The organism is Blautia sp. MCC283, assembly GCF_018785565.1.
In the GTDB taxonomy this organism is placed as follows: Bacteria; Bacillota; Clostridia; order Lachnospirales; family Lachnospiraceae; genus Blautia_A.
Window position 1 is genome coordinate 1 of the sequence record NZ_WQQB01000033.1, and the last position, 46,033, is coordinate 46,033.

General features: G+C 40.5%; 64 protein-coding genes. 62 read left to right on the forward strand and 2 right to left on the reverse strand.

The features are described from left to right. Window positions 1–85: 85 nt before the first annotated feature. Window positions 86–355, reverse strand: coding sequence for a DUF6809 family protein (locus GPK81_RS11560; protein WP_215707061.1), 270 nt, complete (start codon window positions 353–355; stop codon window positions 86–88). Between the two features lie 193 nt (window positions 356–548). Here GPK81_RS11560 and GPK81_RS11565 point away from each other — a divergent pair, with 193 nt between their 5' ends. The 58 genes from GPK81_RS11565 to GPK81_RS11835 all read left to right on the forward strand — a co-directional run bounded on the left by GPK81_RS11565 (window position 549) and on the right by GPK81_RS11835 (window position 38,709). After that, complete coding sequence (locus GPK81_RS11565; protein WP_215707062.1) at window positions 549–776, forward strand: helix-turn-helix domain-containing protein; 228 nt, start codon at window positions 549–551, stop codon at window positions 774–776. A 165-nt stretch (window positions 777–941) separates the two neighbouring features. Continuing rightward, on the forward strand, window positions 942–1,214 hold the full coding sequence (locus GPK81_RS11570; protein WP_215707063.1) for a DUF1292 domain-containing protein: 273 nt from the start codon (window positions 942–944) through the stop codon (window positions 1,212–1,214). A 180-nt stretch (window positions 1,215–1,394) separates the two neighbouring features. Then, window positions 1,395–1,517 carry a hypothetical protein gene (locus GPK81_RS18165; RefSeq protein ID WP_256441844.1) on the forward strand — a complete coding sequence of 41 codons (123 nt, stop codon included), beginning with the start codon at window positions 1,395–1,397 and terminating at the stop codon, window positions 1,515–1,517. 103 nt (window positions 1,518–1,620) lie between these two features. Next, window positions 1,621–2,940, forward strand: a complete 1,320-nt coding sequence (locus tag GPK81_RS11575; protein WP_215707064.1) for a radical SAM/SPASM domain-containing protein — start codon at window positions 1,621–1,623, stop codon at window positions 2,938–2,940. Beyond that, a complete protein-coding gene (locus tag GPK81_RS11580) occupies window positions 2,930–3,742 on the forward strand; it encodes a class I SAM-dependent methyltransferase (RefSeq protein ID WP_215707065.1) in 813 nt (270 codons plus the stop codon). The genes GPK81_RS11575 and GPK81_RS11580 overlap by 11 nt, the downstream gene beginning before the upstream one ends. Before the next feature lie 56 nt (window positions 3,743–3,798). Then, on the forward strand, window positions 3,799–4,599 hold the full coding sequence (locus GPK81_RS11585; protein WP_215707066.1) for a class I SAM-dependent methyltransferase: 801 nt from the start codon (window positions 3,799–3,801) through the stop codon (window positions 4,597–4,599). Window positions 4,600–4,601: 2 nt separating this feature from the next. Continuing rightward, window positions 4,602–5,921 carry a radical SAM protein gene (locus tag GPK81_RS11590; RefSeq protein ID WP_215707067.1) on the forward strand — a complete coding sequence of 440 codons (1,320 nt, stop codon included), beginning with the start codon at window positions 4,602–4,604 and terminating at the stop codon, window positions 5,919–5,921. 313 nt (window positions 5,922–6,234) lie between these two features. Continuing rightward, a complete protein-coding gene (locus GPK81_RS11595; RefSeq protein ID WP_215707068.1) occupies window positions 6,235–6,690 on the forward strand; it encodes a JAB domain-containing protein in 456 nt (151 codons plus the stop codon). Window positions 6,691–6,701: 11 nt separating this feature from the next. Next, on the forward strand, window positions 6,702–7,007 hold the full coding sequence (locus tag GPK81_RS11600; RefSeq protein ID WP_215707069.1) for a hypothetical protein: 306 nt from the start codon (window positions 6,702–6,704) through the stop codon (window positions 7,005–7,007). Further along, window positions 7,004–7,444: a hypothetical protein gene (locus GPK81_RS11605; protein WP_215707070.1), complete on the forward strand. Its 441-nt coding sequence runs from the start codon at window positions 7,004–7,006 to the stop codon at window positions 7,442–7,444. The genes GPK81_RS11600 and GPK81_RS11605 overlap by 4 nt, the downstream gene beginning before the upstream one ends. Continuing rightward, window positions 7,441–7,653: a hypothetical protein gene (locus tag GPK81_RS11610; RefSeq protein ID WP_215707071.1), complete on the forward strand. Its 213-nt coding sequence runs from the start codon at window positions 7,441–7,443 to the stop codon at window positions 7,651–7,653. The genes GPK81_RS11605 and GPK81_RS11610 overlap by 4 nt, the downstream gene beginning before the upstream one ends. Window positions 7,654–7,801: 148 nt before the next feature. Beyond that, window positions 7,802–8,881, forward strand: coding sequence for a sigma-70 family RNA polymerase sigma factor (locus GPK81_RS11615; protein WP_215707072.1), 1,080 nt, complete (start codon window positions 7,802–7,804; stop codon window positions 8,879–8,881). Window positions 8,882–8,893: 12 nt separating this feature from the next. Beyond that, on the forward strand, window positions 8,894–9,079 hold the full coding sequence (locus GPK81_RS11620; RefSeq protein WP_215707073.1) for a hypothetical protein: 186 nt from the start codon (window positions 8,894–8,896) through the stop codon (window positions 9,077–9,079). 11 nt (window positions 9,080–9,090) lie between these two features. Further along, the gene (locus GPK81_RS18170) at window positions 9,091–9,222 is read left to right on the forward strand and encodes a hypothetical protein (protein ID WP_256441846.1); all 132 of its coding nucleotides are present in this window, start codon (window positions 9,091–9,093) and stop codon (window positions 9,220–9,222) included. A gap of 14 nt (window positions 9,223–9,236) precedes the next feature. Continuing rightward, entirely contained in the window at window positions 9,237–9,569 is a 333-nt protein-coding gene (locus GPK81_RS11625; protein ID WP_215707074.1) for a hypothetical protein, read from the forward strand. A 14-nt stretch (window positions 9,570–9,583) separates the two neighbouring features. Then, on the forward strand, window positions 9,584–10,396 hold the full coding sequence (locus GPK81_RS11630) for a hypothetical protein (RefSeq protein WP_215707075.1): 813 nt from the start codon (window positions 9,584–9,586) through the stop codon (window positions 10,394–10,396). Next, entirely contained in the window at window positions 10,393–10,632 is a 240-nt protein-coding gene (locus GPK81_RS11635; RefSeq protein WP_215707076.1) for a hypothetical protein, read from the forward strand. Before GPK81_RS11630 ends, GPK81_RS11635 begins: the two co-directional genes overlap by 4 nt. Before the next feature lie 168 nt (window positions 10,633–10,800). Further along, window positions 10,801–12,459 carry an LPD1 domain-containing protein gene (locus GPK81_RS11640; protein ID WP_215707077.1) on the forward strand — a complete coding sequence of 553 codons (1,659 nt, stop codon included), beginning with the start codon at window positions 10,801–10,803 and terminating at the stop codon, window positions 12,457–12,459. A gap of 26 nt (window positions 12,460–12,485) precedes the next feature. Next, on the forward strand, window positions 12,486–12,815 hold the full coding sequence (locus tag GPK81_RS11645) for a hypothetical protein (protein WP_215707078.1): 330 nt from the start codon (window positions 12,486–12,488) through the stop codon (window positions 12,813–12,815). Between the two features lie 148 nt (window positions 12,816–12,963). After that, window positions 12,964–13,311, forward strand: a complete 348-nt coding sequence (locus GPK81_RS11650; protein ID WP_215707079.1) for a hypothetical protein — start codon at window positions 12,964–12,966, stop codon at window positions 13,309–13,311. Window positions 13,312–13,332: 21 nt separating this feature from the next. After that, window positions 13,333–13,728: a DUF3846 domain-containing protein gene (locus GPK81_RS11655; protein ID WP_215707080.1), complete on the forward strand. Its 396-nt coding sequence runs from the start codon at window positions 13,333–13,335 to the stop codon at window positions 13,726–13,728. 2 nt (window positions 13,729–13,730) lie between these two features. Beyond that, window positions 13,731–13,865, forward strand: a complete 135-nt coding sequence (locus tag GPK81_RS18175) for a hypothetical protein (protein WP_256441847.1) — start codon at window positions 13,731–13,733, stop codon at window positions 13,863–13,865. 9 nt (window positions 13,866–13,874) lie between these two features. Continuing rightward, window positions 13,875–14,195: a GNAT family N-acetyltransferase gene (locus GPK81_RS11660; RefSeq protein ID WP_215707121.1), complete on the forward strand. Its 321-nt coding sequence runs from the start codon at window positions 13,875–13,877 to the stop codon at window positions 14,193–14,195. 12 nt (window positions 14,196–14,207) lie between these two features. Beyond that, window positions 14,208–14,834, forward strand: a complete 627-nt coding sequence (locus GPK81_RS11665; RefSeq protein WP_215707081.1) for a hypothetical protein — start codon at window positions 14,208–14,210, stop codon at window positions 14,832–14,834. Window position 14,835: 1 nt separating this feature from the next. Next, window positions 14,836–15,264 carry a hypothetical protein gene (locus tag GPK81_RS11670; protein ID WP_215707082.1) on the forward strand — a complete coding sequence of 143 codons (429 nt, stop codon included), beginning with the start codon at window positions 14,836–14,838 and terminating at the stop codon, window positions 15,262–15,264. Window positions 15,265–15,279: 15 nt separating this feature from the next. Beyond that, window positions 15,280–15,456: a hypothetical protein gene (locus GPK81_RS11675; protein WP_215707083.1), complete on the forward strand. Its 177-nt coding sequence runs from the start codon at window positions 15,280–15,282 to the stop codon at window positions 15,454–15,456. Window positions 15,457–15,482: 26 nt separating this feature from the next. Beyond that, complete coding sequence (locus GPK81_RS11680) at window positions 15,483–15,809, forward strand: hypothetical protein (RefSeq protein WP_215707084.1); 327 nt, start codon at window positions 15,483–15,485, stop codon at window positions 15,807–15,809. Window positions 15,810–15,836: 27 nt separating this feature from the next. Beyond that, entirely contained in the window at window positions 15,837–15,986 is a 150-nt protein-coding gene (locus GPK81_RS11685; protein ID WP_215707085.1) for a hypothetical protein, read from the forward strand. An 11-nt stretch (window positions 15,987–15,997) separates the two neighbouring features. Further along, window positions 15,998–16,645, forward strand: coding sequence for a beta barrel domain-containing protein (locus tag GPK81_RS11690; protein ID WP_215707086.1), 648 nt, complete (start codon window positions 15,998–16,000; stop codon window positions 16,643–16,645). Window positions 16,646–16,647: 2 nt separating this feature from the next. Continuing rightward, window positions 16,648–16,932 carry a hypothetical protein gene (locus GPK81_RS11695; RefSeq protein ID WP_215707087.1) on the forward strand — a complete coding sequence of 95 codons (285 nt, stop codon included), beginning with the start codon at window positions 16,648–16,650 and terminating at the stop codon, window positions 16,930–16,932. A gap of 143 nt (window positions 16,933–17,075) precedes the next feature. Then, complete coding sequence (locus GPK81_RS11700) at window positions 17,076–17,228, forward strand: hypothetical protein (RefSeq protein ID WP_215707088.1); 153 nt, start codon at window positions 17,076–17,078, stop codon at window positions 17,226–17,228. Between the two features lie 13 nt (window positions 17,229–17,241). Beyond that, window positions 17,242–19,239, forward strand: coding sequence for an NAD-dependent DNA ligase LigA (ligA, locus tag GPK81_RS11705; protein WP_215707089.1), 1,998 nt, complete (start codon window positions 17,242–17,244; stop codon window positions 19,237–19,239). 141 nt (window positions 19,240–19,380) lie between these two features. Further along, the gene (locus GPK81_RS11710; RefSeq protein ID WP_215707090.1) at window positions 19,381–19,599 is read left to right on the forward strand and encodes a hypothetical protein; all 219 of its coding nucleotides are present in this window, start codon (window positions 19,381–19,383) and stop codon (window positions 19,597–19,599) included. Between the two features lie 12 nt (window positions 19,600–19,611). Beyond that, window positions 19,612–20,031, forward strand: coding sequence for a hypothetical protein (locus GPK81_RS11715; protein WP_215707091.1), 420 nt, complete (start codon window positions 19,612–19,614; stop codon window positions 20,029–20,031). A 30-nt stretch (window positions 20,032–20,061) separates the two neighbouring features. Further along, on the forward strand, window positions 20,062–20,790 hold the full coding sequence (locus tag GPK81_RS11720) for a hypothetical protein (protein ID WP_215707092.1): 729 nt from the start codon (window positions 20,062–20,064) through the stop codon (window positions 20,788–20,790). Window positions 20,791–20,794: 4 nt separating this feature from the next. Continuing rightward, on the forward strand, window positions 20,795–21,403 hold the full coding sequence (locus GPK81_RS11725; RefSeq protein WP_215707093.1) for a hypothetical protein: 609 nt from the start codon (window positions 20,795–20,797) through the stop codon (window positions 21,401–21,403). Next, window positions 21,400–21,786 carry a hypothetical protein gene (locus tag GPK81_RS11730; RefSeq protein WP_215707094.1) on the forward strand — a complete coding sequence of 129 codons (387 nt, stop codon included), beginning with the start codon at window positions 21,400–21,402 and terminating at the stop codon, window positions 21,784–21,786. Before GPK81_RS11725 ends, GPK81_RS11730 begins: the two co-directional genes overlap by 4 nt. 25 nt (window positions 21,787–21,811) lie before the next feature. Beyond that, window positions 21,812–22,003: a hypothetical protein gene (locus tag GPK81_RS11735; protein WP_215707095.1), complete on the forward strand. Its 192-nt coding sequence runs from the start codon at window positions 21,812–21,814 to the stop codon at window positions 22,001–22,003. Window positions 22,004–22,014: 11 nt separating this feature from the next. Continuing rightward, window positions 22,015–22,173: a hypothetical protein gene (locus GPK81_RS11740; protein ID WP_215707096.1), complete on the forward strand. Its 159-nt coding sequence runs from the start codon at window positions 22,015–22,017 to the stop codon at window positions 22,171–22,173. A 20-nt stretch (window positions 22,174–22,193) separates the two neighbouring features. Further along, window positions 22,194–23,087: a hypothetical protein gene (locus GPK81_RS11745; RefSeq protein WP_215707097.1), complete on the forward strand. Its 894-nt coding sequence runs from the start codon at window positions 22,194–22,196 to the stop codon at window positions 23,085–23,087. Continuing rightward, entirely contained in the window at window positions 23,084–23,428 is a 345-nt protein-coding gene (locus GPK81_RS11750) for a hypothetical protein (RefSeq protein WP_215707098.1), read from the forward strand. Before GPK81_RS11745 ends, GPK81_RS11750 begins: the two co-directional genes overlap by 4 nt. A 108-nt stretch (window positions 23,429–23,536) precedes the next feature. Continuing rightward, window positions 23,537–24,961 (forward strand): DNA cytosine methyltransferase, encoded by a 1,425-nt coding sequence (locus tag GPK81_RS11755; RefSeq protein WP_215707099.1) that lies wholly within the window; start codon window positions 23,537–23,539, stop codon window positions 24,959–24,961. 141 nt (window positions 24,962–25,102) lie between these two features. Continuing rightward, entirely contained in the window at window positions 25,103–26,308 is a 1,206-nt protein-coding gene (locus GPK81_RS11760; RefSeq protein ID WP_215707100.1) for a hypothetical protein, read from the forward strand. A gap of 227 nt (window positions 26,309–26,535) precedes the next feature. After that, the gene (locus GPK81_RS11765; RefSeq protein WP_215707101.1) at window positions 26,536–26,763 is read left to right on the forward strand and encodes a hypothetical protein; all 228 of its coding nucleotides are present in this window, start codon (window positions 26,536–26,538) and stop codon (window positions 26,761–26,763) included. Further along, window positions 26,757–27,155, forward strand: coding sequence for a hypothetical protein (locus GPK81_RS11770; RefSeq protein ID WP_215707102.1), 399 nt, complete (start codon window positions 26,757–26,759; stop codon window positions 27,153–27,155). Before GPK81_RS11765 ends, GPK81_RS11770 begins: the two co-directional genes overlap by 7 nt. A gap of 224 nt (window positions 27,156–27,379) precedes the next feature. Next, window positions 27,380–27,682 (forward strand): hypothetical protein, encoded by a 303-nt coding sequence (locus GPK81_RS11775; protein WP_215707103.1) that lies wholly within the window; start codon window positions 27,380–27,382, stop codon window positions 27,680–27,682. After that, the gene (locus GPK81_RS11780) at window positions 27,660–28,190 is read left to right on the forward strand and encodes a hypothetical protein (protein WP_215707104.1); all 531 of its coding nucleotides are present in this window, start codon (window positions 27,660–27,662) and stop codon (window positions 28,188–28,190) included. Before GPK81_RS11775 ends, GPK81_RS11780 begins: the two co-directional genes overlap by 23 nt. Next, the gene (locus tag GPK81_RS11785) at window positions 28,171–28,338 is read left to right on the forward strand and encodes a hypothetical protein (protein ID WP_215707105.1); all 168 of its coding nucleotides are present in this window, start codon (window positions 28,171–28,173) and stop codon (window positions 28,336–28,338) included. The genes GPK81_RS11780 and GPK81_RS11785 overlap by 20 nt, the downstream gene beginning before the upstream one ends. Window positions 28,339–28,437: 99 nt before the next feature. Further along, complete coding sequence (locus GPK81_RS11790) at window positions 28,438–28,902, forward strand: DUF3592 domain-containing protein (RefSeq protein ID WP_215707106.1); 465 nt, start codon at window positions 28,438–28,440, stop codon at window positions 28,900–28,902. Between the two features lie 102 nt (window positions 28,903–29,004). After that, a complete protein-coding gene (locus tag GPK81_RS11795) occupies window positions 29,005–29,397 on the forward strand; it encodes a DUF6465 family protein (protein WP_215707107.1) in 393 nt (130 codons plus the stop codon). A gap of 1 nt (window position 29,398) precedes the next feature. Beyond that, window positions 29,399–29,635 carry a hypothetical protein gene (locus GPK81_RS11800; RefSeq protein WP_215707108.1) on the forward strand — a complete coding sequence of 79 codons (237 nt, stop codon included), beginning with the start codon at window positions 29,399–29,401 and terminating at the stop codon, window positions 29,633–29,635. An 87-nt stretch (window positions 29,636–29,722) separates the two neighbouring features. After that, complete coding sequence (locus GPK81_RS11805) at window positions 29,723–30,415, forward strand: hypothetical protein (RefSeq protein WP_215707109.1); 693 nt, start codon at window positions 29,723–29,725, stop codon at window positions 30,413–30,415. 103 nt (window positions 30,416–30,518) lie between these two features. After that, window positions 30,519–30,701 (forward strand): hypothetical protein, encoded by a 183-nt coding sequence (locus GPK81_RS11810; protein ID WP_215707110.1) that lies wholly within the window; start codon window positions 30,519–30,521, stop codon window positions 30,699–30,701. A 476-nt stretch (window positions 30,702–31,177) separates the two neighbouring features. Next, window positions 31,178–32,698, forward strand: a complete 1,521-nt coding sequence (locus tag GPK81_RS11815) for an RRXRR domain-containing protein (protein WP_215707111.1) — start codon at window positions 31,178–31,180, stop codon at window positions 32,696–32,698. 278 nt (window positions 32,699–32,976) lie between these two features. Then, window positions 32,977–35,229, forward strand: a complete 2,253-nt coding sequence (locus tag GPK81_RS11820) for a hypothetical protein (protein WP_215707112.1) — start codon at window positions 32,977–32,979, stop codon at window positions 35,227–35,229. A 132-nt stretch (window positions 35,230–35,361) separates the two neighbouring features. Then, window positions 35,362–37,497, forward strand: a complete 2,136-nt coding sequence (gene secD, locus GPK81_RS11825) for a protein translocase subunit SecD (protein WP_215707113.1) — start codon at window positions 35,362–35,364, stop codon at window positions 37,495–37,497. Window positions 37,498–37,600: 103 nt separating this feature from the next. Beyond that, a complete protein-coding gene (locus GPK81_RS11830; protein WP_215707114.1) occupies window positions 37,601–38,191 on the forward strand; it encodes an HAD domain-containing protein in 591 nt (196 codons plus the stop codon). Then, window positions 38,182–38,709 (forward strand): hypothetical protein, encoded by a 528-nt coding sequence (locus GPK81_RS11835; RefSeq protein WP_215707115.1) that lies wholly within the window; start codon window positions 38,182–38,184, stop codon window positions 38,707–38,709. The genes GPK81_RS11830 and GPK81_RS11835 overlap by 10 nt, the downstream gene beginning before the upstream one ends. 179 nt (window positions 38,710–38,888) lie before the next feature. Here GPK81_RS11835 and GPK81_RS11840 read toward each other — a convergent pair whose 3' ends face one another. Further along, window positions 38,889–42,410, reverse strand: a complete 3,522-nt coding sequence (locus GPK81_RS11840; RefSeq protein ID WP_215707116.1) for a DNA polymerase III subunit alpha — start codon at window positions 42,408–42,410, stop codon at window positions 38,889–38,891. 480 nt (window positions 42,411–42,890) lie between these two features. On the opposite strand from GPK81_RS11840, the gene GPK81_RS11845 reads away from it, so the two are divergent. The 4 genes from GPK81_RS11845 (at window position 42,891) to GPK81_RS11860 (ending at window position 45,781) form a co-directional block, all read left to right on the forward strand. Beyond that, on the forward strand, window positions 42,891–43,919 hold the full coding sequence (locus GPK81_RS11845) for a sigma-70 family RNA polymerase sigma factor (protein ID WP_215707117.1): 1,029 nt from the start codon (window positions 42,891–42,893) through the stop codon (window positions 43,917–43,919). A gap of 1 nt (window position 43,920) precedes the next feature. Then, window positions 43,921–44,571 (forward strand): GIY-YIG nuclease family protein, encoded by a 651-nt coding sequence (locus tag GPK81_RS11850; RefSeq protein ID WP_215707118.1) that lies wholly within the window; start codon window positions 43,921–43,923, stop codon window positions 44,569–44,571. A 275-nt stretch (window positions 44,572–44,846) separates the two neighbouring features. Further along, window positions 44,847–45,287, forward strand: coding sequence for a hypothetical protein (locus GPK81_RS11855; RefSeq protein ID WP_215707119.1), 441 nt, complete (start codon window positions 44,847–44,849; stop codon window positions 45,285–45,287). A gap of 14 nt (window positions 45,288–45,301) precedes the next feature. Further along, complete coding sequence (locus GPK81_RS11860) at window positions 45,302–45,781, forward strand: hypothetical protein (RefSeq protein WP_215707120.1); 480 nt, start codon at window positions 45,302–45,304, stop codon at window positions 45,779–45,781. Window positions 45,782–46,033: the final 252 nt, after the last annotated feature.

Sequence of the window (46,033 nt, forward strand, 5' to 3'; positions counted from 1 at the left end):
GAGAAGCCTGATTTTCAGGCTTGCCACCCTTGCATATCATAGAAGAATCTTATTTACAGACTTTTTCTCACAGTCTCAGATTGGATTAACCGATCTTTTTCTTTATGTCCACATTTTTAATTTCCAGCATCAGTTCTGCGCCCATGCAAAATCCTTCTTTAAAGTTTTTTTCCAGTTCATCCAGATTTGAGAACATGATTTCATCTACCAGAGAATCTAATTCTTCTCCAAGTTCAGGAGACAGTTTTTCCTTAAAATTCAAATATCTGCTGCCTTTAAACTCATCGATTTTCACAGAAGAATCTGTTTCTCTCAATTCTGAACACGCATTATACAATTTTTCAATAATGTCCATAGCCTGTACCTCTTTTTGATTTTTAATATTACATAGATAATATGTAACATTTTTATATGACTGACTGATTTTTATAAGAAAACTATTTTACCTTCTAATATAACGATTGTTTCTTATTAGTCACAAGAATAGCATGAATCCACGGTATACTCAAGAAAAAGTTTCTAATCAGTCACAAAAGGAGATATCTATCATGCAGTGGATTTTGCAGGATGTGCCTCTTGGAAGAAATATCCAGAATATAAGAATGCAGAAAAATCTTACACAACAGGAAGTAGTCGAAAAACTTCAGCTTATGGGTAGCAGTATGTCCAGAAGCACACTTGCTAATATTGAATCAGGAAGAAGAAATATTAAGGCAAGCGACTTAAAATTGTTAAAAACTATTCTCCAAGTAGAATATGACTGTTTTTTCGAGTAATTTTCTTAATACAACTCTTTTCAAGATTTCTCTATTTTCCCAACCTCTTTATCAATCAGGTGTCAATAGAATACGAAACACATTCCCTCTCTATATTGCATATTTTGTCCATATTCAGTATGATAAACTTATCAGTACAATAAGTGAGATTGGAGGGCAAGTAAAATGGAAAATTCTTCTAATGCGGACAGATACATTACGTTCACGGACGACAGTGGAAAGGAGGTACAGTTCGAGTTTCTGGATCTTATCAATTACGAGGATGAAGGATATGTGGTTCTTCTTCCATCGGACAGTGATGGAACAGTTGTCATCCTGAAAGTCACAGGCGAAGAAGGGTATGTATCAGAAGAAGACGAGGAAACACTGAGGGCAGTATTCGGACTGTTTAAGAAAGCGCATCCGGAACTGAAGTTTGAAGAAAAAGCGGATTGGTAAGGTTTTCTAAGGGGATTATTGATGACAATACAATGTCAATTCATTACGAAACAAGTATTGCCATTGTATTGACATCAGTAGTCTCCGTTGCTACAATAATACCATATTCATCCGATATGTTTAACAAGCCAGACGGCCTGTTTTAACATATAAAATAATAGCAGGAGGAGGTTAAGAACTATGAAGATTATCCGTAACGTTTCTGCTGAAAAAGCTACAAAAGATCTGAAGAAGGTTGCTTCTGAAAAGTTTGTAGCAAACGAAACGGCAAGCAGATGTTTATGCCGTTGCAGTGATGGCTGATTTCACATATTTATGTGAAACGCATTAACCATCCGTTCCGCGTTGGCATCCAGTTTTGGTTGTCAACGCGGTTTTCACTATAATATGGATGAGGTGAAATTTTATGAAAAAATCACAGTTTATTGTTGAACAGGAAGGCAGTACCTCAGAATCTGTTTTATTATATTCCACTTTTTCAACATCAATAGTGGAATTAGAACTTCCATTATATTCAGAAATATTTACTGAGGGGATTTACGATAAACATCCAGAAGAAGTTTCCGCTTTATACGATATGGGATTTCTCATTGATGACGATTACAATGAGCTTTCTTTTCTTGAATCATTACGTATGCAAACGCTTCAGACAAACAATTCAGCTCCAACCTATTATATTATATGTCCTACTACTGGATGTAACGCACGCTGTTATTATTGCTTTGAAAAAGGTGCTGTCCAAAAACGTATGGATACCAAGACTGCTGAAGCTGTTGCGAAATATATTGTACAGCATCATGATCCGGAACACTTGGTTATTCAATGGTTTGGTGGAGAACCTTTATTAGAACCGAATACAATTTCTTATATAGCAGATTATCTGCATGAAAATGGAGTTAATTTTGACTCAAAAATAATCACAAATGGATATCTTCTGAAAGAAGACGTGATCAAACAGGCCGTAACGAAATGGAATGTCAAAATTATCCAAATAACCATTGATGATCTTGATGAAGAGTACAATAAAATTAAAGATTATATCTACACTTCTGGAAATCCGTTTGAAGTTGTAATGACAAACATTGAAAAGTGTTTAAAAGCAGAATTGAATATTCGTATTCGTATTAATTTTAATCCACTTGAATATGACAAGGCTGTTAATACCGTAGATTACTTAAAAAAACGTTTTGGTAAAGACCCTAATTTCTTTGTTTACCTGGCACCCATAGATTCTACGGATATCCCGTCTATTACAGAGGACTTTAAACAGCAGAAAAAACATCCTCTCATTGAACTACTGGATGCAGAAAAAGATTTTTGCAGTTTTGGGAATTATGATTCACAACTTTCCAGTGATTCGGAATACGATGCCATCTTAAAGAAATACTATTTAACACCAATTCCGACCAGTTGTTATGGCGGATGCAAATCATCTTTAACCATAGATTCCATGGGAAATATTTTTGACTGCCACAGACTGCTCGGAAACGAACAATATGCCAGTGGAAATGTATTTCTTGGAAGAACAGACAATGAAATATCTGAATATTATGCTAATCCATACATCAATGATGCGGATTGTAACAAGTGCAATTTGCTGCCAATCTGTCAAGGCGGTTGTAAGTATAGATCATTCAAATACGGCAAAAATCATGCCTGTACTTCAGTAAAAGGTGCTGTAAAGGAATTGATCAAAAGAGCATCTGAAGAAATCAATGAATTATAATCTGGATTTATTAAAAAAACCGTTTCCTTTTCAGTCAGGAACATTAACTCTATGGAGTAATGATTATATTGCCCAAAACGTTATTAAACGCCATTTAGATGGAAGCGTGGATTCTGGCAGTCGAAAAACGGACACTATACATCAGACAGTAGAGTGGATACAGCATTTAAAACCTATGTCAGCACGAATCCTTGACGTTGGATGCGGTCCTGGTTTGTATGCGGAGTTGTTATGTAAAAGAGGCATGTATTACGAAGGATTTGATATTTCCCCATATCAGATTGCATATGCCAAACAACATAATTCTTTTCCAGAAAGAGCTAATTTCTATGTGGACGATTTCAGAACGTGGAATTCTGAAAAAAAGTTTGATTTAGTACTGCTTTTGTATGGAATTTATTCATTTTACTGTCGAAACGACAGGATCGCTTTTCTAAAAAGGGTAAAAAGTAATCTGTCTGAAAACGGAGGAATCATAATCGAAGTATTTACTCCGCTGCATTATAAGGAACGTACAGATACCGTGGATTGGGAATATATTGAACAGAATGGTTTTTGGTGTAAAACGCCATACCTGGAATTGAATTCTTTCTGTAAATATAACAGCTCTTTAATTCTCGTACAGACAGCTGTTTTGAACGACCACTTGGACATATGGAATTCATGGATACAGACATTTGAATCATCCGATCTGGTAGAAGAATTGACAGAAGCCGGATTCGAAAAAATACAATTATACGGTTCCTGCTACGCGGCCCCTTTAACAGCTCAAAGCGAAATACTTTGTGTATATGCACGATAATAAGAACTGGACTCCCTGATATTAAACAGATAATTTTCTGGAAAGAGGTAAATTACGTGACAAATGATATCATAAAATCCTATATGGAAATAGATGAGGAACACAGGCTTCAAAGTTCTTTGGCCAGGAGAGTGGAATTTCTTACGACTATAGAAGCATTAACTCCGTTCCTTACTTCAGATTCTAATATTCTTGATGTGGGGTGTGGAACCGGTATTTATTCCATTCCTCTGGCAGAAATGGGGGCAGAACTTACAGCAATGGATTTGGTTCCATCACACATACAGCGATTAAATGAATTGGCTGCACAAAAAAACTTGCCTATTTTTACATATGTAGGCAATGCAACCAGCTTAGCCAAACATAAAAATAATACCTTTGATATGGTGTTATGTCTCGGGCCCTTATATCATTTGATTGATAAAAATGATCAGAAAAAATGTATTTCTGAATGTATACGAGTGACAAAGCCAAATGGAGTCATTGCTTTTGCTTATATAAGTCCCTATTCGGTATTTCCGTGTGTGATTCGGGGAGACCTATCAAGAATTTCATTAGACTTGGTAACTAATATTATCGATAAAAAAAACATTTCTTCTACGGATGATTGCTGTTTTTGGACAGACAACAGTTTCCTTACACCAGAAGATATAGAAAAAATTCTGCTGGATTTCCATCTTGAAATTAAAGATCATGTTGCCACAGATGGGCAGAGTATTGCTTTTCAATCCGTTATAAATGAAATGGATGAGGAACAATTTCAGATATGGCTGGCTTATCATAGAAAGACTTGCCGTATTCCTTCTATAATAGGAGCTTCCAATCATGGACTGGTTATCGCAAGAAAGAAGGAGTGAAAATGAAACTTTTACGTGAGAGCAATAAAAAATTACCCTGGATATCAGGAAAACGTTATAAAATGTCATTTTATAATATTTCTGATAAAAATGATAAATTTACTGCTATCTACAACTCAGCTTCTGGAGCAGTAGTAGTTATAGAAACATCCATCCTTGAAAAAGCTATGTTTTCCGAGAATGTTACAAAGGAATTAGTCGAAAACGGTATTTTAGTTCCCAGTGAAACGAATGAGTTTCAAGAGTATTTTTCAAAACTTCGTTTTTCCCAAAAAGAAAAACCTAATTTTTTCACCATAATCCCTACTACCGGATGTAATGCCCATTGCTTTTATTGCTATGAGGAAGAATACTGCAAACAAACCATCGATCCGTTTACTCATAAAAAAATAGTTGATTATCTGGCAGCTAAAATTAGTGACCTGGATGAGTTTGTCCTGGACTGGTATGGTGGTGAACCTCTTCTTTGCGTTCAGGAAATAGACCATATCATTCAAGATCTGCTATCAAATACTGATATGGAAGTGAAAAAATGGAAATCTTCAATTACGACAAACGCAACCTTATTTACACCAGAGCTTGTTAAACATGCTGTGACATACTGGCATTTGGATTCAGCCCATATTACTATTGACGGGATTGAAGAAGACCATAATGCACGTAAAAATGTAAAACTGCATGGAGAAAGTGCTTTTGCTAAAACGGTGAACGCAATACATAATCTTCTTGACGAAGGTGTTTATGTTAACTTGAGGATTCACCTGGATAATAATAATAAAGAAAGTTTTCCGTTAATTATGCAGAGCTTAAATGATTTTTTTCATTATGAAAGATTCCATTTATTTCCAACTTTTTTATTTCCGCCTGAATCAAAAATGCCTGAAACATACATAACTGATGCACAAAAAGAACACTTATTTTATAACGTATTCAAAGAAGTATTAAATTCCTCGTATTCTTTGACTTTATCAGAAGCATTCCCTTTGCCTAAATTGCAAAATTGCTTCGCTACCAAATGTAATACTATCGTAATTGCACCAGACTCATCCTTACATTCATGTGTGCAGGAATTTTCAGGTTGTGGCAATGATAAAAAATTTGAAGATTACTCTGCTTATTGTAAAAAATGCAAGAATTGTAAATTTTTTCCTATTTGCCTGGGAGGGTGTATTCATAATAGAAGCTTAACTGAAACAGTGCGAACACCTTGCGTAAGAAACCGCTTTGTCGTTCGCCCATTATTAAAAATATTATTGGAAGAAAACTATGGGAAAATTAACCTTGAAGCAAATATTTTGCTGGAAACACCCAAAAACGAGTAAGATAACTCCAGAATATGATGAATTAGACGATGAAAATACTACTAAAAGCGTACTATTTAAGGAAAAAATGAACGTTTTTGAGGAAAGACGCACGAAACATTTTTAGTATATTTTCACAGCAGAATCAACAGTATGAGTATTTTTCACAAAGACAATATTATATTAAAACAGCTGACTGTCGCTTTTAAGGCGACAGTTTTTTTCTGCCTTTCATCTGTGAAATACATATTAAATATGAATCTAAATTAACCGAAGAATGGAGTGAGATAAAAAATATGGATTAGATTCACTAAGAATTCATGGAGGAACTGAAATGTATAAAATCGAAACATACCTTGATCCAGACCGGCTTCCGGTTATAGAAAAAAATCTGATCTGTGAAGAAAAAATACAGGCAAACAGCCCGGAAAAAATCTACGAAATGCTGAACCGGTATTTCCGTCTGGGATACCGCACAGAAGAATATATTTACATGGTTGCACTAGATACGAAATCCAACATCCTTGGAGTTTTCGAACTCAGCCATGGAAGCGTTAACAGCAGTATCTGCAATAACAGGGAAATTTTCATGAAAGCCCTGATATGTGGAGCTTCCGGAATTATTCTTGCCCACAACCATCCATCTGGAGATGTGACTCCTTCTGAACAGGATATCAGTACTGCCAGGAATGTTGCAAAAGCCGGAAAGATGATTGGCGCAGATCTGATAGATAATCTTATCTGCAGCGATACTACATATTTTTCTTTCAAAGAAAAGAACATGCTATAGGAGGAATTTTTATGGATTATAAGGAAAAAGAATGTGAAGTCTGTGGGGCATTTTTTACCCCGCTGCGAGCCATACCAAATACTGCCCTGACTGCCGGAAACATGCCGTACAGAAACTCCGGAAGATCGAGTATCAGACTCAGCGAAATATCCGTACCTATGGATATGGACGTAGACCAGAACCCATTACATGCAAATACGGCTACTGTGAAAAAGATTTCGTTACCTATGGTAAGGAAAAAGATTTCTGCAGTGCATCCTGCGCATCCAAATATCGGATCGCACATACCGTCTGTGCATACTGTGGAAAGCCCATGATAGAAACGGAAGATATCCGGGATGTAATGGGAAAGAACTGGTACTGCACGGATGAATGCCAGGAAAGCGCTGCCTGGCGATATGCAAGGGCAGAAGGGAAGGTAAAGACCTGTCCGAACTGCGGGAAGGAGTTCATAAAAGATAATACCTATTGCTCCTGGAACTGTTACTTGGAGTATACAAGAAAACAGAAAGAGAAATCCTTGAATTTAAAAGCTTCTGGGCTGAAAGAGTGTTCTGTCTGTGGCAAAAAGTTTTCCGGTAATGGTATGTACTGTTCCCCTGAATGCCAGAAAAAACAGGAGATGCAGGAGCCGCATGCCATGCGCACTTGTGAAGTATGTGGAAAAGAATTCGACTGCCCGGCCAGCCGGATGGTCCATCCGATCTGTTCGGATGCCTGCCAGCAGCTTTTCGAAGGAAAAAGGCAGAAATGAAAAAGAACAGAAAATCAGCATCATCAGAGAAGCTGAAAGAAAAGAGGCAGCAGAAGCAGAAAAAATATATAGAAGAAAACGGGCTGTGTAGCATCTGCAAGACTTCTTACAAAGACTGCGAACGCCTGCAGTCTAATTTTACGGCATCCCCGGAAGGATCTGTATTCCAGGGAAGCCTGGTTGTAAAATGCCCGAAATTCAGAAAATAGTCCATATTTTAAGGGAGCCGTCTGGCTCTCTTTTTTTATGCGTTCTTTTGTGGAATACATATTAACAATGAATCCAAATTTATGGGGAAAGGAGAAGGAAAAATAAAATATGGATTTAATTTTTTTTTAATCTTTGGAGGAAATTATTATGAACGAAGCTTCAATTAACAATGCTATCAAGGAGTTGGAAAGAATGACAGATCTGTTGCGGAAGATTTCCAGAAAGGAAATCACGCAAAAACAGGCTGCGGACCAGCTTGGAATCACACCTCAAAACTTCAGTGGGGAAATAAAGAATAGTTTTTCTAATTACATAAAGAAAAACAAGATTCTTACAGAAGACCTGCTGTATACCTGCATAGACGAAATTGAGACACCATGTGAGAAGATTGCCAAGGATATCTTCGGAATTCTGGAAGATAAGAAGCTGGTTATTGTTGATACGGAAAATCAGGATCTGTTCCTGCAGCGTATGGAAGAAATTCTTTCAGAGCGGGAGATGGGAGTCATGCGCCTCCGGTACGGGATTGATACCGGAAAGCAGATGTCCCTGCAGGAAGTAGGGAAACAATTCGGTGTCCATCAGGAACGAATCCGGCAGATCGTTGCAAAAAGCCTGCGCAAACTGCGTAATCCTGCAAACTGCAGGCTCCTGCTGCCAAATTACCAGCGGTATGCAAAAGCCTTACAATCCTGTCAGGAAGTACGGTCGGTGTCAGAAAACCTGGATGGGCTTTATAACCGGGCAAACCTGGAATATAACTGGATACTCCATAGAAAAGAAATAGCAGAATTCGAACCGGAAGTCCGAAAGAAACTGGAACATCTGGTTCAGATTTCTGATATGGCAATTCCGGAAGACTGGAAGAAAATCCTGATATCGAAAGGTATCATAACCGTTTTCGATTATATGGATGCTGACCATGCAGTTCTTGACGAATCCAAGGAATTCTGCCCGGATTTCTCCTGTGCGATTATTGATGCCATACTTGGTATCCCGGCACAGGATCCGGAAAAGGCAAATGCCATGTGGGACATCCCAATTTCGGAACTGAATCTGTCCACACGGACTTTCAATGCTTTAAACCGTGCGCGCATTGATACGCTTGGCGACCTGGCAAAAAAGTCCAGAAAGGAAGTCATGAAAATCCGGAACTTTGGACGGAGCTGTTATGAGGAACTGGAACAGGTTTTAGCAAAATATAATATTTCGCTGGTAGAATGCTAGGAGGGAAAAGTCATGTTGTGGTCCACATTGTATCACAAGATTGGAAAACAGCCAAGTAAAGTCACCCAGCATACCCATGTGTATGCTATTTTGGAAAATCCCAAAACACACCGTACAGAAAAAGTATTTCTGCAACTGAAGCATGATGCTTCCGGAAGGCCGTATCTGGTGCAGGATTTTTCGAGAAGCAGGGATTAGGAGAAACTTTCATGAATAAGAACGATATTAAAATTCGTATGACAGAGATCCAGGCTGTTCTGGAAAATGATTTATACGAAGGAGAAAACGAGGAAAAAGAGCTTCTGGAAGAACTGGAAACTCTGAAAAAAGAATCGAAATAAGGGAGGAAATTATTATGTATTCAGATAATTTAATATTGACCAACAAGAGCCGTGCGCCTCTTAACCTGACAAACTTGTTCGAGGATACCTTTGGACTGTCTGAAGCAGTTACAGACTGCAAAGATGCAGACGCATTTTGTAAAACAGCCATCAAATATATGCGCTGGGACTGCATCTGGACCATTGCCCGTGATGACGCTACCCAGACACGGCTTCAGTACGAGGACCGGATCGGCAATGTCTATTACTTGATTGCCAATAAGACGGGAAATGTCTGCCTGAAGAATTTTTCAGACAACGAACTCGTTATGGAACTGATCAGCCGGGGATACAAGATCAGTAGATAGAGGAGGAAAGTAGCATGAAAGTAGCAGTAACCTGGGAAATGTGCGGATACATTGATATTGAAGCTGACAATATGGAAGAAGCTATGAAGAAATTCCACAGTGAATCGGGTCATATCAAACTTCCTGAAGATGGTATCTATGTCGATGGCAGCTTTCGGTTAACATCTGATGATGTAGAAGAAATGGAAGTCATGGCTGATTTTTCTGCAAAACCAGTTCATGATATCTTCTCAATGGAAACGAAAACGATGGCTAATTTCCTAAATAATAGGGAGAGGAACAGCAAGGTTAACCAAATTTTCAAGCAAATTCAAGATGTTGTAAGGACTTCTCTGGAAGAAGAAGTTTGGATTCCTATAAACCGTAACCGCCAAATTCGTGTGGAAATCATTCCTCTAACAGACGGACGCACGGAAGTAGCCTCGACACTTTATACTGCTGAAGGAAAAGAAATCATTACTGCAGTCTGCGAACATTATCTTCCTGAAACAATCAAAGAAAATATTCAGTCACTGCTTGCATATGCAGAACAGGAAAGCCCGGCAATATGGGCTGAAATTTATGCACGAAACATTCTGTATTATTTGCCAGAAATGAAGACAAATCCGTATGAGTGCAATGCTCTTGAATGGACTAAAAGAAAATTGTTTCTGCTGGTCACTTATGATAAAGCAGAAGAGGCCGGGGAGGAAGATGTTCTTACTTTTGAGCTGCGGACGGATGCAGATGTCCTTCTTATAGATCATCTTCCGGTAAGAGAACTTGCAGAAGAGAAGATAGCAACTATGCTTGCATCTATGCGAGATAATTGGAGGAATACCAAATGAACCAGTACCACATCTATCAGTCAAATTTGAGTCATTATAAAGTCTCAGTCAAGCTTTCAAAAAATCTGAGACGGACACTTCTGCTTATGGCAGAAACCCGTGCAGAAGCGCTTGTGAAAGCAGAAATGTTTCTGAAGAATTCAGAAGAATGTGATTTTCTGATATACGAAGCAGAAGAAATTATTCCTGATCAGCTTGGAATCCTTTTCTGGACAGACCAGATGTCAAAAAAATAATAACCATATTTTTTAAAGAGAGCCGAAAGGTTCTCTTTTTTTGTGCAGTTTCTTCCGGAATACATATTAGAAATGAATCCAAATTTATGAAGAAAGGAGCAGGAAATTAAAATATGGATTAGAAAAATTTTGTATTTTAAAACAAATCTAGTATAGGAGGAACTTATTATGTCACAGATTCAGGATTTTGGATGCAAAATTGGAGGAGCCAGAAAAGATATTTGGAAAAGGGAAGGTTTACGTGTTGCAGATTTATATAGCATGACATCTGCTGAAAAGAAAAAATACATCAAACGCGATTATATCTGGCCAAAGGCGGATATGAAAGACCAGATGGAAAAAGGAATGCCTCGTTTCGTATGCTTCTGGAAAAATGAAATGAGAAAAGCAGTTCGACCGACCTATACAGGTGAACTGTCTGCGGAAGATTACGTAAAAGCTGTACGTTCTATTAAGGAAATGGTCGAAAAAATAGAAACAGAACAAGATATCATCAATTTCTGTCAGATTGCTGTTAACGGGATTTTCTTAAAAAAGGCATCTTACAATTACAAATACGTAGAACCATACCAGTACATCATCAATGGAAACAATCTTCTTCGGACGATCAATATTTCCAAGATGAAACGCAAGATGGAAAAAGAAAATTTCGCCCTGGATGCAGTTCAGATCATGGAAAAAGAATTTCCGCTTATCCAGATCAATGAAAAATTCCAGGTATATACGGATACGCTAGGACATACCTGCCTGGTCAGAAACCTACCATATGGGAAATACTATTATTACCCAAACAATAACAAAATATCCCTGGAACATATAGAAGGGAAATACATGGTAACAAGCCGCAGCCGAATCCTATGCCTTTCCGAAAACAGAAAGGAATGCGAAAGGATCCAGGAAGAAGCATTTGGGTCTAAATTGAAAGCAAAATCAGATAAACGTTCGGAAACCAAAAAGAAATGGATCCCGCCTCAGTTCGATGTCCTGCAGATGAACAGTTCTGCCAGGCGTTATGGGCACATTTCCGGAAGATACCTAATGGATACCTTTGGAATCCGGGCAGGTGAATTTGGGAACTGGACCAATGATAATGAAAGACAGGTTTCCCTGGATTATACCTTTGATGCCTTTTATGACATTGCAGAAGCACTTGACATTGATCCGAAAAGCATTTCCCTTCCAGAGCTGTCCCTGCATGGACTTGGTATTGCATTCGGTGCCCGTGGACGAGGGGATGCCGTAGCACATTATGAACCGCTGCGTGAGGTAATCAATATTACCAAAATACGCGGTGCCGGTTCCCTTGGCCATGAATGGGGACATGCACTGGATCATCTGATTGGACAGACCTATGGCTGCAGTGAATTCGGTACAGAAGCCCATGGACACGGTGATGTTCCGAAAAGCCTCATCAACGTAATGGATGCCATTTATTATGGTCCGGATGGGAAGCAGACTGCTTATTATAGGGATTCCATTCTGTTCGACAGCTACTATGCAAAAGCTGGGCATGGTTACTGGACTTCTCCATGTGAACTTTTCGCAAGAGCCTTTGCATGCTACTTAAAAGATAAACTGGCAGAAAAAGGATACCGGAATGATTATTTAAACGGCCATTCTGATACCTGCGTTTCAAAAGACGATACAGGCCGGACCATTTATGCTTTTCCATGCAGTGAAGAGAGAATCCGTATAAATAAAGCTATTTCAGGATTGGTACAAGATTTGAAAGACAATGGGCTGCTACAGTCAGCACAAGAAAAGAAACAACAGGATACTGGAATACAGTACAGCTATACCACCGATGGGCAGATGTGCTTTGCTTGATTCAAATATATAGAGGGAGAAAACATATGCAGACACAGAAAGATAATATTATACAAATCAACGATTGGTGCAAAAAATTCCTGGCAGATAACGGTCTCACATTCATGGAACCAAATATCAGCTTGAGAGCTGGTGCCGGATACCATGGATACCGTTTTTATCTGGACCAAGATGGCATTCATGCGTTTTACACCGGAGCTACCAGGGAATATTTCGATACAGACCGGCTGACCCAGGAGAACTGCCTGATCGGACGGGAACTGATTTTCCACTGGACAGAAGTCAAATCTGCCATTATCGGACATGTTCGTGAAAGCAGACGGCAGCAGGAGATGATGAATAATTTTTCTGTATAATCCATATTTAAGAGAGAAGAGGGCTTCGGCTCTCTTTTTTCTTTGCCTTTTTCGCGGAAATACATATTAGAAATGAATCTAAATTTTATGAAGAAAGGAGACAAAAAATAAAATATGGATTAGATTTAAAATTCATTGGAGGAATATCATGAAAAGTAAGACGAAAGAAATTACCAATCTCATCAAAATCTGTCTGGATATTGCAAATATCGCAGACAGAAAAGGCGAGGAAGGAAATGCATACCTGGAAGATCTTGGGCTCGGATATCGTGCGTTAAGCATATCGCTGCGGCAAGGGGCTAAAGCGGTTATTGATTTACAAGATGATTATTCTAAGGCACTGGAAGACCGGGGGTATGCAGAAACTGGTGAAAAAGAAGCCCGGGATTTTCTGCTGGAAGTATTCGGAGATCAGGAAATTGATACTATCAACGAAAATGACAAGCAGAGAATCAAGGATTTTGTCAAAGACATTATGAAGAGTTGGGAAAAATAGGCGTATTTTGGAGGAAAATTTATGAAAGCATTACTTATCAAACCTGGAAAAAAACCTGAAACTGTAGACATTGAACCTGGATTGGAATCACTTCAGAAAATGGTAGATGGTAATATTCAGGTTGTTTACCCATTTGAAGAACTGGTCGGCCTGGTTATGAATGAGGAAGGGAAAATGAATGGACTTCCTCTTAACCGTGCGCTGAGGGATGAAAAAGGGGAAATTTACGATATTATTGCCGGAGATTTCCTGGTAGTCGGGCTCACCGAAGACGACTTTGGATCTCTTTCAGATGAATTGATTGAGAAATATTATAAGTTCTTCGAATACCCGGAACACTTCGCTTTTCTAAACGGACAGTTCTATTCCAGACCTTATACAGACAGAGAATTGCAGGCAGCGAGCCAGGAGGATTGATTATGAAAGAAGGTACAGACACATTATTTACAAGGGCACTGACTGAAGAAGATGCAAAGGCTGTTTTCATGCTTGATGAAAAATCTGGTTTCTGTATATCTCAATGGCTTGAGGATAATACAGATTTTGCAGATTAGGCATGGGGTATTTTTAAAGAAAATCAGCTTGTCGGTTATTGTACAACAGGATATGCCGATGACTGTCCTTCTTCAATCGAAAACCACCCGTTGCATACCTGGGAGTCCATACTCTTGAGTGATGTCTTTATTCTTCCTGAATTAAGACATAATGGCTACGGCTCACAGATGATCACAGATGCGATTCGTAAGCGATGGGAAAGTGACCGTGTGCAGAACACGGTATTTCTTACCGTTATGTATGATGATTTGGTTTCTTTTTATCAGAAGATTGGTTTTCAGAAAATTTACCCCTATGAAGGGGATATGGTTTTACAGGAAACATTATAGGAGGAACTTATTATGAACAAAAATGATTTACAAACGGAGATCAAAGCTTTACAGGAATACCGAAGAGAAGCAGAATCTCTGATAGAAAAGATCAATTCTGTAACTAAGAAAATGGAAAACGATGTTGTAAACGACATCGAAAAAATCAAAAAACAGATTGCAGAAGACATGAATGAAATGTTTTCTTACGTTTCCCCAGATATTTACGAGACACAGAGTATTTCTGTAAGGGATTTTGTGGAACGTGACGAGAAAGGAACTTATCCATTAGCTTACTTTTCTATCAAATTCGGGCAGAAAATATACAGTATGGATTCCAATACAGGACTTACCCCGTATGAAATCGCGATCATGGAAGATTGTTATTCTTATTCTGCTATTTACGCAGATGGCCACTGGGCTGACGAATACCCAAATGTTGCAAGGCAGAAAAATTATGGCCGAGACAAAAATATTCAGACAGTCATTGAGATCTTATGCCGCAACTGGGATTCCATTTTGAAAGGAGCTTACCAGAAGATCAAGGAAGCATATCGGAAAGATACCGAAAAAAAGCTTCAGGAAACTCTTCAGATGAATACAGAAGTGCAGGTACGTCGTTCCAGGCTGAACAATTCTGCTAACAAGGAGGAAAAGTAATATGTTATTATTCGGAGTTTGTATCAATGATATCGAAAGAGAAGGAATCAATTGGAAAAAAGTTTCAAATCTGCTTCAGGAATACGACGCAGTTTTTTATAAAGCTTTCTGTGAGGATATTGGGAAAAATCCTTCCGATCAGGATGCCATGGACTGGTTTTCCAACTACGAAACAGAGGGAAGAAGATCTGGTATTGGAGCGTTCCTTCATGACCTAATTGAGGACAAAGAAAACATCGCCCTGGATATTGATGACCCGGATGGAGTTTATCTCGGAATTTCTGCGGCTGTTCCTTGGGAAATGGATGACAGTATCAAAAACCTCACAAAAGAGAGTTTTACTGGTATCATGCAGAAATACATACACTTGATTACAGATGCCGAAATCGAAGTGCGCTGGTGGCGTATTGATGACGATTTGGATTGGTAAGAGGAGGAACCTGTTATGAGAAAAATTACTGTTATGCAGGAATGTTCCTGCTGCGGAAAGACTTTTCCTGCTGTTTATTCTGAGAATGGAGACATTGAATATTCCGATGCCTGTGACTGCGAAAGCGATTTTTATCCGGTATCAGGACAGCCGTCTATTGGAGAGTGGATGGAAATTTGGAAATCACTTTGAGAAATTGGACTATGGAGGAAATTAAAATGAAAGTAAAAACATTAATCAATAAGCTGGAAAAAATGAATCCGGAAGCAGAAGTGCTTATGCACGGAAAAGGCGGTTTTCCTGTCTTATTCGTTATGGCAGCAGAAGGGATTGATCCTGTATGGCTGGAATGCGAATCTGATACAGACATGGCAGATGAGATCCAGTCCCGTTTTGACGATGCCATCGAAAATGGCACAGATGAACTGGATGTTTACATGGAAATGCTGGAAGCCGGTATCAACGTACCTATGGTACGAAAATATATGGGGAACAGTGTCGCTGATGCTATGCAGAAATTCTGTGAAGAACATGGATTGATCTAAGGAGGAAATGCAAGTGAAAAAAGAGTTATGGTTGTCAAATATGGTTATGCAGTAGTAGAAGCTGAAACTGATGCAGAAGCTGTTGAGAAGGCAGAAAATATGTCGGATGGCGAGTTTGACTGGTCAAATTTCGGCGATGCTCAAGTCGTTGACGACGATGTAGATAATCTGAATTAGGAGGAATTTATATGTTTACAGAATTTCATAAAGAAGATTGGCTCAAAGGACAGACCGTTTACCTTCTTCGTATAGGAGAAGGTTCTGATAAACTGGAACCGGAAAAACGGATAATTGAAGGTATTGTTGAAACAATTGGCAGGGTGTATATTACCGTTTCTGTAAATTCCCAGAAAGTCCGTTTTGAATTCGATGAAGAAACAGAGCAGATCTTCCAGGAATACAATTACGGAAGATCATTTGAGATCTATCTGACCAAAGAAGCTGCTCTGGATATCCTGAAAAAACGTAAAATTGAGAATCATTTAAGGGAAGATGCAAAAATCTTGCTGACAAAAGATCTGACCGATTTGGATGGTAAAAAGCTGGAATTATTGAAAAATATTCTGGACTTTGTTCTTTTACGATCAAATACAAATATTTCGGACATCTTATCTGAATATCTGTCTTTTGAGGAAAAAGATGTGTTTTACAGAAAAATCTGGGCTGAGCATGTCAAGGAAGATATCTTGACCTTTGCTGAAAATGAAGATCTTGAAATTACAGAGGAAGAAATTAATAATTCAGCATCCGTTTATGTAAATGGGCGGTATGACTGCAATCTTTCTTACTGGGAGAATCTTCATAACTTGATTGAGGAAAACAAGGAGGAAAATTAATCATGACGATCAAAGAAATCATCAAAAATGACAAACTGCAGACAGAAGTGGATGAAATTAAAAAATTTTCCGCTGTAGATATCGATTATGTCACAAAAGATGGCGTCCACTGTGAAACACAGCTGGATGTCAGCCATCACATTCTGACAAAAGCGGGAATGGATGAACTGGACATGTTGTTTGGCTCCTTGGCAAAAGAGCTGAATACAACTCGAAACGGTGTAACATCCTGTACCGTAGTTGCATCTGCGGAAACATACGAAAAACTGCAGGAAATGGGATTCTGATTCATATTATCAGAGAGCCTTCGGGCTCTCTTTTTCTTTGTCATTTTTCCAGAAATACATATTAAAAGTGAATCTAAAATTTAGGAAGAAGGGAGAAGGAAAAATTTAATATGGATTCAGAAAAATCTCAGGAGGAAACTATTATGAATGAAGGAATTAAGGAGCTGATTAATGTTATTGATGAGTATCTCCCAAATTCTTACAAGGTGTTGGAAGGAGACGAGGAAACCTTGTATGTCAAAGAGCGTACAACAGGAAAGCATTTCGAAATCAAAGTAACAGAAGCAGAAGGCTAAAGAAGGAGATAATATGGCAAAGGAAAAAAATAATAAATTAAAAGAACTTACCCAGGAACTGCAGGAGGCATCAAAGGCATACTACACCGAAAACAGAGAACTTATGAGCAATAAGGAATATGACCAGAAGTATGATGAATTAGCTGCCTTGGAAAAAGAACTGGGTGTTTCACTTCCAGAAAGTCCAACACATACGGTAGGTTATAGGGTTGTTTCTCATCTGGAAAAAGTAGCCCATGAAGTACCGGCATTGTCCCTGGATAAGACAAAGGACAGACAGGCGTTAGTTTCCTGGTTAAATGGGCAGACAGCAGCTTTATCCTGGAAAATGGACGGGCTGACAGTTGTTGCCACTTATGAAAAAGGACTCTTGAAACAAGCTGTTACGAGAGGTAATGGTCTGGCAGGGGAAGACATTACACATAATGCCCCTTTTATCAAAGGACTTCCTTCTGTTATTCCAGAAGAGGGAAAAGTGGTTGTTCGGGGCGAGGCTGTTATCAGCTATAAAGATTTTGAAGAGATCAACAAGTCGCTTCCGGAAGCAGACGCTTACCAAAACCCCCGAAATCTTGCAAGTGGAAGCATCCGACAGTTTGATTCCAGAAAATGTGCCCAGAGAAGGGTTCATTTCACGGCTTTTACTTTCGTAAATGCATTGGATTACTGCAGCACCTATGTCGATTCCATCAGAATGCTGAAAAGCTGGGGCTTTGAGGCTGTCGAATACCAGATGGTGAATCCAGACACTGTTGTTGATGCAGTAGGGGAATTTGAAAAACTTATCGTAAATAATCCATATCCATCAGATGGCCTGGTTCTTACGCTAAATGACCTTGCATATGGTGAATCCCTTGGAATAACTGGAAAATTCCCACGCAATTCGATTGCTTTCAAATGGCAGGATGACACTGTGGAGACAACCCTGCGTGACGTAGAATGGTCTGCTTCCAGAACCGGACTCATTAATCCAGTTGCAGTTTTTGATACTGTCAGTTTGGAAGGAACGGATGTTTCCAGGGCAAGCCTACATAATATCAGTTATATACAAAATCTCAGGCTTGGAATCGGAGACCTTGTTACCGTCTACAAGGCAAACAAAATCATCCCGCAGATTGATGAGAACTTGACTGCAGGGGAGAATCCTCTTGTTCCGGTTCCTGCAACTTGTCCTGTGTGCGGCAGCCAGACAAAACGCCGGATTGGTGCGGATGGACATACAGAAGCCCTCTATTGTACCAATCCGTCCTGCGCGGCAAAACACATAGGAATGTTTGAGCGTCTCGTATGCAGGGACGGGCTTAACGTGGTTGGGCTATCTTCCTCAAAACTTGAACAGCTTATTGACCATGGTTTCATCAAAAAAAGAACAGATCTGTTCAATCTTGACCAGTACAAGAAAGAAATCTCTTCTCTTGATGGATGGGGTTTGAAGTCTGCTCAGAATCTTTTCGATTCTGTTTACAGTTCCAGAACAACTACTTTCAGACAGTTCTTTTACAGCCTGGGGATTCCGGGATGTGGACATGATGTGGCGAAGATTTTGGAAAAAGAGTTCCAGAAGAAGCCTGGCTATTGTAAGACGACACTTCTTGCCGAATTATTATCTTCAAAAGAAGCCGTACCTGTATTATCGGCTATGAATGGAATTGGAGAAGTAAGGGCAAAAGCAATAAAAGACTGGTATATTCAGAATGATACAGAATATAAACTTCTTATTTCCAGACTTTCTATCAGTAATGATATGGTTGTGGTTGTTCAAACTTCCGAAAAAACAGTTTCTTTGGAAGGATTAACTTTTGTTATTACCGGATCTGTTCATATCTTTAAAAGCAGAAATGCACTGAAAGAAAAAATTGAATCCATGGGCGGAAAAGCCAGTGGGTCCGTTTCTTCTAAAACATCTTACCTTATTTCAAATGAGCCGTCTACTTCCAGCAAATCTGTAAAAGCTTCAAAACTGGGAGTTCCTGTGATAACAGAAAAAGAATTTGTATCTAAATTCTGCTGATCTATATTTTGAGAGCCTTCGGGCTCTCTTTTTTTGTCATTTTTCCAGAAATACATATTAGAGATGAATCTAAAATTTGTGAAGGAAGGAGCAAAATTTAATATGGATTAGATTCAAAAATAAATCTATGGAGGAACTTATATGTTTAGAAAAAAAGTATACGCTTATGAGAACAGTGAGGGCGACAAAGGGATTATTATTGCCACTTCTTACAAAAAAGCGGAACGGATCTATCGGAAAGGATATCCAAAACGGAAAATCGTTAATCTTGATATAGCTGATTACGAGAATAACGGGGCATATCTTTTCGAGGTCAAAAATGTAAGAAATAATACATTGTACAATGCCTTTCCATGGTAGGAGGAAACCATAATGAGAAATGAGTATGCATGTGCAGGACAAATGGATATCTTTCAGTTGTTTGATACCGGTTTTGGAATGACAACGGAAGAAAAGATTATAAAGTATCTATTTGATACAAAAGAGGTATGTGAAGTCTATGGCTGGTTTCCTGATGTGAAAAAGGTATATCTGTCCGGAGGCGATTTTCTGAATGCTGTCAAGGATGTTTTTTCCTATTGTATCGGAAGCGACTGGTCCAATGTTATCTTCAGGAACCATACAGATTTGGATTTTTCCGAACTGGATCACCGTCGTGTTGGGGTGCATTATCAGGCTAATGGTATTGTGATTAACTATAATGGCAACTACCAGCAGAAAAAATTATGGAAATATATCCGTATGAATTTCACAGAAATTGCAGCAGAAATCGAAAAGAGGATTCTGCAGTAGGAGAATACAATGATCAAAGGAGAAAATATTATGAGAAGAATTTGTCCAAAATGCGGAAACAACACTTTTATAACTACAGCCCATGTTATGCAGGACTGGGAAGTTGATACAGAGGGAAATTATCTTGATACAGTTAATGGCTGTGTACAGGTAGACCAAGAACCGGATCGGGATAACAGTTGGTCCTGCAGCCGTTGTGGAACAGAAGCGATAAACGAAGAAGCCCTTACTTATGACCAGAATAAGTTTACAATTCACTGGGTGGATAATGATCCTGTCAGCCATGTAGAATATTGTGGACAGAATATCGGGAATGAAGGATATATCTCTGTATGCAGAGAAGAAAATACAATTCATATTGAGCTTTTCAATTCAAAGAAAGCACAGATTTCGAAGACCTCTTTATACAAAGAGATGTCCGGTACTGCAATGAATGAAATTCCTTTTGTTTTGGAAGCTTTGTTCGGAACATATGGAATTAAAGTGACTGCAACCTGTAATTATCTATACTGGTACGAGCTTGTAGCTCCTGACTGGAAAGAAAAAAGTCATTATATCCAGTACCATCCGGATGATAATAACATCTGGTCTTATATGCAGTCTCAGGGTCACTCTTGTAGTTGTGGAAGTAAATGTTTTCACTATGAAGAAAATAATGGACGCATAGAGGCTCACTGCAATGCCTGTAGGAAATTAATCGGCGAACCATTCACAGAAGACCGCTGCAAGATTATCCGTAGCGAAGGAATCTGGAGGTAATTATATGCTGTACCATGCAAGTTTATTTCCGGTGAAAGAATTCGTTCCCAGGATACCTCTTGTCCGGTGTGAAAACGAAGATGAGACTTTTCCTAGAATTTCTTTCAGTGAGGAAGACAAATTCCACGCAATATCTGCAATACCATCTGTTGGAGAGAATATAAGTATGATGTTAGAGCTTGGACTGTATCCAACATTGTATCTGTATACTTATCCAGAAGAAGCTTGCCAGGTTGTACATTCTATCTATGAAGAGGCAGACGGAATACGTCTGCTTCCTTCCGGGGATGTACAGCGTTATGTACCGGATGCCTATCTGACAAAAGAATGCTGGATGCTTGACAGCCCAGATCCGTCAAAGATTGAAATGCATTTATACGAAATCGAAGATATTTTGTATGATAAGATTGATAAACAGGAACAGCTTATTCATGTTTCCACGGTCCTGTTATCAGAATATCCGGAAGATAATTTTACAAAATTATTTTCTGCCTATGGTATCAGAAAATCACTTGATGATCCTAAATTTTCTGAATTTTACTATCCGGGAAACGAAAATGCTTTTTTGAGGAACTGCTTAAATATTATTACTGAGAAGGAGCTGAAAAAATGAGATATTACAGTACACAAAGACCTGTTACCCTTGGAAGCTATCCATGCAAGGATTCTGTTATCGAGATTCACAATTTCGATAACCGCACATTCTGCGAAGAAATCGGAGCAGAATCCTGGGGATATATTGAATATAATTGTGAGCTTTCAGAAAAAGAAGCTGCTGAATACGAACTGGTACCGGAAGGATTAAAAACATTCTGGGCAGTGACCACATCATTTTATGATGATGGAAGAGTGACAGCGTATGTCGCAGACAAAAAACAGGCAGCTGCCAAACCGGAAAATACTTCCAAAATCCTTCCTGGAAGAGATGTCTATACGGATTGGTTTGCAAGTTATAAAGAGGCGCGGGAATTTGTAAATGAAGCAATAAATTGCTAAAGAAAAAATAGGAGGAACTTATATTATGCCATTTGGAGCATTATTAGAACTTTACGATAACTGGAACGGAGAAACAAAAGTTAATGATGATAATTTGGAAATGATTACCAAAGGAAAAACGCTTGATATTTTCGAACAAAGAAAAGATCTTTTGGATAGAACTGTTGTAGCTTTTGGCTTTTATGACAACCTTTTTATCGTCCGACTTGCAGACTGAAAGGAAAACTTATGAAAAATATAGAAATTTGTATCAGAGACAAGACTAACCGTATTGTAGCATGGTCTGGTGGATATTCCGATCAGGAACTTGCTTCTTTGCTGGCACGCCATAAAGCAGATGGTTGGCATGTAAGCTATGCAGTATATACGCAAAAAGGATTGTGTTAATTCACTCAGGAGGAAAAATTATGTTTAAATTAAGAAGCTATATAAAAACTGGAACAGAAAAAGGAAATCTGGAGGAAGAACTGTTTTTCGGATCAGCAGAAGCAGCGCTGGAAGAATACCGGAAACTGTTCTGTGAAGAGTTGCATTCGCTGAATCCGACTTTATGGTCCGACTTTGGTGGACAATGGAAACGGTATAATGAGACAGATTTTGAAGCTCTCTTTACTGGAGGAAAGCGTGAAATTGATATCACGAAAGAATCCGTAAACTGCTGCAACGAAATTGTCGTGGACACAGAAAAAGGAGTTATTGAAACTTATTACGAACTATGGGCTGATGTGGACCGATACTTTGGAACTAATACCCGTGATAATGATTCCACATGGGTGAATTTTTACACCTACTGGCATCCAGATGGACACATCACAGCTTCTTATTATCTGGAGGCAGATGATACATCTGAAGAGTATGATTGGCCGCTGACAGAAGAAGAACAGCAATTCTTCCGTAAGAAAATGGAAGAGTACTGCCAGTTTATGGAACATAGTTCCCTGAAAGAGTTGTATGAAGAAGAACTGAAAGAGATTCAGATTTCTTCTGAACATCATATAACTGTAAACCGAAAGGATTATCTGTCCGGACCAATTTCACAGGAAGATATTCAGAAATTTTCAGATGAGAATCATTATATTGAGGGTGTAGTCAAGGTACATATCTCTGATATGATTGACAATAATCTGGAGGGCTTTCTGGATCTGATTTCAATTGGTTTGGTTGACAGTGACCTTCTGATGGATGTTAATTACAGTGTGATTGGACTTTGTGAAGATGAGCCAGATACATTATACCTCTTAGTGTCCGGCGATGCGTCTATGGTCCTGAATAGTTCGGATGATGAGGAGGCTGAAGTATGATTCGGCAGATTAAGTGGTACGGTGTTTCAGAACACTGGATGCCTTATTCAGATGAAAACCTGGCAGAAGTGGTAAAAGGATTTCTGAAAGAAATTCCTGAATCTGCCAAAATTCAGCTTTCCTACTGCTGGCAGACCGACTACGAGGTTGTTCTGTGGGTGATTGTTTCGAGAGACCATCCGGATTACCGTGTAGACAGAAACAAGATTGTCTGGGTCAACCAGTATCATTTTCTGCATGATACAGAAGATGAGATTCAAAAGGATTCTCACAGGATCAAACAAATGCTGAAAAAACAATTTCCAAAATTGAGAGTAACCAGCCGGTTAACCCTTAAGTAATCCATATTTTTTAAAGCCGGGAGCAGATCCCGGCTTTTTCATTTTCTCAATTTCTTAAATGACATATTAATACTGAAATTAATTTATGGAAAAATGGAGGAAATACACATGAAGCGATTACGCACATCAAAAAGAGGATTGACTTTTTCTATTATACCTGGGGAAACCTATTATCCTGGAAGCCATTTTACATACGAAGTCAGACCTACCTGCATTATCATACATCCATCAAAAGAAGGATCTACGGTATCAAGAAAAAAATCAGGCAGAACAGAGAAGGCCCTGTTTGACATCCGGAGCAAGGAAGTCCGGGAGGCGGTTTCCAGCAGCAGCTATCTGGAAATGGAAGTCAAGGAAGACCGGATCGTGGTCCGGTGTATCCGGCAGTTACGCAGCAAAATCGTATCTATCGAAAGGGTGCTAAAGGAATTTTCAGTTCCATCGGTTATGCTGAATATGGCAGCAGGTATGGAAGGCCAGATGACTATTTTAGATTATCTGGATTCCATGCATACGGACGGCACTTTTTCAGAAGTTTCGAAAACTGTCCGGCAGGATTTAAAACAGGTATTTACAGTCATGTCACTGTTTTCCGGTGCCGGCATGCTGGACTGGGCTTTTTATAAGGATCCTTCCTTCCAGATCCAATTTGCATGCGATTACAATGCGGATGCCTGCGATTCCTACCGGAAGAATATCGGTGACCATATAAAATGCGGGGATGTCCGCGAAATATCGGGAATTGGAAATCCATACAATCTGATTATCGGCGGTCCATCCTGCAAACCATTCTCTGCAAGTAACCGGAGAAAGATGCTGGCTGCACATGAAGACGTAGACCTGGTAAATGAATATATCCGGATTACAAAGGAAAACAGACCGGATATTTTTGTCATCGAAAATGTCCCTCAGTTTTTATCCAGTAATGACGGGGAATATCTTTCCCGGGTAATGAACCAGCTTGGCAGTGATTATGACATCTCTTCTGCTGTAGTATGTGACAGCAATGTAGGAGGATATACTTTACGGAAACGGGCAATCGTTATAGGCTCACGTATTGGAAAAATCACCCTTCCAAGTTTAAAGATCCATCCCGTAAAAACAGTGAAGGAGGCTCTGACAAAGGTAACAGAGAAGTGGTTTAATTATCACGATCTGACAAAGAACCGTTCAGATACGGTAAGAAAAATGGCACTTGTCAGACCTGGACATAACTTTAAGGACATCCCAGAATACAGGGATAACCCGCTTATGCATTCCGACCGTTATTACCGGCTGGATCCGGATAAACCTTCGCCTACTATTGTAAATTGGAGAAAGCTCCCGCTGATTCATCCGGAAGAAAACCGGACCTTAACGGTAGCGGAAGCATCTGCTTTAATGGGCTTTAATGAAGAATTTGCGTTCCTTGGCAACCTTGACAGCCGCCAGCAGCAGTGCGGGAATGGCTGTACGCTTGCTATTGGGACACTGATCTACAACACGGTCAAGCGTGCTCTGGAAAAATACTATAAGGAATTTGTATTTGCGTAACCGCAGAAAAAGCCGGAGAAATTCCGGCTAAAAAAGTTATTTAACCGCTGGGAAACCGGCGGTTTTTTGCTGTTTCCATGCAAAAATGACATATTAATTATATAAGGTGTAAAAACACAGATAACCCAAAGGAGGACTTTTATGAAAAGAAAATTAATTTCCTGCCTCATAGCAGTGCTCTGCTGCAGTACCGCAGTGCCTGTCATGGCAGTCCCAAACATGAAACTTTCTGTTACTCAGACAGAGACAGAAACGGAATCTGAGGCAGAATCAGAAACAGAAAAATCAGATCTCTCCGATGACCTCTACAGTTTTGAAGCAAAGATTGACGGAGAAAAATACACATTTCCTATGTCCTATGAAGATTTCACATCTCTTGGCTGGGAATACCAGGGAGACGAAACGGACAAGCTGGAGCCAAGCAATTATTCCCCGACAGCACAGTTCAAAAAAGGTAACCTGGTTATTTATGGGGAACTGGTAAATCTTGGAATTAATACCGTTCCTGTTACAGAATGCAGCATTGTAGGATTTTCTGTAGATTCTTATAAGATTGCAGAAGAACCGGATACTTCCATTGAACTTCCTGGAGGAATCAAATATGGAATATCTACCATTGATGATATCAAAGAGGCGTATGGAACCCCTACGGATACTTATGAGGGAGACCTCTACACAAAACTTACTTATGAGAAAGATTATTACCAGCAGGCAGACCTGTACGTAAGCAACGAGACTGGGATCCTGAATGAAATTGAATTGGAAAACATAATTTATGATGAGGATTCCAATGCCGCATCAGCAGCAGAAGTCAGCACAGACCCTACTGCAGAAGTTCTCGCTTACAAAACACCTGAAGAACTGGGGGATGACCTGGATTCTTCTATCGTAGAATATGCAGGAGACCTGTATCAGCTTCCGGCACCGGTGTCTGCATTCCTGAACAACGGCTGGAAACTGGATGAAGAAAAATCCGCATCTGTCATTGCAGGGAAGAGTTCCGACTGGCTGTATATGAGCAAAGACAACCAGAATTTCCATACCATGGCCCGCAATTACAGCCAAGATGCAGCATCTATTGAAAACTGTTTTGTAACAGAGGTGGAAGGCTATATCTACGACACGAACCTTCCAATTACCATCCAGAAAGGCATAACCATTGGAATGACAGAAAAAGAAGTAAAAGATGCTTTGAACGGCATTGATTACGAACTGGATGACAGCACAGACGGATACCATTATTACAACGTGAAAAAAGGCGATCTCGACGGAGTGGAAATCATGGTTGACACAGAAGAAGATGAAGTACAGAAAATTAATGTATCCTACCGCCCGGATTCTCTTTAACTTTTTGGAGCAGCTTAATTAGCTGCTCCTTTTTGGCCAAAAGCAGCATTTTTTCTTATAAAAATCGTTTTTCTGTCCACAAATCCTACATATTAAAAATAAAGAAATTCAGAAAGGGCGTGACAGAAATGACATATTATAAATGAATCATAAATATTGCAGAAAGGAGTACTTATCATGAGGTACGAAAAAAACAAAACCAATTATTATTACAGGAGGAAACGATTATGTTAGATGCGAAAAATTGTACAGAAGAAGCTTATAAATACGCAATGAATAAATCAGAGGCAGATGTGACAACCATTCCGACCAATATCCTTTACATCCTTTACACGAAATATAAATCGGATGCAGTGAAGTTAAGAAGGACAGACCGGTGTCTTGCAGCGGATGCTAAGAAGAAAAAAACGGTTTATTGGAATGAATTGGCCAGGAGGAAAACAGAGGCATGGTAGGAGACATTCTGGAATTTGATGACGAATTAACCATCCATTTATCATTTAGATCCAGATTATACGGCAACCCAGAATATCATTACATACAACTGATTATGGCTGACGGAAAAAAGAAAAAACTTTATCCAGAAGTACATCTGCCTATGAGCATGGATTGTGAAAAACTTTCTGATATGGAAACAGAAGCATATGAATATACTGCTACGTTCCATCCCAGAAATATTTTGTTAATCAATGAATACGGCGGATGCAGCCAGTTTATTAATCAGATCCAAATGATTGAAGATTTCTATATTACGGAATCTGAAACGGAAAAAGAGTACGACGATGCTGATTTCGTTGGAATCAAATTTGAATATGGTGGAAAGGCAGCAGGAGGCATCTTTGCATAACAGGAAAAATGTATCTCATCCCAAAGAGCTATACTATGGTATGGCTCTTTTTTTGCTATTTACCGAAAAAAATGACATATTATAATTGACGAAGTTTTTCGTCTTCCATTTTTCTTTTTTATTTCTTTCGTACCGCCGGTTTGCCTCCGGCGGTTTTTTCGTGCATTCTTTTTCAAAAGACATATTAATAATGAAGAAAAACTTTTGATGAAGGGAGAAGAAAAATGGAAACAATTCTTTCAATCTGGAACTACTTATCAATACATCTGTACCAGCCTGTTATAAAAGGCCTGACTGCTTTATGGTATCACGTACTTGTCCCTTTTGGAACAGCATTTAAAGACTGGATACAGGGATATCTGCCATGGTGTACATCCTTTGCAGATTTCTGTACTTCATTATTTAAACTGAAGTACCAGGGCAGAATATATTCTTTTATGCTTCTGCTCCCGATTGCTGTTATTGTATTTGTTATTACCAGGTTTACCAGGAGGAGGATAAGACATGCTCGAAGAATTAAAAGATAAAATGGATCTGCTTTATTACGATCACGATAACAAACAGCTTCAAAAAGAAATTATGGGGCTTGCACTGACGGAGCTGTCCCATATCTGTATATCCGGACTTCAGGTATACGAAGATAATAAAGACTACATTAATAACATGATAGGACAGGATCTGGTCAACTCTGATACCTGCAGGCATATCCGTGAATTCCTCATCGAGGAAAATGACATGGACAGGTTTGAAAAGTATATCTGGCACAAACGCGAATCTGTGGAACGTGTTTATTCCAGGTATTTTCAGAGTTTTACTTCTATTCAGGAAGACGGGCAGATTTATAATTCTATATTGGACATGTACTGGAACCAGGATGCAGGCGTCTGGCAGAGTGATGGCAGTGACGGATGGGTCCGTTTCACCATGATGATGCCATACCAGGATGCAGCCCAGGACGCATCTGTCTTTACACAGAGCGAAACCAAAGTTTTTATGGTAGAAAGGGAAAATGGATATGAAAAGGCTTACGTCTAAGGAAATGCAGAAACTGGAACGGCAGATGGGGATCAGCAAGGCGGTACACGACCGACCGCCCGTTGGACGCCCATGTGTTTTCTATGGGAAAACCAATAAGCAGTCCAGAAGAGAAGGACGCATGATTGCAAAATATTATAATGACTGATGTTTCCAGGATACCTGTCTGCTTTGCAGATGGGTATTTTTTATTGCAAAAAAAGAAAAAATATGACATATTAAAAAGAAAGAGGAGGTGCGTGCCGTAATGCAGATTCATACAGAGAACACATGGATAGTCCTTTTAATTGCAGCATCGTTTGAGTTTCTTGGCATTATATTTTTCCTTGTCGGTCTGGCCCTATATTTTTCGAATAAGAAAATAAGCCGAACATGCACGCAAAAAGTTTCGGGAACAGTTGCTGATGTTTTACATGAAGCTGTTTCAAGTGATACCAGTTCGTTTAGTGACATCAGAACTTATTCATACTTTCCAGTATACGAATACAGTTTTTCAGGAAAAACTTTTCGGAAGAGAAGTTTTATTGGTACCGCAAAACCGGAAGTGCAGAAAGGTGACATTGTTGTTATCATAGTTAATCCTGACAATCCTAATGATTTTTACTGCCCAGCGGAAAAAAGAATGTTCCAAAACCTGTTCCTTGGAATCGGAATTGGACTTCTTTTACTTGCTGCAGCTGTTGCCGCCATTCTTTTTTGCATATCAGAATAGCTATCTGGACGCAAAATTTCTCTGTTTTTCCAGATTGCAACCTGACCGAACAGGTGTTATAGTATTTTACAGACAATGTGTTAATTTAGAGGAGAACAGATTATGAGAAAAAGAAGAACAACTGTCAACAGCAGTACAGTAAAAGAAACTATCCAGAAAGCAGCAGAAAAAGGAACCAGTGATTTAAAGGAATTCATGAACCAGCCTGTAGTAAAAGAGGCTGCTGAAAAGGTAACTGAAGTTGTAGACAAAGCAGAGACTGTTGTAAAAGAAGTTGCTAAAACAGCTTCTACCAGAATCGGTGCCATCCATCTGGAAATTTTTGAGACAAACGTATCCATGGATGACGTGAAAAAAGCAGTTAAAAAAGATGCTGCTGACAAGGGTCTGACAGGAAGCATTGAGATTTATCTGAATGCAGAAGAACGTGCTGCATATTATACAGTTGACGGAAAAGGCTCTGCTGAATACCGAATTGACCTGAAAACTCTGTAATATGAAAGCAGGAGATATCGCCTACCTGGTGGAATCGAATCATTATGTTCGGGAAGTACAAGTTGTCCGCTGTTCCGGAGGACTGTTTCTCGTCCGTTTTACAGATAACGGGGGTGGAATCCAGGTGAGGGAAAACCGTTTGTTTGCCTCGAAAGAGCTTGCCGAAAAGAGCATACGCAGGGCAACTGTTACGGAAAAGAAAAAAATCACACGAAGTCCTTACGAATATTGGCATTAATTAGATGAAAAGAGCTGGGAAACCGGCTCTTTTTTGCTGTATGGAAGGAAAAAATACATATTAAAAAGAAAAATGAGGTATTTTGATATGTATATAAGAAAAAACATCCTGTTTTTCGTTCTTGCCTTTTCATTAGTGATGGCTTCAGCAACCGCATCTGCCGAAGAAGAAAATACGGAAACGCAGTCTATTACAAAAATAAAGGAAACCGAAGAAGCCGAAATCTCCACACTTTTTTCTGACAGTCCCGAAGAACAAGAGCCTGAAGTTATTGAACCAGTAAAAGAACAACCCATACAGACCGAGACAGACACTCCTGTGCCTGAAACCATTAAAGAAAAATCTCAAACTCCGGATACTCAGACAGAAGCAGAAAAAAAAGAGTTAAAAGAAACCTCAGCTCCAATCACAATAGATAACTGGGAATGGAATGACCAGGATAATGTAGTAAAGGATAATATAATTGATATTAGCTGTAATAATACTGGTTACATACTGACTTACCAGAATTTTTCTAACTGTCTTCCAGGCAGTATTACGTCTGAAGAAACTGGGGATATCGAAATCCAGAAATGGACCTGTGAGGAATCTGAGCTGGATCCTGGGACGGAACTGTTATCCCTTCACAAAGACAGTATTCATCTGCTGGCAGTTTTAGCAGATTCTTATATTGCGGATCCGGAACCTCTCCTCACCATCCGGTTCCTGAAGCTGATTCCTGCAGGGAAATTTACGGGAAACGAAAAAGGAATATGGAAATGGGTTGTCCGAAACAAATAACTGAAATTTAAGGCCGGATTGGATCCGGTCTTTTTTCTTATAAGAAGCATCTAGAATCGAAAAAATCCTACATATTAGAAGAAAAAGAAAAAAGGAGCTTGCCATGAGTAAGAGAACCAAAAAGAAAACGATTATCCAGAAATTTCAGGATATGCTGAAAAACGGATATTCTACCCAAAAAGTAATTCAGTTCCTTTCTTGCGAAAATGCCGCACTGATTGCCAAAACTGGAATAGATTATGTTTTTTTCCGCAGAAGAAAGAGAAGAACTTTACGATTTTTATAACTTTTTCATGGAAAAATATGGTGAAAAAACTTACCGCGCAAGAATGCAGAACTGTGGACAGGAACCTTATATTTTTCGTTTAACAGAGTATTTATATGACACAGACAGAGAAAATACTTTAATGCAATGTCTTCAGACGGCTTCAGAAAACGTAATTCAGGAAGCACAGGTATTAAAAGAAAAACTGCTTTCCATAAAAAGAAAGAAACATTTGTCCTGTGTCAAGAACCCATGACTAAAGTCACGGGCTTGCGTCTCACAAGCCGTGGTTTTACGAAATGAGTGATTGAGCAGAAGCACGATGCCTGCGTTCCCTTTGGGATGGCACTCCGGGATTTTTCCAGTCCCGTGACCCTGCAGAGCAGGTACCAAGCTTAGGAAGACCGTTTTACCGCCATGCACAGGCTTACCACCGGGGCAGGGATACCGTTTATCCCTGCGGTACTGCATGGCACATTTACGAAAGGAGGCACCTGATGCCGTATATCTATGTTCTGGGCATGGACGGGAAACCGCAGATGCCTACTACAAGAAGGAGACATGTACAGAGACTTCTGGATACTGGCAGGGCACGCATCGCCAGCCATGTCCCTTTTACCATACAGTTACTTTATAAAAACGATCCTGTCCTCCAGCCGGTGACACTGGCAGAGGACCCGGGACGCACTAATATCGGGATTGCAGCCCTTTCCCTGGAAGGGGATCTTCTGTTCTCTGCGAAAGTGGAGACACGCAACAGGGAGATCGCAAAACTCATGGATAAGAGAAGGCAGAGCCGCAGGGCTTCCAGGAACGGGGAGCGAAAAGCGCGCCAGAGGCTTGCAAGGAAGTTCGGTACCATGCTGAAGGCAGGGATGCTGATGAGGAAGCTCCCGCAGTATGCTGCGGATAAGTTCATCACCTGCCATATCATCCGGAACACCCAGGCAAGGTTCTCCAACAGGAGACGCCCGGACGGATGGCTGACCCCTTCCGCACGCCACCTGGTGCAGACCCATGACAACCTGGTGCATCTGATGCAGAAATACCTTCCGGTCACAGATATCGGGCTGGAGGTAAACCGGTTCGCTTTCATGCAGCTGGAAGACCCTTCCATATCCGGGGTGGACTTCCAGAACGGGCCGCTGAAAGGCTTTGATAACCTGCATGAGGCAGTCCGGGACCTGCAGGACGGGAAGTGCCTGCTCTGTAAAAACGAAATCCAGGATTTCCACCATATCGTGCCAAGATCCAGACGTGGTTCCAATACCATAGGGAACATCGCAGGGCTGTGCCGGAACTGCCATGAAAAGGTACATAAGGACGAGAAAGCAGAAAAGAGGCTTAAGGATAAGAAGAAAGGCCTTGATAAGAAATATGGGGCCTTGAGCATCCTGAACCAGGCCATCCCGTTCATCTGTAAGGAACTGAAAACAGAGTTCGGGAAGGAACACGTCCATTACTGCACCGGCAGGGATACCGCGCGTGTGAGACGCGCCCTCGGATACCATAAAACAAAAGAGGAGCAATACCATGAAGTGGATGCCTGGTGCATCGGGGCACTGTCTCTGGACAGCATCCCGGGAAAAGCACCAGACTTCACAAAAGTACATACCATCATACAGTTCCGCCGGCAGGACCGTGCGCTTATCCAGGCACAGACATACCGTACTTACAAACTGGATGGGGAGACTGTTGCATGGAACCGCAAAAAACGTATGGACCAGAAGAACGATTCCCTGGAAGACTGGTACTTCAAACAGGTACGGCTCCACGGGCAGAAGGAAGCGGACCGGATGCGCAGCCGTCTGAAGGTAAAGATAAGCCAGCGGAGGTATAACGATCTGGAAAGGATGCTTCCGGGAGCGGTATTCCTGTATAAGGGGGAACGTCATGTAATGAGCGGTACCCTAACAGGAGGGAAATACCTGAGAGCTGTCGGGGATAACAAAACAAACTATCCTGTAAAAGAATGCAGGATCGTAAAAAAAAACCAGGGATTGGTGTTTATAAATTAACAGTTATCCTAAAAAAGGGCGGCTTTATCTCACGACTAAAATCACGAGCATTAGCCGCATCTTAAAAAGAAAACTTGTAAAAAGCGATGAAAAAGGACATTGGATTCCTATCTCGAAAAAGGTAATGGAAGAGTGTCATTGTACAGCACCGGACGGAAGTACCTTAGAACCGGAAGAAAATCTGATATACACCGAAATTTCCAAATGGTAACTGACAAATGGACTTTGAATACCTGTTATTAATTTCTACTGTTGTAGATACAAAAGGAGAGATATACATGATCGGGAAAGCACATCTTTTATGGGACAAATATATAGATTTTGTAAATAAGGAAAATGAATGCTCTGATAACAGACAGCCGGGATGGTATGTTTCCGTAAGGAACAGTCTTCCAAATGAAATCGAACATACGATTTGGAAAAATTATAAAAAAACAGGAGAAGGATCCATTTATCCGTTGTGCAGGATCCAGGATGACCTGGTGGAAGAAGTAAAAGAACATCAGGAATATCTGGAAACTATGGGACTGGAGTGGAATCTGCTTTACCATGAAGACGGGGCTGCCCTGATCCAGTCCGGAGAACTTACGGTCGGCGTACCGGAACATGTGGTAATCTGCCAGGAGTATAAGAATCTGGACCATTACACCATTGCCCAGCTGAAAGGCACTGCAAAATCAGAATTTTCCCTTATGAAACAGGATGATTTAAGTAGAAGCGACCTGAAAGGAAAAATGCAGCAGAAGCAGGAAGAAATCAGGGAGAAAGAAGAAGCATTAAAAAAAATCCAGGAAGAAAAGAATGCGGAACTGGAAAGAATCCGGATGGAACTGGAAGAAAAATACGCAGCCCAGATGCAGCTTATAGAAGAGAAAAAAGCAGAAGTGGAACGCCAGAAAACACAGCTGGAGCAGCAGATGTTCCTGCTTGACACAGAATTATACAGTATCCGGTGTTTTATGGGAGAGACCGTAGATTTTGTGGCCCTGCTGACTGGAGAATACAGCAGCATGAAAGAACCGCTTGTATTTTTTCAAAAAGTCCGCTATCTTGACGAAGAACTTGGGAAATGGCTCTCCATTTATGGTGTGGATGGAAATGACACAGCTTGCTTCGAAGAAGTTTTAAAACAGCGCAGTGACCTGCGGGAACTGTTTGCACCCGGTCCTAAATCTATTTCTATTGTAAAAATCAGCAAAAACGGGACTTCCTATGGTGCTAATGAATGGGTATCCAATACGCTGGATATTTACCAAAAATACCATGGACAGCAGATCGGAATCCTGGTACGTGACGGGGAGAATCTATGGATTGGCTGGACAGATGAAGACCGGATTCAGATCCAGGATGGAAATGCGTTTTTTAAACCGGAAACAAAGGAGGAAACCGTAGATGAAGCGCTCCGTAGAGTCGATACAAAGGAAGAAAAAGCTTCCCGTTATTTCGTTTTTTCTATCCTGCAGGGGCTGATCCAGAATGGACGGCTTTTCAAGCTCCCGGAAAACGTGAATATCCTAAAACCCAATCCGTATATTATCCTTTCCATGGCTGACGGGTGGCTGGAGGACAACCGCTATGGAACATTCGCAGATATCGTAGCCAGGACGGATGCGCCCCTTGCGGAAGGGGATATGATCCTTACCACCATCCTCATTACAAGGGATGATACGGGGCTTGGAAATATCTGGAATAACGGAAGGACTACCAGGTACGATGCCTGGAACAACAACCGTGGGCGTGGGGAACGCAACCGCACACACGATGCACGCATCCCGAACCGGGCAGTCATGCCGGTAAATGTGATTGATCTGGAAGAGACCTACGATGTCCATTTAAAGAAATACCGGCTGGAAGTCGAGGAAGTCCCAGTCAAAAGCATAAAAACGGGAAGCTCTACAATAACACAGTTCCGCAATGAAACTAGGAAAACGGACGAGTACATAGGGGAAGAAGTACACCATCTGGAAGTGAAAAATCACAAGCTTTATGGCAGGGTACCGGTAAAAGGCATGGATCCGGAAGAAATCCTGCGGACAGCTGCCACATATGGCTATATCCGTCCGGATGCCGAACTTATTTTAATTGATAGACAGAAATCTTATTATACCGTATATGACCATACGGAATATGCCGGTGTCGAGAAAACCTGCTATGTATCAGCAAAGAAATCAGAAAGCTATTTTGGAAAAGTTTCTTATGCGAATATGGAAATACGCCCAAACGAGTACCTGAACCTTACTTACCTGAACTCTATATATCTGATTTATGCCATCCAGAACCGTAAAATCGGGGGATGGAAACGCGGGAACATGACAGTGGATTATGCTGACAGTCTTCCATACCTGCATACTGCGCTGGAATACATCCGGGAAAGAGAAAAAGAAGAAGCCGGGATGCTCGAAAAGTATATGGAATTGTATGACGGCTGGCAGGTGGATGTATCAGAATGGCGTCTGAAATACAATTTCCATAGGCTGACCGATGCAAGGGCGAAAAAATTCGCAAAAGGAAAAAATAAAACCGGGGTGTAGTACCCCGGATAATAAAGAAAGGAGAAAATCTATGATAAAAAGCTGTCTGCTTGTTTCTGATATCTAATATAGTGGAGATATATGTTTGTTTTGTGATGAAAAAATGATAAATTTGTAAAGGAGAGAATAAAAATGAGTAAAAAGAAATCTATCCTCGTACTACTGGGAACATTCTTGCTCCTGGTATTACTAGGCTTTACGACCTTGGTCGGCTTTGGTCCAACTGGTACCGGAGCTGCCAGAAATATCATTACCGGGCTGGATCTGTCCGGTGGTGTCAGCATTACATATCGTGCCATTAGTGATGGAACGCCTTCATCCGAAGATATGAAGGATACGATCTACAAGCTGCAGCAGCGTGTTGCCGGATACAGCACAGAGGCACAGGTTTATCAGGAAGGCGATGACCGTATTAATATCGAAATTCCTGGTGTAACGAATGCGAACAAAATCCTGGAAGAACTTGGTAAACCTGGATCTTTGTCCTTCCAGGCAGAAGATGGAACCACAGTTCTGGAAGGTACCGATGTGCAGACAGCACAGGCAGCAACATCCGCAGACAGCCTTGGCAATTCCCAGAATGTGGTGGAACTGCTGCTGACAGATGAGGGAGCAAAGAAGTTTGCAGATGCAACAGAAGAGAATATTGGGAAACGCATCTATATCATATATGATGACCAAGTGATCAGTGCCCCAACCGTAAATTCCCATATTACAGGCGGAACCGCACAGATTACCGGTATGTCTAGCCGTGAGGAAGCAGAAAACCTGGCATCTTCCATCCGTATTGGTTCCCTTTCACTGGAACTGGAAGAACTCCGTTCTAACGTAGTAGGCGCGCAGCTTGGATCTGCTGCTATCAGCACCAGTGTAAAAGCGGGCATCGTTGGCCTGATCCTTGTTATGACCTTCATGTGTATTGTATATCTGGCACCTGGTATCGTCGCCAGTATTTCCCTCCTGATTTATACAGGACTGATCCTTGTATGCTTAAATGCCTTTGACCTTACGCTGACACTGTCTGGCATTGCAGGTATCATCCTTTCCATTGGTATGGCGGTAGATGCCAATGTCATTATTTATGCACGTATCAGGGAAGAAATTGTTGCCGGAAAATCCGTCCAGTCTGCAATCAAAATTGGTTTCCAGAAAGCATTATCCGCAATCCTGGATGGCAATATTACCACACTGATTGCAGCAGCTATCCTGGCATACAAGGGAACAGGAAGCGTACAGGGATTCGCGCAGACACTTGCACTCGGTATCGTATTATCTATGTTCACAGCACTGGTAGTATCCAGACTGATTATGAATGCAGTTTATACACTTGGTGTAAAAGACGCGAAATTCTATGGAACAGCAAAAGAAAGAAAAGCAATTGATTTTGTCGGCAAAAGAAAGTTCTTCTTTATTCTGTCTATTATCATTATTCTTATTGGACCGGCAGGCATGCTGATGCATGAGAAGAGTGAAGGAAAGATTCTGAACTACAGTCTGGAATTCATGGGTGGCACATCCATAACGGTTACATTCAACGAAGATTATTCGATTGAAGAACTGGATGAAAAAGTATCTCCTGTTGTACAGGAAGTAACAGGTGATGCCAATATTCAAATGCAGAAAGTCACCGGAAGCAACCAGGTCATCATTAAGACAAGGGAGTTATCAGTAAACGAAAGACAGGAACTGGAACAGAAGCTGGTTGACGAATTTAAAGCAGACGCTTCCACAATTTCCGAAGAGAGCATTTCCTCTGTAGTAAGTGCAGAGATGAAATCTGATGCAATCGTTGCAGTTATCCTCGCTACAATCTGTATGCTGCTGTACATCTGGTTCCGTTTCAAAGATGTATGTTTTGCAACCAGTGCAGTTATCGCATTGGTACACGACGTACTGGTTGTATTGATGTGCTACGTAGTGCTGTGGATCAGCGTAGGAAATACCTTCATTGCCTGCATGCTGACGCTGGTAGGTTACTCTATCAACGCAACGATTGTTATCTTTGACCGTATCAGGGAAAACCTGAAGCTGATGAAAGGCGCAGACTGCAAGGATATCGTAAATGCCAGCATCACACAGACACTGACCAGAAGTATTTATACTTCTTTTACAACGTTTATTATGATTGCAGTATTATATGTCATGGGAGTCAGCTCTATCCGTGAATTTGCACTTCCTTTGATGGTGGGCGTGCTCTGCGGCGGTTATTCCTCCGTATGCATTACTGGTCCGTTATGGTATGTCATGCAGAAACAAAAACAGAACTGAAAATGATTAATCCAGGAAACCCACAATCGTGTTAATATAGGAACGTGGGTTTCCATTTGCGTGCAAAACACTTCTTATAAACAAAAACAGGTAGGAACAGGATATGAAAGCAATCTTTTTGGATGTTGATGGTGTATTAACCAATTCCGGATACAGAAATCCGGAAACTAAAAATATTGATCCGGAAAAAATAGAATTAATCAACGAAATCGTAAAACAGACAGAAGCTGTTATTGTACTGACGTCAACCTGGAAAGACGGGTACAACAAGGACACTGGGGAAAAAGACGACTATTATAAAGTTTTGGAGCATCTTATGTTAGAGCATGGCTTGCAAATCTATGATATTACTGATAAGATTCCTGCACAGACAAGAGAAAGTATGTATGTTTCCATTTCCCTAAATGATTTGGAATTCGTACACTGTGTACATGGTACGGGACGAGGTGCGGAAGTAGATAAGTGGATTAACGATCATCATCCAGACAGTTATGTTATTCTTGATGACGAAGATCATGGCTGGAAAGAATATGGATATGAAGATGCATGGGTTCAAACCAGTTGGTATGACCCTAATGGTGGCTTGGGAAAAAAAGATGTAAAGAAGGCAATCGTAATTCTAAACCAAAATGAAAATCAGAAGAATTCTGCAAACGGAATTAACTCTGAAACGGAGGACAATAGATGCAGGTAACAGAAAATGAAATTATGAATCTGATACAGGAAAGAGGCTTGCTGCGTTTTTCTACCCTGATGCTGAAATTCCATATTTCCAGTATGCAAGCAATTCAAATTGTAGAAGAATATAAAAAACGGGGAATCATTGATGAAAAATGCAGGGCAACGTCCGGTGTAAAAGTATCTTGGAAAAATCCATATGCAGGAGAAGCAGCTGATGCAAACGAAAAAAATACTGCCGAACTGGATCCAGAGTCGGAGAAAGTTCCTGTAGAAGCGATTCCAAAAAGGAAAAACAAAGTAGCCGTACCGAAAGAATTAGAACCTGCCTCGGAAACGAAAGCAGTTAAGAAACATGCTTCCAGGAAGAAACCAGAAAAGCAGCAGGAAGAAACAAAACCTGTAAAGGAACCAGTGCAAATGTCCTTTCTGGAGGAGACTATTGAAAAACCAAAACGGAAAGCAACAAGGAAAAGTCCGGAAGGAAACAGCCGAAAAAAGAAGGATATGGACGGGCAGATGAGCCTGTTTTGAGGCATATTATGAATGCGGTGGCTATGGTGATGACTACAGCGTTGATGAAAATGGAAAGCTTGTATGTAACTGTTTTACGTATCCGTATGGTGGGTATGAAGAAAAATGGTAACCGCATTTTCAGTAACCGACCAATCTCTATCACAGGAAAAGCTGAGGAAACAAATCCCCAGCTTTTTTCAGATCAGATATTTTGCTTTCGTAACAGCAACATTCTCTTTTCCATAAATTCTTTTCAGTTCTTCTAAAGTTTCTTCATCAGCTAAAATATGGCTTCTAAGTACATCCTGCCTTTTCGAATCACAGTATGCAATATTAATTCTTGAAGATCCTCTGTGATGCAACACAATACTTTCTAAGGCAATTTTCCGTTTTTCAAAATCGGATTTGTTCTGAAAACGTATCCAGACAACACCAATCGTTTCGTCCAGAAAGAAAATATTGTCTGCCAGAACACTCGGCTTATCATCTTTGATACTTACCTGCCCGGTTACAACTACAGGACGGTCTTTTTCCAGCATCATAGCTAAATCGCAGTAAAGATTCGGAAACACTACCACATCCACTGTATTTGTTGCATCCTCCACGCCAAGGAACGCCATCGGCTTATTATCCTTTTTTGTGAAGATTGATTTACAGGATACGATCATTCCGGCAATCCTGACTTCCTGTCCGTCAGATACCATATAACTGCCTGTCTCTGTATTCTCTAAAAATGCGACGTTTTCTGTAATACGGTTCTGAAGCAGAATTTCTTTGTACTGGTCTAACGGATAACTGCTGATGTAAATACCAGTAGTCTCTTTTTCTTTTGACAGCAGTTCATTTTCCGGGTATTCCGGAAGGTTCCGAACCTGTTCCTGGGTGAGGATTTTCATATTCTCTGAGTTCTCATCAAAGAAGTCAAATAAGCTCATCTGACCGCTTATCTGTTTTTTATCCTCACTTCTTTTATTTTCCAGATATTTTTCGCCAGATTCGATCAGGGTGCGTCTGGTAAGATTTGTGAAATCCAATGCACCTGCTCCGGCCAGACTGTCCAGCATTTTTTTATCACATCCTGGAGTCCGGATAATAAAGTCGTAAAAGTCTTTATATGGACCATTGGTTTCCCGTTCTCCGATAATTTTTTTAAGAGGTGTAATGCCAACCCCTTTTATAGCTGCCAGTCCATAGCAGATGGAATTTCCAACGACCGTAAATTCTGTACTGCAGGTATTTAGGTCAGGTGACAGAAGCTGGTATCCTTTTTTTCGGTACTCACTGATGTAAATGGAAAGCTTATCTGTTTTATCCATGACAGAAGTAAGAAGACCTGCTGCAAATTCCAATGGGTAATGCGCTTTCAAATACGCAGTCTGCATGGAAACAGCAGCATAAGCGGCAGCGTGGGAACGGTTAAAGGCATATTTTGCAAAATCTACCATCTGGTCCCAGATCTGCTTTGCAATTTCTTCCTTGATTCCATTATTTACACAGCCGGCAATGTTTAATTCCGGATCCCCATAAATAAAACGGGGAGCTTCTTTGTCCATAATTTTTTGCTTCTTTTTCCCCATTGCCTTTCTTATCAGATCTGCCCGTCCCATGGAAAATCCGGCCAGTTTCCTTACTATGCGCATGACCTGTTCCTGAAAAACGATTACCCCGTATGTAGACTCCAGAATTTCTTCCAGTTTCGGAGTAAGGTAATGGATAGAAGAGGGATCGTGTTTTCCCTGAATATAGGTTGAAATGTATTCCATTGGACCAGGCCTGTATAAAGCAACACCAGCTATGATATCATCAAAACAGGTTGGCTTCAGTTTTTTCATGAAATCCTTCATCCCATCCGATTCCAGCTGGAACACGCCGTTTGTGTCACCTGCGGCAATCATTTCCAGGGCTTTCTTATCATTTAAAATTTCGTCCGCCCATAACGGGATTTCTATTCCATATTTTTCCTTGATTTCCTTCTGTGCCGTATCAATAATGGTAAGGTTACGGAGCATTAAAAGGTCTTTCTTCAGGTTTCCAAGATGTTCCGCGTCTGTCATATTGTACTGACATACCAGATATCCCGTTTCTGAATCCACGCCTACCGGAAACAATTCCTCACATGGTACCGGAGTCGGGATGTGCCCGCACGCATGGGTGGAAGGTGATTTTTTCGTTCCTTCCAGTTTCCGTGCAATATCCCATAATTTTTGGTATCCTGAATCAGAATTAATGAACTTTTGAAGTTCCGGATTTAATTCCCATGCTTTTTCCAATGTAATCTTAGGGTCTTCTGGAATAAGCCCGGCAATTTCCGCACCGACTGCCGGAGGATAACCAGCTACGCTGGCAATATCCCGGATAATTCCCTTTGCGTTCATTGCCATAAATGTCTGAATTTTCGCGAAATGATCCTTTCCATTGTCTTCCGCTTCAAACGCAACCACTTCATCCTTGTGGCTGTAATCGAAATCAACATCAATATCCGGCATGGATATTCTTTCTGGATTCAAGAATCGTTCAAACAGGAGATTGTACTTGATCGGATCAATATCGGTAATTCCGAGGCAGTAGCACATACGGCTTCCGGCTGCGGATCCGCGTCCAGGTCCAACCAGGACATTATGTTCCCTGGCCCAGACGATCGTTTTTCTGGTGTCAAGGAAATATTCCGCAAATCCCATCTGTTTGATAACCCCAAGCTCATATTCTAGGTCTTTTTTCGCTGTTTCCCGTTCTGGATGTCCTTTAGGGTAGCGTTTCTCCAAGCCTTTCCAGGCTTCATCCGACAAGTATCGGAAAAAATCCGTTCCATATTCTTTAGGGATATGCACCTTTGGCATCCGATAATCACCGAAAGTAAATTCGAAATTACATTTGTCCGCTATTTCCAAAGTGTTATCAAACGCTTCCGGAAGGGAAGGGAAGAGCTGGCGCATTTCCTGTTCCGTCATAACTGAGTAATCACCTTCGTATCTCATATGATCCGGATCATCAATTTTCTTCCTGGTCTGGATACATAAGAGATATTCATGTGCTTCCCGGTCTTCATGGTTCACATAATGGCAGTCATTTGTGCAGACCAGTTTAATTCCCATCTTTCTAGAAATCCGTACCAGTTCATTTGCGACAATTCCTTCTTCCCGGATCCCGTGGTTCTGGATTTCCAGGTAGTAATCATCCTGGAACATATCATGATATTTAGAAACAGCATATTCCGCCTGTTCCATATTTCCAGTTTGGATCCCCTGCTGAATGGCTTTCGGTACACGTCCAGCGAGGCAGGCACTCATGCAGATCAGCCCTTCATGGTATTTCTGCAGCAATTCAAAATCAATCCTTGGCTTATAGTAAAAACCCTCCGTATTTGAACGGGAGATAAGCCGGCATAAGTTTTTATAGCCGGTTTCATTTTTTACCAGAAGGATCAGATGATAATACCTGCTGTCATCTGTCCCGGATGATTTATCAAACCTGCTGCCAGGTGCTTCGTAACATTCACACCCAAGAATCGGTTTAATTCCCTGTTCTTTGCAGACATTATAAAAGTCTACAAGCCCGTATCCAACACCATGGTCTGTAATGGCACAGGCTGTCATCCCGGAATCTTTGACCTTTTTTACCAGATCCGGAATTTTGCTCATCCCATCCAGGAGGGAATACTCCGTATGTACATGGAGATGTACAAATCCTCTTTTTCCGTCTTTTTCATTTTTAGGTTCCATTTTGTTTTCGCTCCTTTCCTCATTAAAATCGCTCACACATAATATGTAATTTCAGAAAAGAGATGGTAAAAATGTGTCCCTAATTTCATGCTATTCTGGAGAAATTCGCACATATCAGATATGTAAATGTTAACAAAATATAAATTCAGGAGGAAAAATATATGCCAGAAAACTATATTTCTTATACATCAGAAGACCGGTGCTTATACTGCAATGAACTTATACCGGAAGGCAGAATGATATGCCCGTGCTGTGAGAAGAAACTCTGCAGCATAAAATCCCCCAAGAAGGAATCGAAGAATTCCATTTTCGCTTCTTTATTCAAAACTCTGCAACTCTAGAGCGTGTCACAAATTACCCGGCTGGATGCTGCCGGCTTCAGCCATGCAGAGCAGTCAGGCCTATTTTCTTATAAAAAACTGCTGAACATCTGGAAATCATACATATTAGAAATAAAGTAACAGAAATGGAGTGATCCAAATGATTAATAATACTGCAGAAATTAAATATGAAAATACTGACGAAGAACAGAATCTGTTTCTGGATGAAGAAACAGTAGAAGAGTTGGAAGAAGAAACAGAAGAGATGCTGAAAGAAGATGTGGAAGCAATCGCCTCCGATGCGTTAATTACAGATTCCCTGCGCATGTATCTTCATGAAATAGGCCAAATCCCGCTTTTGAACATGGAACAAGAAGCAGAACTGGCACAGGCCGTGGAACAGGGAGATAAGAGTGCCAGGGAAAAATTAACCACGGCCAATCTAAGACTGGTTGTATCCATTGCAAAAAAATATACCGGACATGGATTAGATATGGAAGACTTAATACAGTGCGGGAACATCGGCCTCATGACAGCCGTTGAAAAATTTGATTATACAAAAGGCTACAAGTTCAGTACTTATGCAACCTGGTGGATTCGCCAGGCTATCACTCGAAATATTGCGGACCAGGGACGTGACATCCGACTTCCGGTACATATGAACGAAAAGATATTCAAATACCAGTGGGCAAAAAGAATGTTTATACAGGAGAATAACCGGAACCCTACCACTTCTGATATTGCAAAAATACTGGAGTGGACGGAAGAATACGTGGAAAAGGTACAGAATCTTTCCATGATTCCAGCTTCCCTAAACGCAGCAGTAGGAGAAGAAGAGTCTTCGGAGTTAGGGGAATTTGTTATGGACCAGAATGCTACCAGTGCAGATGAAATTATCGAAAATTATGAACTCCGTAAAATATTGGATGAATTAATGTCCGGACTGACACCGAAAGAAAGAGGAGTACTTATTGAACGTTTTGGTTTAGATGACGGGGTACCGAAAACGCTTGAAGAGGTAGGCAAAATATACGGGGTTACCAGGGAGCGTATCCGGCAGATGGAAGTGAAGGCACTGCGGAAAATCAAGTATTCCAGGAAGGCTGTAATATTAAAAGGATATGTAAATGATAAGGTGCTTCTGTCCAGATATCATGATTATAAACAGCCTGCTGTGGCAAGAGGGTAAAATGGCTGCTGTAGAGCACTATGTATATAAGTACCTCTGGAACAACCAGGTCATTTATATCGGGAAAGTGGATTCCGACTTGCAAAGGCGAGTGGAAGAACATGCAAAAGAAGAAAAATTCCAGCCTTATCTGGATCAGTCTGACATTTTCTGTATTCCTCTTGTCAACCAGACGGAAACCACTTTTCTGGAGCTGTACTTAATCAACAAATACAAACCCATCCTGAATTTTGCCGCAAAATACGAAGGAATAAGCAATATTCAGGTGCAGGAACCTCCCTGGATTCCGTATTCAAAATATCTGGAAACAAAGAAGCGAACCTCTGATACTGACAAGCTGCAGAATATCCAAAAAGAAATCGTATTCTGGAAGCAGGTGCTTTCCCATTTGCAGAGTTCCATGGCAGCAGGACAGGAATCTCCTTCCCAGATGTTTCTCACATCCGTTATTTGTCCGGAACCGATTCCTGTTGGTTTCCTGGATTCTGAGGGAAAAGCAGTCAGTATCTTGTCCTTTTCCAGCAGGATTGGAAATACCGTATTCTGTTCTTTCCGAAAAATATCGGACAGCAGCATCATTTCCCTGAAAAAGCACCTGGGAAAGCTGCGTCAGACAGCACTTTTTCTGGATAATACTCTGAAAAGGATATAATTTTTTTCTACAGGCAGAGTACTCTGTCTGTATTTTTTTTTGCTGAAAGTCAAAGAAAATAACATATTAAAATTAAACGAAATGAGGTGAAAAACTTGGGAAAACAAGCGGAAACTTATAAATCCAGCAAAGACCTAGCCCAGTCCGTCTACAAGCAAACTAAGACAAGATATCCACAGTTCAAAATAGGTATCCTGCTGTGCCTCGTGTTATCTGGCGGTATCGCGTATGATATTTACAACCAGTACCTCTGGATAGCATTTGGATGCAGTACTATGAATATCGTGATACATGCCATTGTTTTCCTTGTCCTGGCAGCACTGATCGTCCTGTCAATTTTTTATTTACTGTCAGGAGGAAAGAGAGAACTGCTTCAAAAGCAGCGGGAATGCCTGTTTTTGTATGAAGACCATCTGATGATTTATTATCTTTTAGCCAAGGGAAAATATAAGGCAGTAAAAAACAACATTTATTACTGCGACATCCGCAGCATGGAATATGATGATAATAAAAAGAGAATCGTTATCAAATCGGACTGCCAGATTCAAAAAGCTGCAGACCTTACCGCAATGAAATCATCTGAAAATATCCAGCTTATTGAGAAAGATGGCTGTACAACCTATATTTACGCAAAGTATAACGATTTTGATGAGATTATGAAAAACATCGAAGAACTGTCGCTGAAAAAAATCCAAAGCAGCAGTGCATTATATTAAGAAAGGAGACCATTATGTTAACTGAAAAAGCCACAACCGGTTATCTGGCCGCAATCCTTCAGGAGAAAAATGTACCAGAAAAATTCGTCCCGGTTCTATCCGGCATACTTTCCAGATCTTATTACAACTCCGACGCTGGATGCATGGAAATTGTAGTTAATACTTATGTCAAAAAAGAAATCGCAAAAAAAGCAGGACTGAAAACCCCAAGCCCAGTTGGGAGTGGACTGAACAAATTTGTGGAATGTAATCTTTTGACCTGTGTGGAAAACGGTGTCTACCGTTTCCATCCAGCCTATTTTGGCTCACGTCCATGGGCAGAAGTACAAGAAATGCGTATCCAGAAATATTTCGGTATAAAAGAAATAATCCAGATTCTCGCAGTCTACGCAGACCAGACAGAAACACTGGATTGTCCAGCAGAACCAACTGAGGGCACAAAAGAGGGCAGTACCGAAGCACAAAATATATCAGAAGAAGAAATTTCTGAGTAAGAAAAAAGCCACCGCAGACACGGTGGCTTAAAATACGCTATTAAATAGTTCCGGTGAGTTTTGCAACCCCTTCCGGGTAAAGTTCATCAAACCAGAGCCAGATTTCGAACCGGTCAGTTCCGACCGGAAAATCAAGGAAGCAATCCTCGATTTCGTCATTGTCGTTGATTGGAATGAGACTGTGAGAAAAAGTCTGTAAATAAGATTCTTCTATGATATGCAAGGGTGGCAAGCCTGAAAATCAGGCTTCTC

Bases quoted from the DNA above. Each gene is read 5' to 3' on its own strand.
- ligA (WP_215707089.1), top strand. From the start codon at position 17,242: ATGGCAAAGGAAAAAAATAATAAATTAAAAGAACTTACCCAGGAACTG.
- GPK81_RS11800 (WP_215707108.1), top strand. From the start codon at position 29,399: ATGAAAGCAGGAGATATCGCCTACCTGGTGGAATCGAATCATTATGTT.
- GPK81_RS11640 (WP_215707077.1), top strand. From the start codon at position 10,801: ATGTCACAGATTCAGGATTTTGGATGCAAAATTGGAGGAGCCAGAAAA.
- GPK81_RS11710 (WP_215707090.1), top strand. From the start codon at position 19,381: ATGTTTAGAAAAAAAGTATACGCTTATGAGAACAGTGAGGGCGACAAA.
- GPK81_RS11650 (WP_215707079.1), top strand. From the start codon at position 12,964: ATGAAAAGTAAGACGAAAGAAATTACCAATCTCATCAAAATCTGTCTG.
- GPK81_RS11600 (WP_215707069.1), top strand. From the start codon at position 6,702: ATGGATTATAAGGAAAAAGAATGTGAAGTCTGTGGGGCATTTTTTACC.
- GPK81_RS11665 (WP_215707081.1), top strand. From the start codon at position 14,208: ATGAACAAAAATGATTTACAAACGGAGATCAAAGCTTTACAGGAATAC.
- GPK81_RS11685 (WP_215707085.1), top strand. From the start codon at position 15,837: ATGGTTGTCAAATATGGTTATGCAGTAGTAGAAGCTGAAACTGATGCA.
- GPK81_RS11765 (WP_215707101.1), top strand. From the start codon at position 26,536: ATGTTAGATGCGAAAAATTGTACAGAAGAAGCTTATAAATACGCAATG.
- GPK81_RS11675 (WP_215707083.1), top strand. From the start codon at position 15,280: ATGAGAAAAATTACTGTTATGCAGGAATGTTCCTGCTGCGGAAAGACT.
- GPK81_RS11670 (WP_215707082.1), top strand. From the start codon at position 14,836: ATGTTATTATTCGGAGTTTGTATCAATGATATCGAAAGAGAAGGAATC.
- GPK81_RS11635 (WP_215707076.1), top strand. From the start codon at position 10,393: ATGAACCAGTACCACATCTATCAGTCAAATTTGAGTCATTATAAAGTC.
- GPK81_RS11805 (WP_215707109.1), top strand. From the start codon at position 29,723: ATGTATATAAGAAAAAACATCCTGTTTTTCGTTCTTGCCTTTTCATTA.
- GPK81_RS11700 (WP_215707088.1), top strand. From the start codon at position 17,076: ATGAATGAAGGAATTAAGGAGCTGATTAATGTTATTGATGAGTATCTC.
- GPK81_RS11575 (WP_215707064.1), top strand. From the start codon at position 1,621: ATGAAAAAATCACAGTTTATTGTTGAACAGGAAGGCAGTACCTCAGAA.
- GPK81_RS11725 (WP_215707093.1), top strand. From the start codon at position 20,795: ATGCTGTACCATGCAAGTTTATTTCCGGTGAAAGAATTCGTTCCCAGG.
- GPK81_RS11605 (WP_215707070.1), top strand. From the start codon at position 7,004: ATGATAGAAACGGAAGATATCCGGGATGTAATGGGAAAGAACTGGTAC.
- GPK81_RS11560 (WP_215707061.1), bottom strand. From the start codon at position 355: ATGGACATTATTGAAAAATTGTATAATGCGTGTTCAGAATTGAGAGAA.
- GPK81_RS11645 (WP_215707078.1), top strand. From the start codon at position 12,486: ATGCAGACACAGAAAGATAATATTATACAAATCAACGATTGGTGCAAA.
- GPK81_RS11615 (WP_215707072.1), top strand. From the start codon at position 7,802: ATGAACGAAGCTTCAATTAACAATGCTATCAAGGAGTTGGAAAGAATG.
- GPK81_RS11810 (WP_215707110.1), top strand. From the start codon at position 30,519: ATGAGTAAGAGAACCAAAAAGAAAACGATTATCCAGAAATTTCAGGAT.
- GPK81_RS11780 (WP_215707104.1), top strand. From the start codon at position 27,660: ATGCTCGAAGAATTAAAAGATAAAATGGATCTGCTTTATTACGATCAC.
- GPK81_RS11745 (WP_215707097.1), top strand. From the start codon at position 22,194: ATGTTTAAATTAAGAAGCTATATAAAAACTGGAACAGAAAAAGGAAAT.
- GPK81_RS18175 (WP_256441847.1), top strand. From the start codon at position 13,731: ATGAAAGAAGGTACAGACACATTATTTACAAGGGCACTGACTGAAGAA.
- GPK81_RS11730 (WP_215707094.1), top strand. From the start codon at position 21,400: ATGAGATATTACAGTACACAAAGACCTGTTACCCTTGGAAGCTATCCA.
- GPK81_RS11860 (WP_215707120.1), top strand. From the start codon at position 45,302: ATGTTAACTGAAAAAGCCACAACCGGTTATCTGGCCGCAATCCTTCAG.
- GPK81_RS11760 (WP_215707100.1), top strand. From the start codon at position 25,103: ATGAAAAGAAAATTAATTTCCTGCCTCATAGCAGTGCTCTGCTGCAGT.
- GPK81_RS11755 (WP_215707099.1), top strand. From the start codon at position 23,537: ATGAAGCGATTACGCACATCAAAAAGAGGATTGACTTTTTCTATTATA.
- GPK81_RS11590 (WP_215707067.1), top strand. From the start codon at position 4,602: ATGAAACTTTTACGTGAGAGCAATAAAAAATTACCCTGGATATCAGGA.
- secD (WP_215707113.1), top strand. From the start codon at position 35,362: ATGAGTAAAAAGAAATCTATCCTCGTACTACTGGGAACATTCTTGCTC.
- GPK81_RS11855 (WP_215707119.1), top strand. From the start codon at position 44,847: ATGAATATCGTGATACATGCCATTGTTTTCCTTGTCCTGGCAGCACTG.
- GPK81_RS11565 (WP_215707062.1), top strand. From the start codon at position 549: ATGCAGTGGATTTTGCAGGATGTGCCTCTTGGAAGAAATATCCAGAAT.
- GPK81_RS11570 (WP_215707063.1), top strand. From the start codon at position 942: ATGGAAAATTCTTCTAATGCGGACAGATACATTACGTTCACGGACGAC.
- GPK81_RS11695 (WP_215707087.1), top strand. From the start codon at position 16,648: ATGACGATCAAAGAAATCATCAAAAATGACAAACTGCAGACAGAAGTG.
- GPK81_RS11680 (WP_215707084.1), top strand. From the start codon at position 15,483: ATGAAAGTAAAAACATTAATCAATAAGCTGGAAAAAATGAATCCGGAA.
- GPK81_RS11610 (WP_215707071.1), top strand. From the start codon at position 7,441: ATGAAAAAGAACAGAAAATCAGCATCATCAGAGAAGCTGAAAGAAAAG.
- GPK81_RS11715 (WP_215707091.1), top strand. From the start codon at position 19,612: ATGAGAAATGAGTATGCATGTGCAGGACAAATGGATATCTTTCAGTTG.
- GPK81_RS11620 (WP_215707073.1), top strand. From the start codon at position 8,894: ATGTTGTGGTCCACATTGTATCACAAGATTGGAAAACAGCCAAGTAAA.
- GPK81_RS11775 (WP_215707103.1), top strand. From the start codon at position 27,380: ATGGAAACAATTCTTTCAATCTGGAACTACTTATCAATACATCTGTAC.
- GPK81_RS11785 (WP_215707105.1), top strand. From the start codon at position 28,171: ATGAAAAGGCTTACGTCTAAGGAAATGCAGAAACTGGAACGGCAGATG.
- GPK81_RS11770 (WP_215707102.1), top strand. From the start codon at position 26,757: ATGGTAGGAGACATTCTGGAATTTGATGACGAATTAACCATCCATTTA.
- GPK81_RS11815 (WP_215707111.1), top strand. From the start codon at position 31,178: ATGCCGTATATCTATGTTCTGGGCATGGACGGGAAACCGCAGATGCCT.
- GPK81_RS11795 (WP_215707107.1), top strand. From the start codon at position 29,005: ATGAGAAAAAGAAGAACAACTGTCAACAGCAGTACAGTAAAAGAAACT.
- GPK81_RS11850 (WP_215707118.1), top strand. From the start codon at position 43,921: ATGGCTGCTGTAGAGCACTATGTATATAAGTACCTCTGGAACAACCAG.
- GPK81_RS11820 (WP_215707112.1), top strand. From the start codon at position 32,977: ATGATCGGGAAAGCACATCTTTTATGGGACAAATATATAGATTTTGTA.
- GPK81_RS11690 (WP_215707086.1), top strand. From the start codon at position 15,998: ATGTTTACAGAATTTCATAAAGAAGATTGGCTCAAAGGACAGACCGTT.
- GPK81_RS11580 (WP_215707065.1), top strand. From the start codon at position 2,930: ATGAATTATAATCTGGATTTATTAAAAAAACCGTTTCCTTTTCAGTCA.
- GPK81_RS11655 (WP_215707080.1), top strand. From the start codon at position 13,333: ATGAAAGCATTACTTATCAAACCTGGAAAAAAACCTGAAACTGTAGAC.
- GPK81_RS18165 (WP_256441844.1), top strand. From the start codon at position 1,395: ATGAAGATTATCCGTAACGTTTCTGCTGAAAAAGCTACAAAAGATCTG.
- GPK81_RS11595 (WP_215707068.1), top strand. From the start codon at position 6,235: ATGTATAAAATCGAAACATACCTTGATCCAGACCGGCTTCCGGTTATA.
- GPK81_RS11835 (WP_215707115.1), top strand. From the start codon at position 38,182: ATGCAGGTAACAGAAAATGAAATTATGAATCTGATACAGGAAAGAGGC.
- GPK81_RS11830 (WP_215707114.1), top strand. From the start codon at position 37,601: ATGAAAGCAATCTTTTTGGATGTTGATGGTGTATTAACCAATTCCGGA.
- GPK81_RS11740 (WP_215707096.1), top strand. From the start codon at position 22,015: ATGAAAAATATAGAAATTTGTATCAGAGACAAGACTAACCGTATTGTA.
- GPK81_RS11630 (WP_215707075.1), top strand. From the start codon at position 9,584: ATGAAAGTAGCAGTAACCTGGGAAATGTGCGGATACATTGATATTGAA.
- GPK81_RS11625 (WP_215707074.1), top strand. From the start codon at position 9,237: ATGTATTCAGATAATTTAATATTGACCAACAAGAGCCGTGCGCCTCTT.
- GPK81_RS11720 (WP_215707092.1), top strand. From the start codon at position 20,062: ATGAGAAGAATTTGTCCAAAATGCGGAAACAACACTTTTATAACTACA.
- GPK81_RS11840 (WP_215707116.1), bottom strand. From the start codon at position 42,410: ATGGAACCTAAAAATGAAAAAGACGGAAAAAGAGGATTTGTACATCTC.
- GPK81_RS11790 (WP_215707106.1), top strand. From the start codon at position 28,438: ATGCAGATTCATACAGAGAACACATGGATAGTCCTTTTAATTGCAGCA.
- GPK81_RS11845 (WP_215707117.1), top strand. From the start codon at position 42,891: ATGATTAATAATACTGCAGAAATTAAATATGAAAATACTGACGAAGAA.
- GPK81_RS11750 (WP_215707098.1), top strand. From the start codon at position 23,084: ATGATTCGGCAGATTAAGTGGTACGGTGTTTCAGAACACTGGATGCCT.
- GPK81_RS18170 (WP_256441846.1), top strand. From the start codon at position 9,091: ATGAATAAGAACGATATTAAAATTCGTATGACAGAGATCCAGGCTGTT.
- GPK81_RS11735 (WP_215707095.1), top strand. From the start codon at position 21,812: ATGCCATTTGGAGCATTATTAGAACTTTACGATAACTGGAACGGAGAA.